Consider the following 40567-nt stretch of genomic DNA (forward strand, 5'->3'; position numbering starts at 1 on the left):
CGCCGACCGGTGGCCCACCGCGCCCGCGCTCGACGCGCCGGGCACGCTGCTCACCTTCGCGGAGGCCGAGGCGCGGGCCAACCGGCTCGCCCACCGGCTCATCGCCCGGGGCGCCGGCCCCGGCGACCTCGTCGCGCTGCTGCTGCCCCGCTCGGCTGACATGGTGCTGGCCCAGCTCGCCGTGACCAAGGCGGGCGCCGCGTTCCTGCCCGTCGACCCCGCCTACCCGGAGGAGCGGATCGCCCTGATGCTGCGCGACGCGGCCCCCGCCCTCACCCTCGACGCCAAGGAGGTCGCGGACCTGCTCGCCGCCCCGCCGGACGACGTGCCGGGACACCGGCCCGGCGACGCCGACCGCACCCGCCCGCTCGACCTGGACGACCCGGCCTACGTCATCTACACCTCCGGTTCCACCGGCACCCCCAAGGGTGTCGTCGTCACCCACCGCGGGCTCGCCGCGTTCTGCGCCGCCGAGGCCGCCCACTACGAAGTGAGCGCGGGGGACCGGGTGCTGGCGTTCGCCACGCCCAGCTTCGACGCCTCCGTGCTGGAGCTGTGCATGTCCCTGCCGCACGGCGCCCGGCTCGTCGTACCGCCGCCGGGGCCGCTGCTCGGCGCCCAGCTGGCCGACGTCCTGCGGGCCGGACGCGTCACGCACACCCTGCTGCCGCCGGCCGCGCTCGCCACCCTGCCCGACGGCACGCCCGGCACCCTGCCCGACCTGAAGACGCTGACCGTCGGCGCCGACGCGTGCGGGGCCGAACTCGTCGCCCGCTGGGCCCCGCACCACCGCATGGTCAACTCCTACGGCCCCACCGAGGCCACGGTCGTCGCCACCTGGTCGGCGCCCCTGGAGGCGGACGGCACCGCACCGCCCATCGGCCGCCCGCTGCCCGCCACCCGCGCCTACGTCCTCGACGCCCGGATGCGGCCCGTCCCCGACGGCGTCACCGGTGAACTGTGGCTGTCCGGGCCGGCGCTGGCCCGCGGCTACCTCGGCCGGCCCGGGCTGACCGCCGACCGGTTCCGCGCCGACCCGTTCGGGCCGCCCGGCACCCGCATGTACCGCACCGGCGACCTCGTGCGCCGCGACAGCGCGGGCGAACTGCACTACCTGGGCCGCACCGACCACCAGCTGAAGCTGCGCGGCCACCGCATCGAGGCGGGCGAGGTCGAGGCCACCCTGGTCCGCCATCCGGGCGTGCTGGACGCCGTGGTGACCGTCCGCGAGGACGAACCGGGCCTGCCCCGGCTGGTCGCCCACCTGCTCACGGCCCCGGGCGCCGAACCGCCCACCGCCGCCGGACTGCGGGAGCTGGCCGCCCGCTCGCTGCCCGCCCACATGGTGCCCTCGGCGTTCGTGGTGCTGGACCGCTTCCCGCTCACCGAGAACGGCAAGACCGACCGGGCCGCCCTGCCCGCCCCGGCGCCGGCCGAGGAGCGGGCACCGTCCGAGCACGTCGCACCGCGCACGCCCACCGAGGAGGCGCTCGCGGAGCTCTGGGAGGACATCCTCCAGACGCCCGTGGGCGCCGAGGACGACTGGTTCGGGCTCGGCGGCGACTCCCTGCGCGCCCTGCTCGTCGCCTCCCGCGCCAACGACGCCTTCGGCGTCACGCTCACCCCCCGCGACGTCCTGGTCTCCCGCACGGTCGCCGCCCTGGCCGACCTCGTGGAGGAACAGGTGCTGAGTGAGCTGGAGGGCGCCGCGTACGGCGACGACCCCGAGAACCGCTCCGACGAAGCCGACGCCGAAGACGCCGCTGCCGGCGGCCACGACCACGAACGGTGAGGATCCGACGACCATGACGTCTTCGACCCCTTCGAACCCCTCCGGCTCCGCGCGGCCCTCCAAGCGGGACCGTGCCGAGGCGCTGCCCGAGGAACTGCGGGAGGCGCTGCGGCGGCGGCTCGCCGGACGGGCCGGCGGCACGGCCCCGGCCGCCCGGCAGGGCATCCCGCGCGCCGACCGCGACCGCCCGCTGCCGCTGTCGTCCGCGCAGCAGCGGCTGTGGTTCCTGGACCGGCTGCGCCCCGGCGACGCCCGCTACAACAGCGCCGTCGCCCTCCGCCTGACCGGCGCGCTGGACCACACGGCGCTGAGCGAGGCGCTCGCCGCCGTCGTCGCCCGGCACGAGGCCCTGCGCACCGAGTTCGAGGAGACCGACGGCCTGCCGGTGCAGCGCGTCCGCCCGGCGGGCCCGGTGCCGCTGCCGGTGCGGGACGCCGGCGACCTGGACGCGGACCTGCTCGGGGAGTACTCCCGCCCCTTCGACCTGCGGCACGGGCCGCTGCTGCGCGCCCTGCTGCTGCGCGAGTCGGCGACCTCGCACGTCCTGCTGCTGACCGCCCATCACATCGTCACGGACGGCTGGTCGATGGGCGTGGTCCTCGACGAGCTGTGCACCGCCTACGACGCCCTCGCGCGCGGCACCCGGCCGGACCTGCCCCCGGTCGCCACGCAGTACCCGGACTTCGCGGTGTGGCAGCGCGAACAGCTCTCCGGTCCCCGCCTCGAACGCCATCTCGACCACTGGAGACGGCAGCTGGCGGGTGCGGTGGCACCCGAACTGCCCCTGGACCGGCCCCGGCGCGGCGAGGAGGCGGGCGCGGGCGCCGTCCACACCTTCACCGTCCCCGCCGCCCTCACCGCACGGCTGCGCGACCTCGCCGCGGAACAGCACAGCACCCTCCACACCGCCCTGGTCGCCGCCACCCAGGCCCTGCTGGCCCGCTGGTCCGGCCAGGACGACATCACGGTCGGCTCCCTCACCCCCGGCCGGTCCCGCACCGACCTCGAACGGACCGTCGGCTTCTTCGTGAACACCGTCGTGCTGCGCACCCCGGTGGACGCGTCCGGTTCCTTCCGCGACCTGCTCGCCAGGACGGCCGGCACGGTCAACGACGCCTTCGCCCACGGCGACACCCCGTTCGAGCGGGTCGTGGAGGCCGTCGGCGCACCCCGCGAGGCGGGCCGCAACCCGCTGTTCGACGTGATGGTCCTGCTGCACCCCGACCCGCCCGCCGCGACCGCCCCGCACGGCCTCGCCACCACCCCGGTCACCGTGCCCCGGCAGGCGGCCACCTTCGACCTGAGCATCGAGTTCGTGCCCGACGGCACGGGTCTCGCCGGTCTGCTGGAGTACCGCACCGACCTGTTCGACCCGGCCACGGCCGAGCGGCTCGCCGGGCAGCTGCTGCGCCTGCTGGAGGGCGCGGCCGAGGCACCGGACCGCCCGCTGGGCGCCCTGCCGCTGCTGTCCGAGGACGAGACACGGCGTGTCCTGCGCGACTGGAGCACCGGCCCCCGGCACGCCGTGGACGACCTCGTCCACCCGGAGGTCTTCGAGCGCCGGGCGGCCCGCACCCCAGGCGCCCTCGCCCTCGTCGCGGGCGGCGAACGGCTGGACTACGCCACCCTCAACGCCCGCGCCAACCGGCTCGCCCACCACCTCATCGCGCTCGGCGCCGGCCCCGAACGGCTGGTCGCGCTGCGGCTGCCGCGCACCGCGGACATGATCACCGCCATCCTCGCCGTCTGGAAGTCCGGCGCCGGCTACCTGCCGCTGGACCCGGCCCTCCCCGAGGAGCGCGTCCGGTACCTGCTGGACGACACCCGCCCGGCCCTGGTCCTGGACGAGGCCGCCCTGCGCGCCGTACCCGCGGGCGCCCCGGACACCGACCCCACCGACGCCGACCGGCGCGCGCCGCTGGACCCCGGGCACCTCGCGTACGTCATCCACACCTCCGGCTCCACCGGCCGCCCCAAGGGTGTCGCCGTGTCCCACCGCTCGGCGGCGCACCTGCTGGCCGCGCACCGGGCCGGGTTCGTCGCCGAGGCGGGCGGCGGCCCGCTGCGGGTCGCGCTCACCGCGTCCTTCTCCTTCGACACCTCCCTCGAAGGCGTCCTGCTGCTGGCCGACGGCCACCCGCTGCACCTGGTCGACGAGACCACCCGGATGGACCCGGCCGCCCTGGTCGCGTACGTCGTCGACAACCGCGTCGACTTCCTCGACGTCACCCCGTCCTACCTGCGCCAGCTGCTGCCCGCCGGGCTGCTCGCCGACCCCCGGCACCGCCCCCGGGTCCTCATGCTCGGCGGCGAGGCGGTCGGGCCCGCGCTCTGGCGTGAACTGGCCGCCCACCCCGACGTGACCGCCCACAACTTCTACGGCCCCACCGAATGCACCGTCGACGCGCTGTCCTGCCGCATCCAGGGCGACCGCCCCCTGGTCGGCCGCCCCCTGGCCGGGGTGCGTGCCTACGTGCTGGACGACCGGCTCCGCCCGGTGCCGCCCGGTGTCGGCGGCGAACTGTACCTCGCGGGCCCCCAGCTGGCCCGGGGCTACACCGGCCGCCCCGGCCTGACCGCCGCCCGCTTCCTCGCCGACCCCTACGGGCCGCCCGGCACCCGCATGTACCGCACCGGCGACCTGGCCCGCTGGACCCCCGACGGCCGCCTGGACTACCTGGGACGCGCCGACGACCAGGTCAAGGTGCGCGGCCACCGCATCGAGCCCGGCGAGATCGAGGCCGCCCTGCTCGCGCTGCCCGGCATCGCCGCCGCGGCGGTCGCCGCCGTACCCGACGCGCACGGCCACACCCGCCTCGCCGCCTACGTCGTCCCCGCGCCCGGCGCGCCCCGCCCCGTCCCCGCCGACCTGCGCGCGGCCCTGCGCCGGGTGCTGCCCGACGCGCTGGTGCCGTCCTCCTTCACCCCGCTGGACGCGCTGCCGCTGACCACCAGCGGCAAACTCGACCGCCGTGCCCTGCCCGCGCCCGAGACCACCGTCGCAGAGCGGGAGTTCGTCGCTCCCCGTACGCCGGAGGAGGAGACGCTGTCCGCCGTGTGGGCCGAGGTGCTCGGCGTGGACCGGGTCGGTGTCACGGACAACTTCTTCGAGCTGGGCGGCGACTCGATCCTGAGCATCCAGGCCGTCTCCCGGGCCCGCGCGGCGGGCCTCGGGATCGGCTCGCAGGACGTCTTCCGGCACCAGACGGTCGCCGACCTGGCCGCCGCCGCGGCCCGCCGCGCCCCCGGCCTGCCCGCGCCCCGGCGCCCCCGCGAGGACGGGCCCGCCCCGCTCACCCCGGTCCAGGAGTGGTTCTTCGCCACACACGGCCCGCTGCGGCACTTCAGCATGTCGATGCTGCTCGACCTGCCCCAGGACCTCGACGAGCCGGCACTGCGACGGGCGCTGGACGCCGTGGTGGACGCGCACCCCGCCCTGCGCGCCCGCTTCAGCCGCACCGGGGACACCTGGCGGCAGCACCCCGGCACCGGCCCGGCCGGCGGACTGCTGACCCGCCACGGCCCCGGCACCCCGCCCGCCGAGGCCGCCGACGCCGCCCGCGCCGCCCTGGACCCGGCCACCGGGACGCTGCTGCGCGCGGCCCTGCTCACCGGCGAGGGGCGCCCGCGCCTGTTCCTCACCGCCCACCACCTGGCCGTCGACAGCGTCTCCTGGCGGGTGCTGCTCACCGACCTGGCGCAGGCCTACCGGCAGGCCGCGGCCGGGGAGGAACCCCGGCTGGAGCCCGAGCACACCCCGTTCGCCGACTGGGCGCGCGACCTGGCCGAGCGGGTGCGGGCCGGCGGCCTGGACGACGACCTGCCCCACTGGACGCGGGAGACCGCGCCGCCGCGCACCCCGCTCCCCGTCGACCTGCCCGGCACCCCGCTCGCCGGGTCCGTGCGCACCGTCCGCACCCGGGTGGACCGGGCCACCACCGAGGCGCTGCTGCGGCGGGTGCCGGGCGTCTACCGCACCCAGGTCAACGACGTGCTGCTGAGCGCGCTCGCCCGGGTGCTGGCCGACTGGACGGGCGAGGACCGGGTGACCGTCGCCCTGGAGGGCCACGGCCGGGAGGAGGAACTGGCCGAGGGCGCCGACCTGTCACGCACGGTCGGCTGGTTCACCACCCAGTACCCGGTCACCCTGACCCCGGCGGGTCCGCGGGACTGGGGAGCCACCCTCAAGGCCGTCAAGGAGCGGCTGCGCGCCGTGCCCCGCCGCGGTCTCGGCTACCAGGCCCTCGGCCACCTCGGCTCGCCCCGGCCCGAGGCGCGAGCCCTCGGTCAACTCCCTCTGCCCCAGGTCTGCTTCACCTACCACGGCCAGTGGGAGGCGCCCGCCGGCGGGGACTTCGCACCCGTCGCCGACGTGCCCGGCCAGGACATGGACCCCGGGGCGCCGCTGGACCACCTCCTCGACGTCTCCGCGCTGGTCGCCGACGGCGAACTGGAGATCACCTGGCACTACAGCGACCAGGTGCACCGGGCCGGCACCGTACGGCGGCTGGCCGACGGCATGGTGCGGGCGCTCGCCGCCGTCGCCGAGCACTGCGCCCGGCCCGGCGCGGGCGGCCGTACCCCCTCCGACTTCCCGCTGGCCCGGCTGGACCAGGCCGGCGTGGACCGCCTGGCCGGCGACGGCCGGGACGTGGAGGACCTGCTGCCGCTCACCCCGCTCCAGGAGGGCATGCTCTTCCACCGGCTGGTCGGCGGACCCGACGACGTGTACCTCGACCAGGCCGCGCTCCTGCTCGACGGGGTGGGCGACCCCGACGCCCTCGCCCTGGCCTGGCAGCGCGTGACCGACCGCACGCCCGCGCTGCGCACCTCGGTGGTGTGGGAGGACGTGCCGGTGCCGCTCCAGGTCGTGCACCGCCGTGTCACCGTGCCCGTGGAGCACGTGGACTGGCGGGAGGTGGAGGCGGGGGAGCGGGCCGAGCGGCTGGACCGGCTGCGCGCCGACGACCTCGCGCGCGGCCTGGACCTCGGCACGGCCCCGTTGATGCGGCTCACGCTCGTCCGGCTGCCCGGGGAACGGCTCCAGCTGCTGTGGACCTCCCACCATCTGATCCTGGACGGCTGGAGCCTGGCCCAGGTGCTCACCGACGTCTTCGAGGAGTACACGGCGCTCACCACCGGCACCGGGCACCGGCCCCCGGTACGGCGGCCGTTCGCCGACTACGTGCGCTGGCTGGCCGGCCAGGACACCGAGGCCGCGACGGCGCACTGGCGGACCGTCCTCGCCGGATTCGCCACCCCCACCCCGCTGCCCGCCGACCGCGTCCGCCGCCCCGGCCACGAGACCCGTTCCGCGGGCGTGCACACGGCCGGGCTCTCCGCGGAGGTCTCGGCCCGGCTGGCGCGCACCGCCCGCGCGGCGGGACTCACCCTCGGCACCGTGGTGCAGGGCGCCTGGGCGCTGCTGCTGTCCCGCTACGGCGCCGAGCGGGACGTGCTGTTCGGGACCACCGTCTCCGGACGCCCCGACGACCTGCCCGGCGTCGAGTCGATGGTCGGCATGTTCATCAACACCCTGCCCACCCGCGTCCGCGTGGACGGCGGCCGTACCGCCACCGCCTGGCTCCGGGAGCTCCAGGAGGCGCAGGCCGAGGCACGGCGGTACGCCGCGGTGTCCCTCGCCGAGCTGACCTCGCTGAGCGACGTACCCGCCGGCAGCCCCCTGTTCGACAGCATGGTGGCCTTCGAGAACTACCCCTTCGACCAGGCCCGTTCGGCCGGCACCGGGATACGCCTGGCGGACGTGTCCGCCCGCGACGCCACCAACTACGCCCTCGTGCTGCGCGCCTACCAGGGCGAACGGTTCGGCTTCGACCTCGCCTACGACCCCGCTCTGTTCGACGCCGCGACCGTGCGCGCCCTCGCCGGCCGGCTGTGCCTGCTGCTGACCGAGCTGGCCGACGACCCGGACCGGCCCGTGCGCGCGCTCGCCTGGACGACCGCCGAGGAGCGGCGCCGGATGCTGGCCGACTGGAACGGCACCGAGGAGGGCCGGCCCGCCGACACCCTGGACGCCCTCTTCACCGCCCAGGCCGCCCGCACCCCGCACGCCGAGGCCGTCGCCTGCGGCGACGACCGGCTGGACTACGCCACCCTGGACGCGCGTTCCGGACGGCTCGCCCACCGGCTCGCCGAACTCGGCGCCGGGCCCGAGACGTTCGTGGCGCTCGCGCTGCCCCGCTCCACCGACCTCGTCGTGGCCGTCCTCGCCGTCCTCAGGACCGGCGCCGCCTACCTGCCCGTCGACCCCGCGCTGCCCGCCGAGCGCGTCCGGGACCTGCTCGCCGACGCCGCGCCGGTGATGGTGGTGACCACCACCGGCACCGCCGTCGACACGGCCGTGCCGGTCCTGCGGCTGGACGACCCGGGCGTCCGCGCCGACCTGGCCCGCCGCCCGGCCGCCGGCCCGGTCCGCCGCGCGCTGCCCGAGAGCCCCGCGTACGCCATCTTCACCTCCGGCTCCACCGGCCGGCCCAAGGGCGTCGTCGTCCCGCACGCCAACGTGGTCCGGCTGTTCACCCGCACCACGCCCTGGTTCGGCTTCGGACCCGACGACGTGTGGACCCTGTTCCACTCCTACGCCTTCGACTTCTCGGTGTGGGAGCTGTGGGGCCCGCTGCTGCACGGCGGCCGGCTCGTCGTCGTCCCCGAGGACACCGCCCGCTCCCCGGAGGACTTCCTGCGCCTGCTCGCCGACGAGCGGGTCACCGTCCTCAACCAGACCCCCTCCGCCTTCTACCCGCTGATCCGCGCCGACGCCGAACTGCCCGACGTCAGCGCGCGGCTGGCGCTGCGCACGGTGGTCTTCGGCGGCGAGGCCCTGGACGTGGCCCGGCTCGGCGACTGGTACGCCCGCCACCCGGACACCGCGCCCCGCCTGGTGAACATGTACGGCATCACGGAGACGACCGTGCACGTCACCTACGCCGCGCTGGACCGCCGCGCGGCCCGCGCCGGCACCGCGAGCCCCATCGGAACGGGCATCCCCGACCTGCGGCTGTACGTCCTGGACGACGCGCTGGGGCCGGTGCCGCCCGGCGCCGTCGGCGAGCTGTTCGTCGCCGGCGAGGGCCTGGCCCGCGGCTACCTGAACCGGCCCGGCCTCACCGCGACCCGCTTCCCCGCCGACCCGTTCGGCCGGCCCGGCACGCGCATGTACCGCACCGGCGACCGGGCCCGCTGGCGGGCCGACGGCACCCTGGAGTACCTGGGCCGCGCCGACCAGCAGGTCAAGATCCGCGGCTACCGCATCGAGCCGGGGGAGATCGAGGCGGCCCTCCACCGCCACCCGGGCGTGGGCGCGGCCACCGTCGGCGTGTACGAGGACTCCGCCGGCACCCGCCGGCTGGTCGCCCACGTCGTCGGCACCGGCAGCGGCGACCGCGTCCTGCCGCCGCCGTCCGCCGCCGAACTCCGCGCGCACCTGGAGGGGTTGCTGCCCGCGCACATGGTGCCGGCCGCGTACGTGCCGATGGCCGCGCTGCCGCTCACCGTCAACGGCAAGCTCGACCGGCGCGCCCTGCCCGCGCCCGGCCCCGACGGCTTCGCCGCCGACGGCACCCGGACCCCGCCGCGCACCCCGGCCGAGCGGCTGGTCGCCGCGGCGTGGGCGGACGTCCTGGACGCCGGGGAGGTCGGCGCCGACGACGACTTCTTCGCGCTCGGCGGCGACTCCATCCTCGCCGTCCGCGTCACCTCCCGGCTGCGCGCCGCCTTCGGCACGGACGTCTCGCCCCGGCTGCTGTTCACCCACCCCACGCTGTCCGCCCTCGCGGCGGCGCTGGGCGAGCCCCGGGACGGAAGCACCGCGGACGGCATCCCGGCCACCGGCCCGGACACCCCGGCACCCCTGTCGTACGCCCAGCAACGCCTGTGGTTCCTCGACCGGTTCGAGCCGGACAGCACCGAGTACACGACCCTGTCCGTGCTGCGGCTGCGCGGCCCGCTCGACACCCCGGCGCTGCGCACCGCCCTGGACGGCCTGGTCGCCCGGCACGAGTCGCTGCGCACCACGTTCACCGAACAGGACGGCCGAGCCCGGCAGTCCGTCCGCCCCGCACACCCCGTGGACCTGCGGGTCGACGACCTCGCCGAGCCCGGCACGGAAAGCGCCCTGGACGCCCTCCTGGAGCGCGAGGCCGCCACCCCCTTCGACCTGGCCACCGGGCCGCTGTTCCGCGTCCGCCTGGTCCGCTGCGCCGCCGACGAACACGTCCTCGTCCTCGCCCTGCACCACATCGTCACGGACGGCTGGTCCGCCGGTGTACTCGCCCGCGACCTGGGCGAACTGTACGCGGCGGCCCTGGAGGACCGCCGTCCCGACCTGCCCGCCCTGCCGGTCCGCTACGCCGACTACGCCACGTGGCAGCGCGCCCGCGCCGAACGGGCCGGAGCCGAACTGGACTACTGGCGCACCGCGCTGGACGGCGTCACCCCGCTGGAGCTGCCCACCGACCGGCCCCGCCCGGCCGTCCGCACCCGCGACGGCGCCCTGGTGACCTTCACCCTGCCCGCCGCGCTCACCGAGCGGCTGCGCGAGCGGGGCCGGGAGGCCGGCGCCACCCTCTACATGACGCTCGTGGCCGCCTGCCAGGTCCTGCTCGCCCGCTGGGCCGGCCAGGAGGACGTCACCGTCGGCACGGTCACCGCCGGCCGGGAACGGCCCGAACTGCACGACGTGGTCGGCATGTTCGTCAACACGCTGGTGCTGCGCGCCCGGGTCCGCCCCGACCTGCCCTTCCGCGAGCTGCTGGCCGAGGTGCGCGACACCGTCCTGGAGGCGTCCGCCCACCAGGAGGTGCCCTTCGAGCGCGTGGTGGACGCCCTCCAGCCCGAGCGGGACACCAGCCGCACCCCGCTGTTCCAGGTCATGGTGGCCCTGCACAACCTCGGCGCCGCACCGCCCCGGCTGCCCGGCCTTGCGGTGGAGCCGGTCACCCCGCCGGTCCGCAACGCCACCTTCGACCTCGCCTTCGACTTCACGGAGACCGACGGCGCACTCACCGGCTACCTGGAGTACAACACCGGCCTCTTCGACGCCGGCACCGCCGAACGCCTGGCCGCCCGGCTGCGCGTCCTGCTGGAGGCCGCCGCCGAGGACCCGCAGCGGGCAGTGGGCCGCCTGCCGCTGATGACCGAGGACGAACGGCGCCAGGTGCTGCGGTACGGGCAGGGCGCCCGGCTGCCCGAGCCGGACACCACCTTCCCCGCCCTGTTCGAGGAGCGGGCCGCCCGCGGCCCGCACCACACCGCGCTGGTGGCCCGCGACACCACCCTGGACTTCGCCGCGCTGAACGAGCGCGCCAACCGGCTGGCCCACCACCTGATCGCCCGGGGCGCCGGCCCCGAGGACGTGGTCGCCGTACGGCTGCCGCGCACCTCCGGCCTGGTAGTGGCGGTGCTCGCGGTCCTCAAGGCGGGCGCGACCCTGCTCTGCCTGGACCCCGGACTCCCCGAGGAGCGGGTGGACCTCCTGCTCGCCGACGCCCGGCCGCACACCCTGCTGACCGGCCTGGGCGAGGTGCCCTGGGACCGGCTCCCCGCCCACGACCCGGCCGACACCGACCGCGTCCGGCCCCTGCGGCCCGAGCACACCGCCTACATCGTCTACACCTCCGGCTCCACCGGCCGACCCAAGGGCGTCGCCGTCGAGCACCGGCAGCTCGTCAACCTGTGCCACGACCACCGGGCGGGCCTGCTCGCCCCGCACACCGGCGGCGGGCGGCGGCTGCGGGCCGCGCTCAGCGCCTCCTTCTCCTTCGACACCTCCTGGGAAGGGCCGCTGCTCCTCGCCCTCGGCCACGAGGTCCACCTCGTCGACGAGGACGTACGCCTGGACCCGCAGGCGTTCTGCGCCCAGGTCGCCGCCCACCGCCTCGACCTGGTGAACGTCACCCCGTCCTTCCTGCGCGAACTGACCGCCGCCGGCCTGCTCGCCCCCGGCCGCCACCACCCCCGCCTGCTGCTCGTCGGCGGCGAGGCCGTCACCCCGGCCGACTGGCGCGCACTCGTCCGGGCCGAGGAGCGGTCGGACGTGAGCGTGTACAACATGTACGGCCCCACCGAGTGCACCGTCGACGCCGTCTACGGCCGCTTCGCCGACCGGCCCGACCGCCCCGTCATCGGCCGCCCCGGCGGCAACCTGCGCGCGTACGTCCTCGACGGCGCCCTGCGGCCGGTGCCGCCCGGCGTGCCCGGCGAGCTGTACCTGGCCGGCGCCCAGGTGGCCCGCGGCTATCTCAACCGGCCCGGGCTCACCGCCGCCCGCTTCCTCGCCGACCCCTTCGGGGCACCGGGGGAGCGGATGTACCGCACCGGGGACCGGGTCCGCTGGGACCGGGAGGGACTGCTGGAGTTCCTGGGCCGGGTGGACGAGCAGGTCAAAATCCGCGGGTTCCGCATCGAGCCGGGCGAGGTCGAGGCCGCCCTCCTGGCCCACCCGGACGTCGCCGACGCAGCCGTCGCCGTGCGCGACCACGCCGGCCGCCCCATGCTCGTCGGCTACGTGGTGCCGGCCGCCGGCCGGACGCCGTCCGCCGACGACCTGCGCCTCGCCCTGCGCCGTACCCTGCCCGGCCACATGGTGCCCGCGGCGTTCGTCCCGCTGGCCCGCGTCCCCCGCACCACCAGCGGCAAGACCGACCGGCGCGCCCTGCCCGCCCCGCCCGCGCAGCCCGACAGCACCACCCCGTACGTCGCCCCCCGGCCCGGCGCGGAGGAGCGCCTGGCCGCGATCTGGGCCGAGGTGCTCGGCGTCGAACGCGTCGGCGCGCGCGACAACTTCTTCGCGCTCGGCGGCGACTCCATCCTCAGCATCCAGATCGTCTCCCGCGCCCGGCAGACCGGACTCGCCCTCACCACCAAGGACGTCTTCCGCCACCAGACGGTCGCCGAACTCGCCCTGCGCGTCACGGAGTCGGCGCCCGCTCCCGCCGCCGCGCAGGAGACCGGCGAGGCACCGCTGACCCCGATCCAGCACTGGTACCTCGACGGCCGCGACCCCGGCCGACGGCTCCGGTTCACCATGACCCAGCGCCTGGAACTCGCCGCCGGCACAAACGAGCCGGCGCTGCGCACCGCCGCCGACGCCCTCGTCGACCACCACGCCGCCCTGCGCACCCGCTTCCGCCACACCGCCGACGGCTGGCGCCAGGAGGTGCTGCCCGAGGCACCGGACGGAGTCTTCACCCGGCACGACGCCACCGGGCTGGACGACACGGCACTGGAGAACGAGGTCCAGCGGCTCACCGAGGAGGCGCAGGCCGCGCTCGACCCCGTCGAGGGCCGGGTCGTCCGCGTCCTCTTCTTCGACCGGGGCCCCCGGCGGGCGGGCCAACTCGTGATCACCGCCCACCACCTGGTGATCGACGGTGTGTCCTGGCGCATCCTGCTCGCCGACCTGGAGACCGCCCACGCGGCCGCCGCGGCCGGCCGGCCCTGCGAACTGCCCGCCACGGGCACCTCCTACGGCACCTGGGCCGCCCGGCTCGACCGGCACACCCGCTCCGGCGCCCTGGACGCGGACCTGCCGTACTGGACGCGCGCCGCCGCGGCCCCGGCCGGGCTGCCCGCCGGACGGCCCGGCCCCAACACCCACCGCACCGCCGCCACCCTCACCGTCACGCTGGAGGCGGAGACGACCGACGCCCTGCTGCGCCAGGTACCGGAGGTCTACCGCACCCAGGTCAACGACGTCCTGCTCAGCGCCCTCGGCCGCACCCTGACACGCTGGTGCGGGCGTGACACCGTCCTGCTCGGCGTGGAGGGGCACGGCCGGGAGGACCTGTTCGCGGACGTCGACCTGGCACGGACCGTCGGCTGGTTCACCGCCGAGTTCCCGCTCGCCCTGCGCGTCGGCCCGGACGCCGGCTGGCACGACACCCTCCGCTCGGTCAAGGAGCAGCTGCGCGCGGTACCGCTGCGCGGCCTGAGCCACGGCGCCCTGCGCCACCTCCTGCCGGGCAGCCCCCTCACCGGCGCCCCGGCACCGCTGATCGGGTTCAACTACCACGGCCAGTGGGACGCGGACGGCACCGGCGGGCTGCTGCGCGGCTCCCTGCCCCCGGCCGGCCGGGACACCGACCCCGACGAACCCCGCCCCTACCTGCTGGACGTCACCGGAGTGGTCCAGCGGGGCCGCCTCGAACTCGGCTGGACCTACCCGGCGGCCGTCTACGACGAGGCCACCGTCCGCCGGCTAGCCGACGAGACGCTCGCGGCCCTCCGGGACATCGTGGCGCACTGCGCCCGACCCGGAGCGGGCGGCCGTACGCCCTCCGACTTCCCGCTCGCCGGCCTCGGCCAGGACCAGCTGGACCGGCTCGTCGGCACCGGCCGGCACGTCGAGGACGTCCTGCCGCTCACCCCGCTCCAGTCCGGCATGCTCTTCCACGGCCTCGTGGACACCGAGCACGCCTACTTCGACCGTACGGCCGTACGCCTGTCCGGCGTGGCCGACCCGCGCGCGTTCGCCGCCGCCTGGCAGCAGGTCGCCGACCGCACCCCGGTACTGCGCAGCAGCGTGCACTGGCAGGGCCTGCCCCACCCGGTCCAGGTGGTCCACCGGCACGCCGAGCTGCCCGTCACCCACCTCGACTGGCGGGCGCTGACACCCGAGCGGCGCGCGGCGGCCACCGAGCGGCTGCTCGCCGAGGACCGCGCGGCGGGCATGGACCTCACCGCCGCGCCGCTGACCCGCCTCACCCTGGCCGCCCTGCCCGGCGACGAGGTGCTGCTGGTCTGGTCGACGCACCACATCGTCCTGGACGGCTGGAGCACCGGGCAGCTCCTCACCGAGGTGTGCGAACGCTACGCCGCCCTCACCGGCGGCCCCGACCCGGCACCCCCGGTACGGCGGCCCTTCGCGGACTTCCTGCACTGGCTGCGCGACCAGGACGAGCGGGCCGCCGAGCGGTACTGGGCCGACGCCCTGGCCGGGTTCACCGCCCGCACCCCGCTGCCGTACGACCGCACGCCCGCCGAGGCCCACCGCGCCCGCTCCGCCGCCGCCGTTCACCAGGAACTGGACGCGCGGGTCTCGCGCCGGCTGCGGGAGGGCGCCGCCCGCGCCGGACTCACCGTCAACACCGTCGTGGAGGGGGCCTGGGCGCTGCTGCTGGCCCGCTCCAGCGGCCGGGACGACGTGGTGTTCGGCACCACGGTGTCCGGCCGCCCGGCCGAACTGCCCGGCGTCGAAGGCATGATCGGCATGTTCATCAACACCGTGCCGGCCCGGGTCCGCGTCCCCGCCGGGCCCGTGCTGCCGTGGCTGCGCGGCCTCCAGGACCGGCAGAGCGACGCCCGCCGCTTCGACTTCCTCGCCCTGCCCCGCATCCAGGCCGTCAGCGAGGTCCCGCCCGGAGAAGCGCTGTTCGACAGCATGGTGGTGTTCGAGAACTACCCCGTGGACGAGTCGGCCACGGCCCGCACCGGCGTCCGCGTCGAGGAGGTGCGCGCCGACGACGCCACCACCTTCCCCTGGTGCCTGCGCGCCCATCTGGCCGAACGGCTCGCCTTCGACCTGGCCTACGACCCCGCCCTGTTCGACCCCGAGACCGCCGAGCGCGCCGCGGGCCGGCTGGCGGCCCTGCTCACCGCCCTCGCCGACGGGTTCGACACCGACCTGGCCGCCCTGGACCTGCTCACCCCCGGCGACCGCGACCTGCTGGCCGCGTGGAACACCACCGCCCGCCGGGCCGCCCCGCGCAGCCCGGTGGACCTGTTCGCCGAGCAGGCCCGCCGCACCCCGGACGCGGTCGCGGTCAGCGACGGCGCACGCGAGCTGACGTACGGTCAACTAAGCGACTGGGCGTCGTCGCTGGCCGCCCGGCTGGTGGCCGGCGGGCTGGCGGCCGAGGAGCGGGTGGCGCTGCTGATGGACCGCTCCGCCGAACTCGTCGTCGCCCAGCTCGCCGTGCTCATGGCCGGCGGCGCCTACGTCCCCGTCGACACCCGGGCCCCCGAGGAGCGCCGCCGCACCCTGCTCGCCCAGGCGGGCGCGACCGTCCGGCTCACCCCGGCCGAGGTGACCGCCGCCCGCACCGGCGCCGGCACGCAGCAGGAGCCGGCACCGGCCGCCGACCCCGACCGGCTGGCGTACGTGATGTTCACCTCCGGCTCCACCGGCCGGCCCAAGGCCGTCGCCGTACGGCACCGGGACGTGGCGGCACTCGCCACCGACAGCCGCTTCGCCGACGGCGCGTGCGCGCGGGTGCTGCTGCACTCGCCGGTGGCCTTCGACGCCGCCACCTTCGAGGTGTGGGCGCCGCTCCTGAACGGCGGGCGCGTCGTCGTGGCCCCGGACGGCGGCGTGGACGCGGCCCTGGTGCGCCGGCTGGCCGGCGACGGCGAGCTGACGGCCCTGTGGCTGACCGCCGGACTGTTCCGGCTGCTCGCGCAGGACGCCCCCGACTGCTTCCGCGGCCTGAGGCAGGTGTGGACCGGCGGCGACGTCGTCCCCGCCCCGGCCGTGCGCCGGGTGCTGGCCGCGTGCCCCGGCCTGACCGTCGTCGACGGCTACGGCCCCACCGAGACCACCACCTTCGCGACCTCCTGCGCCCTCACCGACCCCGCGGCCGTGCCCGGCACCGTCCCCATCGGCCACCCGCTGGACGACATGCGGGTGCACGTCCTCGACGCCCGGCTGCGGCCCGTACCGCCGGGCTGCCCCGGTGAGCTGTACGTGGCGGGCGAGGGCGTCGCCCGCGGCTATCTGGGCCGCCCCGGAGACACCGCGGCCCGCTTCCTCGCCGACCCCTGCGGCCCGCCCGGCACCCGGATGTACCGCACCGGCGACCTGGCCCGGCGACGGCCGGACGGCACCGTCGAGTTCCTCGGCCGCGCCGACGACCAGGTGAAGATACGCGGCTTCCGGGTGGAGCCCGGCGAGGTCGAGGCCGCCCTCGCCGCCCACCCGGGCGTCGCGGACGTCGCCGTGCTGGCCCGCGAGGACCGGCCCGGTGCCAGACGGCTCGTGGCCTACGTCGTCGGACCGGCCGGACAGGACGCCGAAGAGCTCCGGGAGTTCGCCGCCCGCACCCTGCCGGACTACCTCGTCCCCGGTGCCGTCGTCCCGCTCGCCGCCCTCCCGCTCAGCCGCAACGGCAAGGTCGACCGCGCGGCGCTGCCCGCGCCCGAGGCCCTGCCGGGCCGCACCCGGGTCGAGCCCCGCACCGAGGCCGAGCGCCGCACGACGGCCGTCTTCGGCGAGGTGCTGGGCAGCGAACCGCCCGGCGTGGAGGACGACTTCTTCCAGCTCGGCGGCGACTCCATCCTCAGCATCCGGCTCGCCTCCCGGCTCGCCGAGACCTTCGACACCGACGTCACCCCGCGCGCGGTGTTCAGCCACCCCACCCCGGCGGGACTGGCCCGGCTGCTCGACGCCCGGCGGGGCACCGGCCGGTCGGCGATCACCCCGGCCGGCCGGGACGGGGCCGCGCCGATGTCGTACGCCCAGCAACGCCTGTGGTTCCTGGAGGAGTTCGCCCCGGGCGGCGCCGAGTACGTGACCGCGCTCGCCCTCCGGCTGCGCGGCGACCTGGACACCGGCGCGCTCCGCGCCGCCCTGACCGCCCTGGCGGCCCGGCACGAGTCGCTGCGCACCACCTTCGACAGCGTCGACGGGCACGGCGTCCAGCGCGTCCACCCGCCCCACGACGTGCCGCTGCCCGTGCGCGACCTGTCACGCACCGCCGACCCCGAATCCGCCCTGCGCGGACTGCTCGCCGAGGAACGCTCCCGCCCCTTCGACCTGCGTCAGGGCCCGCTGCTGCGCACCGGTCTGATCCGGCTCGCCGAGAACGACCACGTGTTCACGCTCACCCTGCACCACATCGTCACCGACGGCTGGTCCACCTCCGTCCTGCTCGGCGACCTCGCCCACCTCTACCGCGCACAACTGGGCGCCGAACACGGTGAACTGCCGGCGCTGCCGGTGCGGTACACCGACTACGCGCGCTGGCAGCGCGGCACCGGGGACGCCGGCGCCGACGAGCACCTCGCCTACTGGAAGCAGCAGTTGGCGGACACCCAGCCGCTGGAGCTGCCCACCGACCGGCCCCGGCCGGCGGTGCGCACCAGCGCCGGCGCGACCACCCGGCTGGTGGTGCCCGCCCCGGCCGTCCGGCGGCTGACCCGGCTCGCCCGCGACCACGGCACCACCCTGTTCACCACGCTCGTCGCCGCGGCCCAGGCCTACCTCGCCCGGCTCTCCGGCGCCGAGGACATCACCGTGGGCACCGTCGCCTCCGGCCGCGAGCGGCCCGAGACGCAGGGGCTCGTCGGGTTCTTCGTCAACACCCTGGTGCTGCGCTCCCGGGCCGGCGCGGAGGAGCCGTTCACCGACTTCCTCACCGCCGTACGGCAGACCGTCCTCGACGCCTTCGCCCACCAGGACGTGCCGTTCGAACGGGTCGTGGACGCGGTGGACCCGGTCCGCGACACCAGCCGTAGTCCCCTCTTCCAGGTCATGGTCGTCCTCCAGAACACCCCGTCCGCCGGTCTCGACCTGCCCGGCCTGGACGTCACCGACGTCGAACCGGAGTCCGAGCAGGCCGCGTTCGACCTCACCCTGGAGTTCGCCGAGACCGGCGACGGAGCCCTGCACGGCCTGCTCACCTACAACACCGACCTGTTCGACCCGGCCACCGCCGACCGGATGGCCGGACAGCTCGGCACCCTGCTGCACGCCGTCGCCGAGGACCCGGACCGCCCGCTCGGCGCCCTGCCGCTGGCCACCGGCGACGAGCTGAAGACCCTGCTCGACCAGGGCCGCGGCACCTTCCGCCCGGTGCCCGAGACCACCCTGCCCGCCCTGTTCGAGCGGCAGGCGGCGCGTACCCCGGACGCGGTCGCGCTGGCCGACGGCGACCGGGAGCTGACCTACGCGGAGGTGGACCGGGCGGCCAACCGGCTGGCCCACCGGCTCGTCCGGGACGGCGTCGGACCGGAGCGCGTGGTCGCCCTGGCGCTGCCCCGCTCGGCGGCGACGGTCGTGGCCCAGCTCGCCGTCGCCAAGGCCGGGGGCGCCTTCCTGCCCGTCGACCCCGCCTACCCGCCGCAGCGCAGGGACTTCATGATCCGGGACGCGGGCGCCCACCTGGTCCTCGCCGACCCGGCCCAGGTGTGGGCCGCCGACGGACCGGACACCGCACCCACGGACCCCGACCGCACCGCGCCCCTCACCCCCGCCCACCCCGCCTACGTCATCTACACCTCCGGCTCCACCGGCACCCCGAAGGGCGTGGTGGTCACCCACCGGGGCCTCGCCTCCTTCGCCGCGGCGGCCGCCGAGCAGTACGCGGCCGGCCCCGGCGACCGGGTCCTGCAGTTCGCCTCGCCCAGCTTCGACGCCTCCGTGCTGGAGCTGTGCGTCTCCCTGCTCAGCGGGGCCGCGCTGGTCACCGGCGAGGAGGGACCGCTGGTCGGGGAGCGGCTGGCGGAGGTGCTCGCCGAGCGCCGCGTCAGCCACGCCCTGATCCCCCCGGCGGCGCTGGCCACCGTCCCGGCGGAGACCGCCGCCGCCCTGCCCCGCCTGCGCACGCTCATCGTGGGCGCCGAGGCCTGCCCGGCCGACCTGGTCGACACCTGGGCCCCCGGCCGCAGGATGATCAACTCCTACGGGCCGACCGAGGCCACCGTCGTCGCCACCTGGACCGGCCCGCTCACCCCCGGCACCGGCGCCCCGTCCATCGGACGCCCCGCCGGCGGCATCGGCGTCCGCGTGCTGGACGCCGCCCTGCGTCCCGTACCACCCGGCGTGACCGGAGAGCTGTACCTCGCCGGACCCGGGCTGGCCCGCGGCTACCTGGGCCGGCCGGGACTCACCGCCCAGCGGTTCGTCCCCGACCCGTTCGGCGCGCCGGGGGAGCGGATGTACCGCACCGGGGACCTGGTCCGCTGGTCCGCCGACGGCCGGCTCCGGTTTGCCGGACGCGCCGACGACCAGGTCAAGCTGCGCGGCTTCCGCATCGAGCCCGGCGAGATCGAGAGCGCGCTGCGGCGCAGCCCGCTGGTGCGGGACGCGGTCGTGGCCGTACGCGCGGGGGAGACGCCGGACGCGCCGTCCCGGCTGGTCGCCTACGTGGTTCCGGCCGAGGGGGGCGCCGCGGACGCGCCGGCGACCGGTCCGTCCGACGCCGGCCGGCCCACCGCCGGCGCGCCGCGGCTGCCCGTCGGGGAGTTGCGGCTGCACCTGGCCGGGCTGCTGCCCCCGCACATGGTGCCGTCCGTCTTCGTGCCGCTCGACCGGCTGCCGCTCACCCCGAACGGCAAGACGGACCGGCGGGCCCTGCCCGCTCCCGGGCCCGCGCGGCACGAGGACGGCCCGAAGACCGCGCCGCGCAGCGACACCGAACGCCGGATCGCCCGCATCTGGGCCGATGTCCTGGGCATCGACGAGGTCGGCGCCGACGACAACTTCTTCGCGCTCGGCGGCGACTCCATCCTGAGCATGCAGGTCGTCTCCCGGCTGCGCCGCGACGGCCTGCACGTGGCCACGCGCGACCTGTTCACGCACCAGACCGTGGCCGCCCTCGCCACCGTGGTCCGCGCCGCGCCCGGGCGGTCCGGGGACGGCCCGGTCACCGGCGAGGTGCCGCTCACCCCGATCCAGAAGTGGTTCCTGACCACCCCGCGCGCCGCACACCACCACTTCAACCAGTCGGCTCTGCTGGAACTGGACGGCACCCCCGACCCGCGGGCGCTGCGCGCCGCCCTGGACGCGCTGCTGGAGCACCACGACGCGCTGCGCATGCGGTTCACCCGGGACGCCGACGGCTGGCACCAGTTCAACCCGCCGCCCGCCGCCGGTCCCGGCATCCTCGTCCACCACGACCTGACCGGGCTGTCCGCCGAGGAGGCCGACGCCGCCATGGCCAAGGCCGCCGACGAACTGCACGCCGGCTTCGACCTGGCCCGGGGCCCGCAGCTGCGCGCGGCCCTGTTCACCGGGGAGCCCGGCCGGCCCGCGTTCCTCCTCCTCGTCGCCCACCACCTGGTCGTGGACGCCGTCTCCTGGCGCATCCTGCGCGACGACCTGGAAACCGCCTACCAGCAGGCCCTCGAGGGCGCGACGGTCACGCTGGGGGAGCGCGGCACCAGCTTCCGCGCCTGGTCGCGAGGGCTGGCCGCGTACGTCGCCGAAGGCGGCCTCGACCACGAACTGCCGTACTGGGAGCAGGCGGTGGACACCGAGCCCGCGCCACCCGCACCCGCCGCCACCGGACCGGCCGCCACCGTCAGCGTGGAACTCGGCGAGGAGGACACCGAGGCCCTGCTGCGCTCGGCACCCACCGCCTACCGCACCCGGGTCAACGACGTGCTGCTCACCGCCCTCACCCTGGCGCTGGCCCGCTGGACCGGACGCGACCGGGTCCGCCTGGACCTGGAGGGCCACGGCCGCGAGGACCTGCTGGACGGGGTGGACCTGTCCCGCACCGTCGGCTGGTTCACCACCGTGTACCCGGTCGCCGTCCAGGTGCCCGACCCCGGCGACCTCGGCTCCGACCGCGACTGGCGGTCCCTGGTGAAGGCGGTGCGCCGCCAGCTGCGCGCCGTACCCGGCAACGGCATCGGCTTCGGCGCGCTGCGCACCTTCGGGCCGCCCGAGGTCCGCGAACGCCTCGGCGCCGGCGCACACAGCCAGGTGGTGTTCAACTACCTCGGGCAGTGGGACGCCCGCCCCGAGACCGTGTCGGGCGGCCTGGTCCGCGCCGAGCACGGCTCCCTCGGGCAGGACCACGACCCCCGGGACCCCGGCTCGCACCTGCTGGAGGTGGTGGGCGCGGTGCAGCACGGCCGGCTCGCCTTCACCTGGCACCACCGGCCCGGCGTCCACGACACCGCGACCGTACGGCGGGTGGCCGAGGAGTTCGCCGAGGCCCTGCGGCACATCGCCCGGCACGCCAGGGGAGGCCGGTGACGCACTTCCGGCCCCGCGAGGCCCCGTACCGGCGCACCACCCCCCGGTACGGGCCGCGCGCACCCCGCGCCCCGACCGCCCGCCCCCACCCGGCACCAGCACACCCCGACCCGATCCCCGAGGAGACCGACATGGACGAGAACACCCGCTACCAGGTGCTGCGCAACGACGAGGAGCAGTACTCCCTCTGGCCCGCCGACATCGAGGTGCCCGCCGGCTGGGAGCCCGTCGGCAAGGAGGGCACCGAGGCCGAGTGCTCCGCGTACGTCGACGAGGTCTGGACCGACATGCGGCCCAAGAGCCTGCGCGAGCGCATGGAGAACGCCGGCGCCTGACGCCCGCGCGTCCGCCACGCCGGGCCGCCCCCCCACAGGGCGGCCCGGCACCTCCCCTCCCACTCCTCCCCCCACGCGTCGCCGGTCGCCCGGCACCCGCCGCACCGCATCACTACCGAGGAGTCCGCCATGACGTCCGTGACCCCCGTCCTGCACACCGAACGCCTGGAGTTCCTCCCCTACCGGCCCGAACACGAGGACGCCTTCGTCGCCCTGCTGCGCGACGAGGAGGTGTGCCGCTGGATGGGCCAGGAACGCGTGCCCGAGCAGCAGATCCGCGAGCTGTTCCGCGCGATCCTCACCGACGTCTACCCCCAGCGCCGCTTCGACGTGTGGGGCCTGTGGCACGCGGGCGTGTACGTCGGTCACGCGGAGGTGAAGCCGACCGGCAACGTCGACGGCCACGAACTCGTCACCGCGCTCGCCCCGGGGCACTGGGGGCGCGGACTGGGCGGCGAGGCGGTACGCGGACTGCTCCGCCACGCCGCCGACAATCTCGGACTCACCGAGGCGTACGGCATGGTCGGCGCCGACAACACCGCCAGCCTGGCCATGTGCCGCCGCCTGGGTTTCCGCCACGTCCGCGACGTCGTGGGGGACGACGGCACGGTGACCAAGCTGGTGGTCATCTCCACCAAGGAGCCGGGGGAGCCGGCGGTCGCCGAGGGGGCGGGCGCGGCGGCCGTCGAGGATCCCGTGTGAGCCCCGGCGCGCCCCGATGCGCCGACGCCGCTACCGACGGACCGCCGCCGGCACGCGCCCCCGCGTGGCGGTCCGCCGCGAGCCGGTCCGCCTACAGCCGTACCGCGACGGACGCCGTCCCCGCACGGCCGTCCGCCCCGGCCGGCGTCCTGTCCGGCGGGCCTGGCGGCGGGGACGCGCCGCGGCCCGCCTCGTCCGCCTGCCCAGGGGACACCGCCGCCGGCGGCCGGTTCACGGGGCGTGTCCACCCTTCCCGCTCGCCCCCGCCCGTCGGCGGTCGCCCTCCGCCAGGTGTGGCCGGGCGCGTCCGCCCAGCGCGGTTCACAGGGGCTGCGCAGGCGGCTCATACGCGCTGTAATGGCGACGTGGTGAGTGAGGGCGCTGCGATCAGCGGGACGAGAACGGCGCCGCAGCGTGCCGAAGCCGCCCTCGCGTCGCTGATGGCGTCGCCGGCCACACCCGACCGGCTGCGCCGGGTGCTCGAACAGGCGCTCGTGTTCGCGGGCGCGTCCTTCGCCGGGGTGTACACGCCCGGCGACGACGCCACCGAACTCTGCCTCGCCGAGTCGGCCGGTCTGCCCCGCACCCTGTACGGCCTGCGGGACTGCTACCCGGCCGCCGGCACCTCCCCGGTCGCCGAGGCGCACCGCACCGGACTCCCGCGCTGGCTGGGCCCCGCCGAACTGGCCGCCGGCGCCGACTCCCGCCGTACCCCGTCCCCGGACTTCTCCGTGGCCGTCCTGCCGCTCGGCCCGGCGGGCGGCGGCTGTCTGCTGGCCGTCGGAGAGCAACCGGGCGGCTTCGGGACCGACGACCGGACCAGCCTGGAGCTGATCGCCCGCGCCGTGGCCGTCCCCGCCCCCGCCGTCGCCCGGGACACCGGCGAGCTGACCGAGGACGCCTTCAGCCTGATCATGGACACCGGCCGGGTGGAGGCCGGCGGGGCGATCCTGCGGCTGTTCGGGATCGACCGGGAGAGCTTCGACGGCCGCGTGGAGACCCTGCTCGGCCGCGCGGTGCCGGAGGACCTGCCCGCGCTGATGTCGGTGGTCGAGGCCGACCACATGTCCATCGGCGACCGCGAGCTGGAGTTCCGCATCCTCCAGCCCTCCGGTCCGCCCAGGTGGCTGCGGTTGCGCGGCCGGCTGCTGCCCGGCGGCGAGGGCCGCTCCGCCCGGCTCGTCGGCACCGTCGCCGACGCCTCCAGCATGCGCTCCGACGTCACCGACGTCGCCCGCGTGCAGCGCCTCGCCGCCGCCCTCGCCACCGCCGGCACCGTCAAGGACGTCGGCCAGGCCGTCGTGGCCGCCCTGCGCAAGCCGCTGCGGGCCGACCGGATCGCCCTGGCCGAACTGGAGAACGACCGGCTGGTCGTCACCGTCCTCGACCCGCCCGAACCCGAGGCCTGGCCCGAGGTGTGGCGCAGCGAGTGGCGCACCGAATGGCCCGACGCGCCGGTGCGCGCCATGCCCACCCTGGCCGCCGCGCTGCGCGAGGGCCGCGCCAGGATCTGGCCCGCCGGCTCACCGCTGGAGCCCGCCCTCGCCGAGGTCGGACCGGGCGGCCTCGCCGTGCTGCCGCTGCCCGCCGGCAGCCGCATGGCCGGCGCCTGCCTGGTCGGCTGGGACCGCCCGCACGACTTCGCCCCCGACGAACGCGCCCTGCTCACCGCCTGCGCCGGCCTGACCGGCCAGGCCCTGCTGCGCGCCCACGCCTTCGACGCCGAGCACGAACTCGTCGGCATGCTCCAGCGCACCCTGCTGCCCCGCCGGCTGCCCCGGCTGCCCGGCGCGGTCGCCGTCGCCCGCTACCTGCCCACCACGGCCGGCCTGGAGGTCGGCGGCGACTGGTACGACGTGATCCCGCTGGCCGACAACCACGTGGCCCTGGTGATCGGCGACGTCCAGGGCCACAACGCGGGCGCCGCCACCCTGATGGGCCAGATGCGCACCGCGCTGCGCGCCTACGCCGCCGAGGGCCACCCCCCGGACGTCGTCGTGGCGCACGCCAACCGGCTGCTGCTGGACATGGAGACCGACCTCTTCGCCACCTGCGCCTACGTCGACGTCGACGTCGAGCAGGGCACCGCCTGGTGCGTCCGCGCCGGGCACGTGCAGCCGGTGCTGCGCCACCCGGACGGCACCGCCGAGATCGTGCGGGCGGAGGGCGGCCCACCGCTGGGGGTCCTCGCCCAGGCCGAGTTCCCGATGACCCCGCTGCGGCTCCAGCCCGGCACCGTGATCGCGCTGACCACCGACGGCCTGGTGGAGTCACCGGAGACCGACCTCGACGCCGGCATGGACCGGCTGGCCCGCGAACTGGCCGCCGCCGACCCCGCCCACCTCGGCCTGGTCGCCGACGCCCTGCTCACCGGCGCCCACCGCGACGACGACGTGGCGCTGCTGCTCATGCGCTACGACGGACTGGCGGTACGCCCGCTCCGGGAGAGCTGGACGGTGTGGCGGGTGCCGGAGGCGGTCCGGCACGCCCGCCGCTTCACCCGGCGCACTCTGCGTGCCTGGGGCGTGCCCGGGGACACGATCGACGCGGCCCTGCTGGTCGTGTCCGAACTCGTCACCAACGCCCTGGTGCACACCGGCGGCCAGGTGCGGCTCGATCTCAGCCTGGTCAACCACCGGCTGCGGCTCGCCGTCGCCGACACCTCCCCGCGCAGCCCCGTCAAGCCGACCAGCATCGGCTGGGAGGCCACCGGCGGCCGGGGCATCCTGCTGGTGGAGGCGGTGTCGGCGGCCTGGGGCACGGTCCCGGTCAGCGGCGGCAAACAGGTCTGGGCGGACCTCGGACCGGGCCGCTGACCCGCCACTCGGGTACGGGTGGCGGCGGTCCCGGCAGGTCGCGGTGGGCGCGCGGACCGGACCTGCCTAGGGTCGGTTGGCGTGTCGCACACCTTCGAAGAACTGGTCGCCAAGCAGCGCGCGGCCGCCGCCGCCCACGCCCAGGTGCAGGAACTGCGGGACGCCTACGGTCCGCCGGCCGAGCGGCGGATGACCGGCGCCCAGTCGGGCACCTACGAGACCGCCCTGCGGGCCTGGCGGGACCTCGCCCGCGAAGTGCAGACGGCGGTGAGCGAGTACGCCCGGCAGACCGGCCGGCCACGGGCCGAGGTCGAGGCGGAGGTGGAGCGGGCGGCGACGGAGGAAACGGACTGATCGACAGCCGGGCCCGGTCGTGCGCCGCGGCCCGGCCTGGCCGTGACCTGCGCTCCGGGCCGGCCGTGGGCGGGTGCCGGGCTCGGTCGTGGCCCGGGGCCGGGTCCGGTCGTGGGCTCGGTCCGGGGGTGGTCGTGCCCCGCAGCCGGGGCCTGGCCGCGCGCTCGGGCCGGGCCTTGGTCGCGGCCCACGGCTGCACCTGGCCAAGGTCGACGGCCGCACCTGGCCACGGCCCCCGGGCCCGCCCGGCCGAGACCCTCGACCGCACCTGCCGCCCGCCACCCACCGGCCCGTTCGGGTGGGCCCGCGCATCCGTCGCGTCGCGCCGGGTACCCGGTGGTCATGAACAACGCCATGTACGAAGCGGCCACGGGTGCCCAGGTCTTCGGTTACGCCCTGATCCTGATCGCCGGAGTGGCCTGCGTCGCGGGACTCATCTGGGCCTTCCGGCTGGGCTTCAAGGTGCGCGAGCGGGAGCCGGCGCCGCCGCGGCCCGACGAGCAGCCGAAGATGCCGCCGTCCGGGCCGGTGTACGAGACCCACGAGGTGCGTGAGCCCGACGAGGTGCCCCGGGCCGCCGACGAGGGCGAGCGCCTCACCCCCCACCAGCTCGGCAACGTCGGCACCAAGCGCGCCGACGACCAGCGCCGCCCCCGCTGGTCGCCCGGGTCCAGCGGGTCCTTCGGCGGTGGCGGAGGCGGCCGTACCTGACCCGGGGGCCGCACCCGGCCCGGTGCGCGGCGCCGCCGTGTTTGCGGGCCGCCCGCCCCGGGGACCCGGCGGGGCACACGGCTCACCCCGGGCCCGGGCGATCCCGCGAACGGCGCCCGCGGCGGGCGGAACGCAGAAGGAAGATGAACGACGTGACCGCGCATGCCAGTGAGAAACCGGCCGTACCCGACGCGGAGACGGACTGGGCCCAGGCCCGCCGCCGGCGCGACCGGGGAGTGCGCACCTGCGTGCCCGCCGTCCAGGACCGCGCCTCCGCGCAGTGGCAGGGCCCGGGCCCCGAGGACAACATCGTGCGCGGCGAGGACTGAACCCCGAGGGGACGACCGGACGTCGTCACGCCCCGCGGTCATACTCCGGTCATGAACCTGCTCGTCACCGGCGCCGCCGGCTTCATCGGCTCCCACTACGTGCGCGGGCTCCTCGCGGCCGACGCGCCGGACGCACCCCACATCACCGTGCTCGACAAGCTCACCTACGCGGGCACGCTCACCAACCTCCCCGTCGGCCACCCCCGGCTGGACTTCGTGCACGGGGACGTCTGTGACGCGGGCCTGGTCGGCGAACTGATGGCGGACGCCGACCAGGTGGTGCACTTCGCCGCGGAGTCGCACGTCGACCGGTCGATCGAGGAGGCCGGGGAGTTCGTCCGCACCAACGTGCTCGGCACCCAGACCTTGCTGGACGCGGCCCTGCGGCACGGCACCGGCCCGTTCGTGCACGTCTCCACCGACGAGGTCTACGGCTCCCTGCGGACCGGATCCTGGTTCGAGACCCAGCCGCTCGCGCCCAACTCGCCGTACGCCGCGTCGAAGGCCTCCGCCGACCTCATCGCCCTCGCCCACCACCGCACCCACGGCCTGGACGTGCGGATCACCCGCTGCTCCAACAACTACGGGCCGCGCCAGTTCCCCGAGAAGGTGATCCCGCTCTTCGTGACCAACCTCCTCGACGGCCTGCCCGTGCCGCTGTACGGCGACGGGCACCACGTCCGCGACTGGCTGCACGTCGACGACCATTGCCACGGCGTCGACCTGGTCCGCACGCAGGGCCGCCCCGGCGAGGTCTACCACCTCGGCGGCGGCACGGAGCTGACCAACAAGGAGCTGACCGGCCTGCTGCTGGAGGCGTGCGGGGCGGGCTGGGAACACGTGGTGCACGTGCCCGACCGCAAGGGCCACGACCTGCGCTACTCGCTCGACTGGAGCAAGGCCCGCGACGAACTCGGCTACCGGCCGCGCCGCGACTTCACCACGGGCCTCGCCGAGACGGTGGCCTGGTACCGCGCCCACCGGTCCTGGTGGGAGCCGCTCAAGCGGCGCACCGCCCGCTGAGCGGGCGGAGTCCGCCGCGGCCCGCACCCCCGGACCGGGGACGCCGGTCCGGGGGACGGCGCCCGGCCCGGCGGTCAGGCGTGGGTCTTGGCCAGCAGTTCCAGGATCTCGTCCGTCGTGCCGGTCTCGCCGAGCCGCGGGAAGATGCGCTCGACGCTGTTGACGTGCGCGTCCGCGTCCGCGTCCGCCATGGCGTCCGTGGCGAGGGTGACGTGGTAGCCGTGCGCGTAGGCGTCGCGCGCGGTGGACTCCACGCCGATGCTGGTGGCGATGCCGGTCAGCACGATCTGCGTGATGCCCCGGCGGCGGAGCTGGACGTCCAGGTCGGTGCCGTGGAAGGCGCTCCAGTTGTGCTTGGTGACACGGATGTCGCCGGGGTGTCCGGACAGGTCGTCGACGACGACGTCCCAGCCCTCCGGGAAGGCGAGCCCGCGCGGCTGGCGCTCGGTGCGGCCCGGGACGGCGTCCGCCCCGTCCGCTGCGAAGGAGACCCGCACCAGGACCACGGGCAGCCCGTGCGAGCGGAAGGCGTCGGCGAGCGCGGACGTGCGGGAGACGATCTCGGCGCCCGGGTACGGCTGGGTGGGCATGGCCACGATGCCGTTCTGGAGGTCGATCGCGACGAGGGCGGTACGGGGGTCGAGCGTGGTGAGCGACATGGGTCGGTCAGGCCTTTCGGGTGTCTCGGGTGGCCGGCCGGCCGAGGGACCGGTCGGGCAGGATCGTCGCCAGCAGCAGTGCGGAGCCGGCGAGCATGAACAGGGCCAGGCCGTGCAGCCCGGCCGTGTCGGCGCGGTGCGGGTAGAACGCCGCGGTGGCGGCGGACGCGGCCAGTGCGCCGAGGTACGTGAAGGTCCGCAGCAGCCCGGCCGCGGAGGCGATCCGCTCCGGCTCGGCCTGCCGGTACAGCGCGTTCTGCGTGGCCAGGCCGATCAGCCCCTGCGGGACGCCGAGCAGCACACCGACCGCGAGCAGCAGCCAGAACGGGCTGCGGTCGCCGATCACGAACAGCACCGCGCAGCCCACGAGCTGGAGGACGGAAGCCGTGAGCAGTTTGGCGCGCACCGCCTCCCGGCGCCCGGTCAGCGCGGAGGCGGTGAGCGCCGCCGCCGACAGCGGCAGCAGCGCGAGCCCGGCCGTGGAGGCGCCGAGCCCGCGGCCCTGCTCCAGCCACTGCGTGTAGCCGTACATGAAGGCGTAGGCGGTGGTGTAGCCGAGCAACTGGCGCACGTAGGTGGCGAGCAGCGGCCCGTTGCCGCCGAGGACGCGCAGGTCGATGAACGGGTCCGGCGTCCGCAGCTCGCGTAGCGCGAAGCCGGCGGCGGCCGCGGCGGACAGCACCGGCAGGTACCAGCGGCCGGTCCGCGGCTCCATCAGGAACAGCATCAGCGCGATCAGCAGGACGGCGAACAGCGCCATGCCGGGCACGTCCAGGCCGCGCCGCCGGGTCACGGACCGGGGCAGCCGCAGCGCGCCGAGCACCAGACAGGCCGCCGACAGCGGCACGTTGACGGTGAACACGGCCCGCCAGCCGCCCAGTTGGATCAGCAGCCCGCCGAGCGCGGGCCCGACGACGGCCACCGTCTGGTTGGCCACGGCGAGCGCGGTCAGCACGCCCGCCGGGCTGTCCCGCCCGGTGCGTTCGGCCTCGGCGCGGGTCAGCCGCATCGCCGCCGGGTACGCCGCCGACGTGCCGAGGCCCAGCAGCACCCGGGCCGCGATCAGCGCGCCGAGCGAGGGGGCGAGCGCGCCGAGCAGACCGGCGAAGCCGACCAGGGCCGTACCGGCGAGGTAGAGCCGGCGCGGGCCGTACATGTCCACCAGGCGGCCGATGACGGGCTGGCCGACGGCGGTCGCCACGTAGAGCGCCGAGACCAGCCACACCGTCTCGGCGGGCGGCGCGCCGAACGCCACGCCGATCGGCACGAGCGTCACGGCGATCATCGAGGAGTTGACCGGGTTCAGGACCGAGCCGAGGATCATCGGCGGGATGAGCCGGCGGTCGAACCCGTCGGGGGAGGGGCCGGCGGCCCGGGTGCGGGCGGTGAGCCTCGGTATCACGGCCGGGACAGCCGTTCCATCAGCTCCAGCGCCGAGAGGACGGTCTGCCGCTCCTCCTCGGTGTAGCGGTCCTGGAAGGCGCGGGCGAGCCACTCCTCGCGCACCTGCCGGTTGCCCTCGATCCGGGCCCGGCCGGCGTCGGTCAGCGTGACCAGCTGGCGGCGGCCGTCGTCGGGGTCCGGGGCCCGGCGGACCAGCCCGTGCTGCTCCAGGGCGGCCAGCGTGGTGGCCATGGACTGCGGGCGCACCCCCTCCGCGGCGGCGAGCGCGCTCGCGGTGGCCGCGCCGTGCTTGCCGACCAGGGTGAGCGCCGACTCCTGCGACGGGCTGAGGTCGGCGTCCTGCGCCACCTCGCGGATACGGCGCCGCAGCCTGCTGAACACCACGCGCAGGTCGCGTGCGGCGCGGGCGGCGGAGTCGGAGATGTCAGCCATGTCGCCAGACTAGGACCGACAGCACAAACTGTCCAGTTGAAACTGTTCAGTTTTGACTGTCTGTTTGCCGGGGTACTCAACGGACCTCGGACAGCGCGGCGGCCCGGCACTCTTCCGCGTACGGAGCGAAGCGAGGAGCACGGATGACCCCTCCGGACAGGTCCGGCCTGGAGGCGGCCGGACTGCGCCGGACGAGGAGGTGACAGGAGGTGACCCTGAGCGGCCGGCCGGCCGCCGAGACCCCGGACACCGCCGTCCCCGCCGTGCCCACCGGCACACCCGGCCTCGGCCCGGCCCCCGGGGAGGAACGGGCGGCGCCCTACGGGGCGGACTGACAGACACCGCGTACGCAGGAGGAGAGGAACATGCCCCCCACCGTCGTCATCACCGGCGCCAGCGCCGGCATCGGCCGCGCCACCGCCCGCCTGTACGCCAGGCGCGGCGCCGACGTCGTCCTGGTCGCGCGCGGCGAGGGCGGCCTGGAGGCGGCGGCCGACGAGGTCGCGGCGCTCGGCGGACGGCCGCTGGTACAGCCCGCCGACGTGGCCGACCCGGCCCGGACGGAGGCCGTCGCCGAGGCCGCGGAGAAGGAGTTCGGTCCCATCGACACCTGGATCAACTGCGCCTTCGCCAGCGTGTTCGCGCCGTTCGAGGAGATCACCCCCGAGGAGTACCGGCGGATCACCGAGGTGACCTACCTCGGCTTCGTCAACGGCACGCGGTCCGCCCTGAAGCGCATGCTCCCCCGCGACCAGGGCACGATCGTGCAGGTCGGCTCCGCGCTCGGGGAACGCTCGATCCCCCTGCAGTCGGCGTACTGCGGAGCCAAGCACGCCATCAACGGCTTCACCTCCTCCCTGCGCACGGAACTGCTGCACCGGGGCAGCAACGTGCGCGTCACCGTCGCCCAGATGCCCGCCGTCAACACGCCCCAGTTCGAATGGGTCCGCTCGCGTCTCGCCAGGCACCCCATGCCGGTCCCGCCGATCTACCAGCCCGAGGTGGCCGCGCGGGGCGTGCTGTACGCCGCCGACCACCCGGGCCGCAAGCAGTACTACGTCGGCGCGTCCACCGTCGCCACCATCTGGGCCAACCGGTTCGTCCCCGCGCTGCTCGACCGCTACCTGGCCCGCACCGGCTACGACTCCCAGCAGACCGACCGCATCCCGCCCGCCGGCCTGGACAACCTGTTCGAGCCGGTGGACCGCGAGATCGCCGACGACCAGGGCGCCCACGGCGCCTTCGACGACACCGCCCACGCCCGCTCCTGGCAGGAGACCCTGGTCCGGCACCCCGCCGCCACCGCGCTCGGCGCGGGCGTCGCGCTGCTGGGCACCGTACGCGGCGTCCGCCGCCTCACCTCCTCCTGCGCGTAGGCCGGCGAGGTGCGCCTCCTGCTCATGTCCGACACGCACCTGCCCAGGCGCGCCAAGGTGCTGCCGGAGCCGCTGCTCGCCGAACTCCCGCGCGCGGACGTCGTATTCCACGCCGGGGACTGGGTCGACACCGCCACCCTCGACCTGCTGGAGAGCCGCAGCCGCCGGCTGATCGGTGTGTACGGCAACAACGACGGCCCCGAACTGCGCGCCCGGCTCCCCGAGGTGGCCCGCGCCGACCTGGGCGGCCTGCGCTTCGGGGTCGTCCACGAGACCGGCCCCGCCCAGGGCCGCGAGGCCCGCTGCGCCGCACGCTTCCCCGACCTGGACGTCCTGGTCTTCGGGCACAGCCACATCCCCTGGGACACCACCGCCCCCGGCGGCCTGCGGCTGCTCAACCCCGGCTCCCCGACGGACCGCCGCCGCCAGCCCCACTGCACGTACCTCACCGCCACGGTCGCCGACGGAGCCCTCACCGAGGTGACCCTGCACCGGCTGCCGCGACGGTAGCCGGTGGCGGGCCCCGGCCGGCCCCGGCCGACGCTCGCCGGCTGTGGCAGGATGCGGCGGTGATCTCCAGCTCCGGCATACCCGCCGTCGTGCCTCAGGGCCGCCTCGCCGAGCCCGGCCAGCCCGTACTGCCGCTCGCCGACGGCCTGGAACTGCGGTCCTGGCAGCTGACCGACGCCGACGCGGACGCCCTGCTCGCCGCCGGGCGGGACCCGGACATCAGCAGGTGGAACCTCTTCACCGTCGCCGACCGCGCGGAGGCCAGGGCCCGGATCGAGCGCCTGCACGGGCGCCGGCGGGCCGAGACCGGGGTCGTCTGGGCCATCGCCCCGCGGGGCGGCGCGCCCGTCGGCCTCGCCGGACTGAACGGCGTCGACCTCGCCGCCGGAACCGCCGAAGTCCTGTACTGGGTGCTGCCCGCGGCGCGCGGAACGGGCCTCGCCGTCCGGGCGGCACGCCGGCTGAGCCGGTGGGCCCTGGACGACCTCGGCCTGCACCGCCTGATCCTGTGCCACTCCGTCGCCAACCCGGCGTCCTGCCGGGTCGCCGAGAAGGCCGGATTCGGCTACGAGGGCACCCAGCGCAGCGCCCTCCTGCACGCCGACGGCTGGCACGACCAGCACCTCCACGCGCGCGTGGCCGGAGACCCCGGCCAGGCCCTGTCATCCGGATCATGCCGGTGCCGCGGGGCCTGACCCGCCCCGGACACCCGGCGGGCACCGTCAGCGCCGGGGGGTGCACGCCCCGGCAGGACTCTCCGGCCGGCACCACCGCCGGGCAGGCCGGGCAGTACCGCCGGCCTCGGGAGCGGCCCGCACCGCCGGCATCCCCGGCGCACGCCGGCAGGAGCGGTCACCCCACTCCCCGGGGATGGATCGCCCCCCTCGTCCCGCTCAGCGGTGACCCGGTGCCGCCCCACCTCAGGGCCACGATCTCCGCCGCCACCGACACCGCCACCTCCTCCGGCGTGCGGGCGCCCAGGTCCAGGCCGAGGGGGGAGCGCAGGCGGGACAGTTCCCGGTCGGTGAGGCCCGACTCGATCAGGCGGCGGAGCCGGTCGTCGTGGGTGCGCCGGCTGCCCATCGCTCCGATGTACGCCGCCGGCCGCCGCAGCGCCTCCAGCAGCACCGGCACGTCGAACTTCGGGTCATGGGTCAGGACGCAGATCACCGTCCGCTCGTCGGTGTGCGTGCCGCGCAGATAACGGTGCGGCCAGTCCACGACGACCTCCGCCCCCTCCGGGAACCGGTGGGGCGTGGCGAACACCGGCCGGGCGTCGCACACGGTGACCCGGTAACCGAGGAAGTCCCCGATGCGGGCCACGGCGGCGGCGTAGTCGATGGCCCCGAACACCAGCATGCGCGGCGGCGGCGCGAAGGACTGGAGGAACACCGTGACGGTGTCCTCGCGGCGCTCCCCGTGCGGGCCGTAGTGCCGCAGGCCGGTCACGCCGAGGGCGAGTTCGCCGCGCGCGTCGGCGGCGACGGCGGCGTCGAGCCCCGGGGTCCCGAGGGTGCCGGCGGCCGTGCGGAGCCACACCGCGAGCGTCGACCCGCACGGCGCCGGCCCGTCGACCACGGTGGCCACGGTGACCGGCTCACCGCCCGCGACGGACGCGGCGACCGCGCCGAACGCCGGGTCCCGGGCCGGGGACACCGGCCGTACCAGCACGGTGATCTCGCCACCGCAGGTGAGCCCGACCGCGAAGGCGTCCTCGTCGCTGTAGCCGAACGTCTCCAGCCGTGCCGCCCCGCTCTCGACGGCCTCCTGGGCCAGCTCGAACACCGCGCCCTCCACACAGCCGCCCGACACGCTGCCGACCACCTCGCCGTCCGGGCCGACCGCCATCGCGGCACCGGGCCCGCGCGGCGCGCTGCGGCTGACCGCGACGACCGTGGCCAGCCCGAACGGCACCCGGGCGGCGTACCACCGGTCCAGCACGGCGAGAATCTCACGCATCGTCGGCTCCTCGGCTCACACCTGGCACGGCACCTGGTTGAACGTTAATCCGTTGGCGGTGAGGCCGCCTTTCTGCTGCACTGCACCGGTCGATGTCCCGAGAGAACCAGGAGCGATCATGCGCACACCGTTCATGTCCGGCCCGGAAGGAATCGCCCACTCTCTCAAGGACATGACGCCTCGTGCCATTGCTCAATCTGGGAATCCTCGCCCATGTCGACGCGGGTAAGACGAGCCTGACCGAACGGCTCCTGCACACCGCCGGAGTGATCGACGAGATCGGCAGCGTCGACGCCGGCAGCACCACCACCGACACTCTCGCGCTGGAGCGGCAGCGCGGCATCACCATCAAGTCCGCCGTCGTCTCCTTCCCGCTCGACCGCGTCACCGTCAACCTCATCGACACCCCCGGTCACCCGGACTTCATCGCCGAGGTGGAGCGGGTGCTCGGCGTGCTGGACGGAGCCGTCCTGGTCGTCTCCGCCGTCGAAGGCGTCCAGGCGCAGACCCGGGTGCTGATGCGCACCCTGCGCCGGCTGCGCATCCCGGCCCTGGTCTTCGTCAACAAGATCGACCGGCGCGGCGCCCGGGGCACGGCGGTGCTCCGCCAGATGGCCGAGCGGCTCGCCGTACCGCTCGTCCCCATGGGCACCGCCGCCGGACTCGGCACGCGTGCCGCCCGCTTCCTGCCCGGCCTCGGCCCGGCCGCGCCCGAGGCACTGGCGGACCAGGACGACGTCCTGCTCGCCGACCTTCTGGACGGCGCGGTCCCCGAGGCCCGGCTGCGCGGCGCGCTCGCCGCACGGACCCGGGACGGCTCCGTCCACCCGGTGTACTTCGGCTCCGCGATCACGGGCGCCGGCGTGTCCGAGCTGGTCGACGGCATCCAGAGGCTGCTGCCCACCGCCGCCGGTGACCCGGACGGCCCCCTCTCGGGCACCGTCTTCAAGGTGGAGCGGGGTCCGGCGGGGGAGAGGGTGGCCTATGCCCGCCTCTTCTCCGGCACCCTGCGCGTCCGCGACCGCGTCCCCTTCGGTGATGGTGGCAAGGACCCGGGCAGGGGAGCGAACGGCCGCCGGGAGACCACCACCGACCGCGAAGCCCGCCCCGCAGGCGCCCGTGCCACCGAGGGACGCGTCACCGCGCTCGCCGTCTTCGACCACGGCACGGACACCCGGGCGGACAGCGCCGGGGCGGGCCGGATCGTCAAGGTGCGGGGTCTCGGCGGCATCCGGATCGGTGACGCGCTGGGCACGCCGGGACGGTCGTACGAGCACCACTTCGCGCCGCCCACCCTGGAGACGGTCGTCGTACCCGGCGCCGGCACGGACCGCCGCTCGCTGCACCTCGCGCTCACCCAGCTCGCCGAACAGGACCCGCTCATCGGCGTCCGCCACGACGGGCCGCGCGGGGAGATTTCCGTGTCCCTCTACGGCGAGGTGCAGAAGGAGGTCGTCCAGGCCACCCTCGCCGACGAGTACGGCCTGGCCGTCACCTTCCGCGAGACGACGACCCTGTGCGTCGAGCGGCCGGTCGCCACCGGGCACGCCGTCGAGTTCGACAAGAAGGACGCCAACCCCTTCCTCGCCACGGTCGGCCTGCGCGTCGACCCGGCCCCGCCCGGCACGGGCGTGGCGTTCCGGCTGGAGGTGGAGCTGGGCTCGATGCCGTACGCCTTCTTCAAGGCGGTCGAGGACACCGTCCGCGAGACGCTCGGCCAGGGGCTGCACGGCTGGCAGGTCGTCGACTGCACGGTCACCATGACCCACTGCGGCTACTCGCCCCGGCAGAGTCACGCGCACCAGGGCTTCGACAAGAGCATGTCGAGCACGGGCTACGACTTCCGGGGCCTGACCCCGCTGGTGCTGACCGAGGCGCTGCGCCGGGCCGGCACCCTGGTGCACGAGCCGGCGCACCGTTTCCGCCTGGAGGCGCCGGCCGACACCCTCGGCGCGCTGCTGCCGGTGCTGGCCCGGCTCGGCGCCGTGCCCGAGGCCACCGGCACGCACGGGACCACCTGTGTCCTGGAGGGAACCGTGCCGGCCGCCCGGGTGCACGCGCTGGAGCAGCGGCTGCCGGGGCTGACCCGGGGCGAGGGCGAGGTGGAGACCGTCTTCGACCACTACGCGCCGGTCACCCGCGGCACGGTCCCCGAACGTCCGCGCACCGACCACAACCCGCTGAACCGGAAGGAGTACCTGCTGAACGTGATGCGCCGGGCCGGGGAACGCCCCGGCCGGCCCTCGGCCGACCCGCAGTCGGCTCACCCGTGAGTCCCGGGGGCCGGGCGGCACGGGCAGCCGCCGGCCGCTGCCGACCGACACGGACTTCCGGTGTGCCGTAGGCGCGCCGCAGGGGCGGCGGCGCGCCTACCGACGGCATGGGTGTGGCCTCCGGAGTGAGTGGGGACGCCCCGGAGGCCACGGCTCGGTGCGGCGTCACCCCCCGCTGGGGCCGGTCCAGTCCGCCTGGACGTGCCCCAGCCGGACGCGCTGCGGATGGTCGCCGACCGGGACCGACGTCACCTTCCTGCCGGTGGCGAAGTCGATCGCCGTCACCTGGTCGGCGCCGCTCTCGGAGACGATGCAGTCCTTGCCGTCCCCGCTGACCGTCGCCCAGTACGGCTTGGACGTCGTGACGAGCGGGCCCTCCTGGAGCGAGGCGCGGTCGACCACGGTCGCGTAGTCGTCCATGGTGCCCGCGACGCAGAGCTTCGTGCCCTCGGGGTTCATCGAGATGCCGTGGTGACGCGAGTCGTTGACCCAGGTGGTGCGGTCCTCGCTGGTCGCCGGGTTCTTCGGCAGCGTCTTCATCCGGGTGATCTTGTCGGTGGCGACGTCGTACTCCAGGAAGCCGTTGAAGAACGACACCTGGAAGTACAGCTTGGACTCGTCGGCGGAGAACACGGCCGGGCGGACCGCGTCGGAGAAGTCCTTCAGCCCGAACGCGTCCAGCCGCTGCCGCATGTCGATGACCTTGACCTGCTTGTACGTCGTCGCGTCCACGACGGTGATGTGCCGGTCGCCCTTGGTCCAGTCCCAGCCCGGGGTGTCCAGGTCGGTGTTGACGTCGCCGATGGACATGTTCCAGATGTACTTGCCGTCCTTGGTGAAGATGTTCTCGTGCGGCTTGTCACCGGTCGCGAAGGACCCGAGCTGCCTGCCGGTGTCGATGTCCAGGACGTGCACGGTGTTCGCGGTCGAGGCGGAGACCGCCACCCGGGTGCCGTCCGGGGAGACCGCCATGTGGTCGGCGCGGTAACCGGCCACCGGGAAACGCCAGTTGACCTTCCCGGTGGCGAGATCCAGGGAGACGACGTCCGCGAAACTGGGCCGGGACACCACCACCGACCTGCCGTCGGGCGTGGAGTACATGTCGTCGGCGAACTGGTCGTGGCCCTCGCCGACGCTGTTGCGGATCGCCTGGAAGTAGATCCACTTGATCGGGTCCGCGTTGATCTCGGCCATCCGCGCGGCCTTGTCCGGTATGACGTTGATCCGGCCGATCTTCGCGAAGTCGCCGGAGGAGCGGATGACATCGGCCGTGCCGTCCCAGTTGTTGCCGACGAACAGCACCTCGCGCAGCCCCGCGGGGGCGGCGGAGCTTGCGGAGGCGGCGGTCGCCGGGGCGGCGACGGTCAGGACGAGGGCGGCGGTCACGGAGCACAGGTGCCTGGTTCTGGAGGCAGCCATGACGGCTCTCTTTCCTCGGGGGAATCTGAACACGGGTGCTTTCACAGTGAACTTACTGAAAAGTAAGGAAGGGATGGCCTTCTCGACAAGATGTGTGCACGACAAGATTGGGGGAGCGGCGGGATGACCGAGGGGGACGCGTGGACGGCAGGCTCAGGGCGCCGACGGGACGCTACGGCGGACGGTCCGCCGAGGAACGGCAGGCCGAGCGCCGCCGCCGCTTCCTGGACGCGGCACTGGGGCTGTTCGGCGGCACCCCCGGCTACCGGGGCACCACGGTCGCCGCGCTGAGCCAGGCCGCCGGCCTGTCCACGCGCCAGTTCTACGAGGAGTTCCGCACCCTGGAGGACGTCCTCGCCGCCCTCCACCTCCAGGTCAACGGCTGGGCCGAACAGGCCGTCCTGGACGCGCTCGCCGACGCGGACGGGCTGCCGCTCGCCGAACGCGCCACCGTGCTCTTCCGGGCCTACGCCCACGGCGTCACCCGTGACCCGCGCCGCATCCGCATCGCCTTCGTGGAGATCGTCGGCGTCAGCCCCCGGCTGGAGGAGCAGCGCCTGGCCCGCCGCGCCCGCTGGATCGACCTCATCCGCGCCGAGGCGGACGCGGCCGTCGCCCGCGGGGAGGCGGCGCCGCGCGACTACCGCCTCGCGGCCACGGCCTTCATCGGCAGCGTCAACGGCCTGCTGCACGACTGGAGCGCCGGCTGGGTGGACGCCACCCTGGACGAGGTGGTGGACGAACTGGTCCGGCTGCTGCTCGGCATGCTCCGCCCGGAGGGCTGGCGCCCCGGGAGCCCCTGAGCCGCGGGCGCCCCGGCCGGACGGCGCGGTCCGGCGGGGCGCGGTCCCTTCGGCGCGCGGAATCGGGCCGGAGCTGCTCTGCTGGGTCTGAGGACGCCGCCGTACCCGTTCCCGGAGACAGCCATGAGTACCTATCGAGCCGCGCAGGTCACCGCTGCGAACGGCACCTTCGAGCTGGTCGAGCGCGAGGTCCGCCAACCCGGACCGGGCCAGGTCAGGATCGCCGTGGAAGCGTGCGGGGTCTGCCACAGCGACGCTCTCTTCGTGAGTGGCGGGCTGCCCGGCGTGTCGTTCCCGGAGGTCCCCGGACACGAGATCGCCGGGCACCTGGAGGAACTGGGCGAGGGCGTGCGGGAGCGGGGCTGGCAGGAGGGCGACCGGGTGGCCGTCGGCTGGTTCGGCGGCAGCTGCGGCCACTGCCGGGCCTGCCGCGAGGGCGACTTCATCGTGTGCCCGAACCTGAAGGTCCCCGGCTGGGCCTACGACGGCGGCTTCGGCGAGAAGGTGATCGCACCCGTCGACGCCCTGGCCCGCATCCCCGAAGCGCTCTCCGCGAGCGACGCCGGACCGATGGCCTGCGCGGGCGTGACCACGTTCAACGGGCTGCGGCGCAGCTCGGCGCGGCCCGGTGACCTGGTCGCGGTGCTCGGCCTCGGCGGTCTCGGCCACCTCGGCGTGCAGTACGCGGTGGCCATGGGCTTCGAGACCGTGGCGATCGCCCGCGGCGCGGCGAAGGCCGACTTCGCCGAGCAACTGGGAGCCCACCACTACGTCGACAGCACCTCGGGCACCCCGGTCGCCGAGGCGCTCAAGTCCCTCGGCGGCGCCAAGGTCGTCCTGGCCACCGCTGGGCACTCCGAGGCCATCACGGCCACCGTGGACGGCCTGGCCCACCGCGGCGAACTGGTGGTCATCGGCGCGGACACCGCGCCCCTCGGCATCAATCCGACCCAGTTGCTCATGGCCGGCCGCGTGGTGCGCGGCCACCCGTCGGGCACCTCGCAGGACGTGGAGGACACCATGGCCTTCAGCGCCCTGCACGGCATCCGCCCCATGACCGAGAACGTGCCGCTGGACGACGCGGACGAGGCGTACCAGAAGATGCTGTCCGGCAAAGCCCGCTTCCGGATGGTGCTCACCACCTGACGGACCGACGTCAGCCCGTCACCCGGTCGGCCCGGTGAGCACGGGCGCGGCGCGTCCTCGTCCCGGACCCCGGCGCCCAGGGCGGCGGCGCGCCGCCGGTACGACGGGCCCCGGGGGGCCCGCAGGAGTACCGCGGACGGCGCCGGCGGCAGCGACACGGCCGGCGGGCGCCATCCCGGCCGGAAGTGGCCCCGCGGTCGACGGCCGGTGCTAGACGCCGGCGGACACCGCCAGCAGGGCCACCGCCGCGAGCCCCGCGCAGCCCAGCACGCAGCAGGCCAGCAGCCGGCGGCGCAGCGCCCGGTACCGTGCCTCGTACGCCTGCCGCAGCTCCTGCGCCCGCTCGGCCGTGCGGTGCCACGAGAGCCGGGCCAGCGCGAGGTACTCGGCCTCGAACTGCCGCTCCACGTGCTGCCGTTGGCCCTCGGTGAGCCAGCCGAGCCGGGAACCGAGGCGTACGGCGGCGGCACGGCCCTCCTCCCGTGCGGCGGCCAGCAGCAGATGGCCCTCGATCTGCCGGACGAGGTCCCGTTCGTCGTGGGCCGTCACCGCGCGGTCAACTCCCGCTCCGGGGACGGGGCGCCG

The 40567-nt window shown here is 75.8% G+C and carries 22 protein-coding genes (1 of these 22 cut by a window edge); 16 read left to right on the top strand and 6 right to left on the bottom strand.

The genetic code is table 11. The features are described from left to right. From LG395_RS19440 to rfbB, 9 genes are all read left to right on the top strand, one after another. Positions 1 to 1792, top strand: partial view of a non-ribosomal peptide synthetase gene (locus LG395_RS19440; protein ID WP_225810632.1) — the 3' portion only. 16988 nt of this gene lie to the left of the window's left edge; only the last 1792 of its 18780 coding nucleotides appear in the window; its start codon lies beyond the left edge, outside the window; it ends in the stop codon at positions 1790 to 1792. A gap of 13 nt (positions 1793 to 1805) precedes the next feature. After that, entirely contained in the window at positions 1806 to 21731 is a 19926-nt protein-coding gene (locus tag LG395_RS19445; protein WP_225810633.1) for a non-ribosomal peptide synthase/polyketide synthase, read from the top strand. A gap of 131 nt (positions 21732 to 21862) precedes the next feature. After that, positions 21863 to 22066, top strand: coding sequence for an MbtH family protein (locus LG395_RS19450; RefSeq protein ID WP_171150454.1), 204 nt, complete (start codon positions 21863 to 21865; stop codon positions 22064 to 22066). A 129-nt stretch (positions 22067 to 22195) separates the two neighbouring features. Further along, complete coding sequence (locus tag LG395_RS19455) at positions 22196 to 22768, top strand: GNAT family N-acetyltransferase (protein WP_171150453.1); 573 nt, start codon at positions 22196 to 22198, stop codon at positions 22766 to 22768. Positions 22769 to 23133: 365 nt separating this feature from the next. Next, the gene (locus LG395_RS19460; protein WP_372463440.1) at positions 23134 to 25584 is read left to right on the top strand and encodes a SpoIIE family protein phosphatase; all 2451 of its coding nucleotides are present in this window, start codon (positions 23134 to 23136) and stop codon (positions 25582 to 25584) included. Positions 25585 to 25665: 81 nt separating this feature from the next. Then, complete coding sequence (locus LG395_RS19465; RefSeq protein WP_171150451.1) at positions 25666 to 25938, top strand: hypothetical protein; 273 nt, start codon at positions 25666 to 25668, stop codon at positions 25936 to 25938. A 354-nt stretch (positions 25939 to 26292) separates the two neighbouring features. Continuing rightward, positions 26293 to 26649, top strand: coding sequence for a DUF6479 family protein (locus tag LG395_RS19470; RefSeq protein WP_171159503.1), 357 nt, complete (start codon positions 26293 to 26295; stop codon positions 26647 to 26649). A gap of 143 nt (positions 26650 to 26792) precedes the next feature. After that, positions 26793 to 26978 (top strand): hypothetical protein, encoded by a 186-nt coding sequence (locus LG395_RS19475; protein WP_263982725.1) that lies wholly within the window; start codon positions 26793 to 26795, stop codon positions 26976 to 26978. A 51-nt stretch (positions 26979 to 27029) separates the two neighbouring features. Continuing rightward, positions 27030 to 28001 (top strand): dTDP-glucose 4,6-dehydratase, encoded by a 972-nt coding sequence (rfbB, locus tag LG395_RS19480; protein ID WP_225810637.1) that lies wholly within the window; start codon positions 27030 to 27032, stop codon positions 27999 to 28001. A 74-nt stretch (positions 28002 to 28075) separates the two neighbouring features. Here rfbB and LG395_RS19485 read toward each other — a convergent pair whose 3' ends face one another. The 3 genes from LG395_RS19485 to LG395_RS19495 are packed head-to-tail and all read right to left on the bottom strand — an operon-like array spanning position 28076 to position 30496. Further along, positions 28076 to 28660, bottom strand: a complete 585-nt coding sequence (locus tag LG395_RS19485) for a hydrolase (protein ID WP_171150448.1) — start codon at positions 28658 to 28660, stop codon at positions 28076 to 28078. Between the two features lie 7 nt (positions 28661 to 28667). Further along, entirely contained in the window at positions 28668 to 30062 is a 1395-nt protein-coding gene (locus tag LG395_RS19490; RefSeq protein WP_225810638.1) for an MFS transporter, read from the bottom strand. Continuing rightward, the gene (locus tag LG395_RS19495) at positions 30059 to 30496 is read right to left on the bottom strand and encodes a MarR family winged helix-turn-helix transcriptional regulator (protein ID WP_171150446.1); all 438 of its coding nucleotides are present in this window, start codon (positions 30494 to 30496) and stop codon (positions 30059 to 30061) included. The genes LG395_RS19490 and LG395_RS19495 overlap by 4 nt, the downstream gene beginning before the upstream one ends. A 209-nt stretch (positions 30497 to 30705) precedes the next feature. On the opposite strand from LG395_RS19495, the gene LG395_RS41210 reads away from it, so the two are divergent. From LG395_RS41210 to LG395_RS19510, 4 genes are read left to right on the top strand one after another with little or no spacing between them, the layout of a single operon-like run. After that, a complete protein-coding gene (locus LG395_RS41210) occupies positions 30706 to 30831 on the top strand; it encodes a hypothetical protein (RefSeq protein ID WP_263982726.1) in 126 nt (41 codons plus the stop codon). Positions 30832 to 30861: 30 nt separating this feature from the next. Continuing rightward, positions 30862 to 31872, top strand: coding sequence for an SDR family oxidoreductase (locus LG395_RS19500; protein ID WP_225810639.1), 1011 nt, complete (start codon positions 30862 to 30864; stop codon positions 31870 to 31872). A gap of 9 nt (positions 31873 to 31881) precedes the next feature. Beyond that, positions 31882 to 32382: a metallophosphoesterase family protein gene (locus LG395_RS19505; protein WP_225810640.1), complete on the top strand. Its 501-nt coding sequence runs from the start codon at positions 31882 to 31884 to the stop codon at positions 32380 to 32382. A 59-nt stretch (positions 32383 to 32441) separates the two neighbouring features. Further along, positions 32442 to 33077, top strand: a complete 636-nt coding sequence (locus LG395_RS19510) for a GNAT family N-acetyltransferase (RefSeq protein WP_225810641.1) — start codon at positions 32442 to 32444, stop codon at positions 33075 to 33077. A gap of 157 nt (positions 33078 to 33234) precedes the next feature. Here the strand turns inward: LG395_RS19510 and LG395_RS19515 are convergent, their stop codons facing one another. Then, on the bottom strand, positions 33235 to 34341 hold the full coding sequence (locus LG395_RS19515; RefSeq protein WP_225810642.1) for an XdhC family protein: 1107 nt from the start codon (positions 34339 to 34341) through the stop codon (positions 33235 to 33237). A 182-nt stretch (positions 34342 to 34523) separates the two neighbouring features. Between LG395_RS19515 and LG395_RS19520 the strand changes: the two genes are divergently transcribed. Beyond that, entirely contained in the window at positions 34524 to 36614 is a 2091-nt protein-coding gene (locus tag LG395_RS19520; RefSeq protein WP_225810643.1) for an elongation factor G, read from the top strand. A 165-nt stretch (positions 36615 to 36779) separates the two neighbouring features. Here the strand turns inward: LG395_RS19520 and LG395_RS19525 are convergent, their stop codons facing one another. Continuing rightward, the gene (locus tag LG395_RS19525) at positions 36780 to 38033 is read right to left on the bottom strand and encodes a YncE family protein (protein WP_225810644.1); all 1254 of its coding nucleotides are present in this window, start codon (positions 38031 to 38033) and stop codon (positions 36780 to 36782) included. A 140-nt stretch (positions 38034 to 38173) separates the two neighbouring features. Between LG395_RS19525 and LG395_RS19530 the strand changes: the two genes are divergently transcribed. Both LG395_RS19530 and LG395_RS19535 read left to right on the top strand, forming a co-directional pair. Beyond that, positions 38174 to 38836, top strand: a complete 663-nt coding sequence (locus LG395_RS19530) for a TetR/AcrR family transcriptional regulator (RefSeq protein WP_171150439.1) — start codon at positions 38174 to 38176, stop codon at positions 38834 to 38836. Between the two features lie 123 nt (positions 38837 to 38959). Then, positions 38960 to 39982, top strand: coding sequence for an alcohol dehydrogenase (locus tag LG395_RS19535; RefSeq protein WP_225810645.1), 1023 nt, complete (start codon positions 38960 to 38962; stop codon positions 39980 to 39982). Between the two features lie 210 nt (positions 39983 to 40192). Here LG395_RS19535 and LG395_RS19540 read toward each other — a convergent pair. Continuing rightward, a partial coding sequence (locus LG395_RS19540; protein WP_308071276.1) for a hypothetical protein occupies positions 40193 to 40567 on the bottom strand: 375 nt, incomplete at its 5' end.

It is taken from the genome of Streptomyces spinosus (genome assembly GCF_020400655.1).
Lineage (GTDB): Bacteria > Actinomycetota > Actinomycetes > Streptomycetales > Streptomycetaceae > Streptomyces > Streptomyces argyrophylli.

Coding starts and splice junctions, on each gene's coding strand:
- LG395_RS19495 (WP_171150446.1), bottom strand. CDS start 30,496: ATGGCTGACATCTCCGACTCCGCCGCCCGCGCCGCACGCGACCTGCGC.
- LG395_RS19470 (WP_171159503.1), top strand. CDS start 26,293: ATGTACGAAGCGGCCACGGGTGCCCAGGTCTTCGGTTACGCCCTGATC.
- LG395_RS19485 (WP_171150448.1), bottom strand. CDS start 28,660: ATGTCGCTCACCACGCTCGACCCCCGTACCGCCCTCGTCGCGATCGAC.
- LG395_RS19475 (WP_263982725.1), top strand. CDS start 26,793: ATGAACGACGTGACCGCGCATGCCAGTGAGAAACCGGCCGTACCCGAC.
- LG395_RS19535 (WP_225810645.1), top strand. CDS start 38,960: ATGAGTACCTATCGAGCCGCGCAGGTCACCGCTGCGAACGGCACCTTC.
- LG395_RS19515 (WP_225810642.1), bottom strand. CDS start 34,341: ATGCGTGAGATTCTCGCCGTGCTGGACCGGTGGTACGCCGCCCGGGTG.
- LG395_RS19445 (WP_225810633.1), top strand. CDS start 1,806: ATGACGTCTTCGACCCCTTCGAACCCCTCCGGCTCCGCGCGGCCCTCC.
- LG395_RS19525 (WP_225810644.1), bottom strand. CDS start 38,033: ATGGCTGCCTCCAGAACCAGGCACCTGTGCTCCGTGACCGCCGCCCTC.
- LG395_RS19500 (WP_225810639.1), top strand. CDS start 30,862: ATGCCCCCCACCGTCGTCATCACCGGCGCCAGCGCCGGCATCGGCCGC.
- LG395_RS19450 (WP_171150454.1), top strand. CDS start 21,863: ATGGACGAGAACACCCGCTACCAGGTGCTGCGCAACGACGAGGAGCAG.
- rfbB (WP_225810637.1), top strand. CDS start 27,030: ATGAACCTGCTCGTCACCGGCGCCGCCGGCTTCATCGGCTCCCACTAC.
- LG395_RS19455 (WP_171150453.1), top strand. CDS start 22,196: ATGACGTCCGTGACCCCCGTCCTGCACACCGAACGCCTGGAGTTCCTC.